Annotated in this window: 51 protein-coding genes and 1 pseudogene (1 of these 52 only partly in view); 24 read left to right on the plus strand and 28 right to left on the minus strand. The window is 57.2% G+C overall.

Annotation, left to right across the window (positions count from 1 at the left end):
• The first annotated feature begins 257 nt into the window (after positions 1-257).
• Positions 258-1,007 (plus strand): tRNA (guanosine(37)-N1)-methyltransferase TrmD, encoded by a 750-nt coding sequence (gene trmD / locus ATHL_RS15545; RefSeq protein WP_062195729.1) that lies wholly within the window; start codon positions 258-260, stop codon positions 1,005-1,007.
• Between the two features lie 63 nt (positions 1,008-1,070).
• Complete coding sequence (locus ATHL_RS15550) at positions 1,071-2,318, plus strand: SLC45 family MFS transporter (RefSeq protein WP_062195730.1); 1,248 nt, start codon at positions 1,071-1,073, stop codon at positions 2,316-2,318.
• Between the two features lie 27 nt (positions 2,319-2,345).
• Here the strand turns inward: ATHL_RS15550 and ATHL_RS15555 are convergent, their stop codons facing one another.
• The 9 genes from ATHL_RS15555 to ATHL_RS15595 all read right to left on the minus strand — a co-directional run bounded on the left by ATHL_RS15555 (position 2,346) and on the right by ATHL_RS15595 (position 10,196).
• Positions 2,346-2,786, minus strand: coding sequence for a CBS domain-containing protein (locus ATHL_RS15555; RefSeq protein ID WP_062195731.1), 441 nt, complete (start codon positions 2,784-2,786; stop codon positions 2,346-2,348).
• Between the two features lie 162 nt (positions 2,787-2,948).
• The gene (locus ATHL_RS15560; protein ID WP_062195733.1) at positions 2,949-3,461 is read right to left on the minus strand and encodes a c-type cytochrome; all 513 of its coding nucleotides are present in this window, start codon (positions 3,459-3,461) and stop codon (positions 2,949-2,951) included.
• The gene (locus ATHL_RS15565) at positions 3,449-3,988 is read right to left on the minus strand and encodes a quinol:electron acceptor oxidoreductase subunit ActD (protein ID WP_062195734.1); all 540 of its coding nucleotides are present in this window, start codon (positions 3,986-3,988) and stop codon (positions 3,449-3,451) included. Before ATHL_RS15565 ends, ATHL_RS15560 begins: the two co-directional genes overlap by 13 nt.
• 10 nt (positions 3,989-3,998) lie before the next feature.
• Positions 3,999-5,444, minus strand: a complete 1,446-nt coding sequence (gene nrfD / locus ATHL_RS15570) for an NrfD/PsrC family molybdoenzyme membrane anchor subunit (RefSeq protein WP_062195736.1) — start codon at positions 5,442-5,444, stop codon at positions 3,999-4,001.
• The gene (locus tag ATHL_RS15575; RefSeq protein WP_062195737.1) at positions 5,434-6,159 is read right to left on the minus strand and encodes a 4Fe-4S dicluster domain-containing protein; all 726 of its coding nucleotides are present in this window, start codon (positions 6,157-6,159) and stop codon (positions 5,434-5,436) included. Before ATHL_RS15575 ends, nrfD begins: the two co-directional genes overlap by 11 nt.
• A gap of 30 nt (positions 6,160-6,189) precedes the next feature.
• Complete coding sequence (locus ATHL_RS15580) at positions 6,190-8,304, minus strand: molybdopterin dinucleotide binding domain-containing protein (protein ID WP_062195739.1); 2,115 nt, start codon at positions 8,302-8,304, stop codon at positions 6,190-6,192.
• Between the two features lie 22 nt (positions 8,305-8,326).
• Positions 8,327-8,869: a cytochrome c3 family protein gene (locus ATHL_RS15585; RefSeq protein ID WP_062195741.1), complete on the minus strand. Its 543-nt coding sequence runs from the start codon at positions 8,867-8,869 to the stop codon at positions 8,327-8,329.
• 70 nt (positions 8,870-8,939) lie between these two features.
• Positions 8,940-9,929 carry a c-type cytochrome gene (locus ATHL_RS15590; RefSeq protein WP_062195742.1) on the minus strand — a complete coding sequence of 330 codons (990 nt, stop codon included), beginning with the start codon at positions 9,927-9,929 and terminating at the stop codon, positions 8,940-8,942.
• A gap of 87 nt (positions 9,930-10,016) precedes the next feature.
• Positions 10,017-10,196: a hypothetical protein gene (locus ATHL_RS15595; RefSeq protein WP_062195744.1), complete on the minus strand. Its 180-nt coding sequence runs from the start codon at positions 10,194-10,196 to the stop codon at positions 10,017-10,019.
• Positions 10,197-10,306: 110 nt separating this feature from the next.
• Here ATHL_RS15595 and ATHL_RS15600 point away from each other — a divergent pair, with 110 nt between their 5' ends.
• From ATHL_RS15600 to ATHL_RS15635, 7 genes and pseudogenes are all read left to right on the plus strand, one after another.
• Positions 10,307-11,176 (plus strand): SDR family NAD(P)-dependent oxidoreductase, encoded by an 870-nt coding sequence (locus ATHL_RS15600; protein WP_062195746.1) that lies wholly within the window; start codon positions 10,307-10,309, stop codon positions 11,174-11,176.
• A gap of 17 nt (positions 11,177-11,193) precedes the next feature.
• A complete protein-coding gene (locus tag ATHL_RS15605) occupies positions 11,194-12,429 on the plus strand; it encodes a class I SAM-dependent RNA methyltransferase (RefSeq protein ID WP_062195747.1) in 1,236 nt (411 codons plus the stop codon).
• A gap of 493 nt (positions 12,430-12,922) precedes the next feature.
• On the plus strand, positions 12,923-13,699 hold the full coding sequence (locus ATHL_RS15610) for a class I SAM-dependent methyltransferase (RefSeq protein WP_062195750.1): 777 nt from the start codon (positions 12,923-12,925) through the stop codon (positions 13,697-13,699).
• A gap of 24 nt (positions 13,700-13,723) precedes the next feature.
• Positions 13,724-14,005: pseudogene (locus ATHL_RS15615) on the plus strand (transposase); the annotation flags it as partial.
• Between the two features lie 683 nt (positions 14,006-14,688).
• Positions 14,689-15,198 carry a helix-turn-helix domain-containing protein gene (locus ATHL_RS15620; RefSeq protein WP_062195754.1) on the plus strand — a complete coding sequence of 170 codons (510 nt, stop codon included), beginning with the start codon at positions 14,689-14,691 and terminating at the stop codon, positions 15,196-15,198.
• Positions 15,199-15,328: 130 nt separating this feature from the next.
• Positions 15,329-15,802 carry a hypothetical protein gene (locus ATHL_RS15630; protein WP_201798010.1) on the plus strand — a complete coding sequence of 158 codons (474 nt, stop codon included), beginning with the start codon at positions 15,329-15,331 and terminating at the stop codon, positions 15,800-15,802.
• Positions 15,803-15,969: 167 nt separating this feature from the next.
• Entirely contained in the window at positions 15,970-17,256 is a 1,287-nt protein-coding gene (locus ATHL_RS15635; RefSeq protein WP_062195755.1) for an SAM-dependent methyltransferase, read from the plus strand.
• Positions 17,257-17,271: 15 nt separating this feature from the next.
• On the opposite strand, the gene ATHL_RS15640 is transcribed toward ATHL_RS15635, so the two are convergent.
• Together ATHL_RS15640 and ATHL_RS15645 are read right to left on the minus strand one after the other, a co-directional pair.
• The gene (locus ATHL_RS15640) at positions 17,272-18,075 is read right to left on the minus strand and encodes an Fpg/Nei family DNA glycosylase (RefSeq protein WP_062195757.1); all 804 of its coding nucleotides are present in this window, start codon (positions 18,073-18,075) and stop codon (positions 17,272-17,274) included.
• 6 nt (positions 18,076-18,081) lie between these two features.
• Positions 18,082-18,423, minus strand: coding sequence for a DUF3795 domain-containing protein (locus ATHL_RS15645; protein ID WP_062195760.1), 342 nt, complete (start codon positions 18,421-18,423; stop codon positions 18,082-18,084).
• Between the two features lie 169 nt (positions 18,424-18,592).
• Between ATHL_RS15645 and ATHL_RS19535 the strand changes: the two genes are divergently transcribed.
• The gene (locus ATHL_RS19535) at positions 18,593-20,008 is read left to right on the plus strand and encodes a LysM peptidoglycan-binding domain-containing protein (RefSeq protein WP_162787762.1); all 1,416 of its coding nucleotides are present in this window, start codon (positions 18,593-18,595) and stop codon (positions 20,006-20,008) included.
• Positions 20,009-20,029: 21 nt separating this feature from the next.
• Here the strand turns inward: ATHL_RS19535 and ppc are convergent, their stop codons facing one another.
• A complete protein-coding gene (ppc, locus tag ATHL_RS15655) occupies positions 20,030-22,810 on the minus strand; it encodes a phosphoenolpyruvate carboxylase (protein ID WP_062195763.1) in 2,781 nt (926 codons plus the stop codon).
• A gap of 250 nt (positions 22,811-23,060) precedes the next feature.
• Between ppc and ATHL_RS15660 the strand changes: the two genes are divergently transcribed.
• The 3 genes from ATHL_RS15660 to ATHL_RS15670 all read left to right on the plus strand — a co-directional run bounded on the left by ATHL_RS15660 (position 23,061) and on the right by ATHL_RS15670 (position 24,782).
• The gene (locus tag ATHL_RS15660) at positions 23,061-23,234 is read left to right on the plus strand and encodes a DUF362 domain-containing protein (protein ID WP_062195765.1); all 174 of its coding nucleotides are present in this window, start codon (positions 23,061-23,063) and stop codon (positions 23,232-23,234) included.
• A gap of 102 nt (positions 23,235-23,336) precedes the next feature.
• The gene (locus tag ATHL_RS15665) at positions 23,337-24,110 is read left to right on the plus strand and encodes a DsbA family protein (protein WP_062195767.1); all 774 of its coding nucleotides are present in this window, start codon (positions 23,337-23,339) and stop codon (positions 24,108-24,110) included.
• Between the two features lie 15 nt (positions 24,111-24,125).
• Positions 24,126-24,782, plus strand: a complete 657-nt coding sequence (locus ATHL_RS15670) for a deoxynucleoside kinase (RefSeq protein WP_062195768.1) — start codon at positions 24,126-24,128, stop codon at positions 24,780-24,782.
• 17 nt (positions 24,783-24,799) lie between these two features.
• Here ATHL_RS15670 and ATHL_RS15675 read toward each other — a convergent pair whose 3' ends face one another.
• The 6 genes from ATHL_RS15675 to ATHL_RS15705 form a co-directional block, all read right to left on the minus strand.
• The gene (locus tag ATHL_RS15675; protein ID WP_062195770.1) at positions 24,800-25,060 is read right to left on the minus strand and encodes a stage V sporulation protein S; all 261 of its coding nucleotides are present in this window, start codon (positions 25,058-25,060) and stop codon (positions 24,800-24,802) included.
• A gap of 593 nt (positions 25,061-25,653) precedes the next feature.
• Complete coding sequence (locus ATHL_RS15685; protein ID WP_062195773.1) at positions 25,654-26,676, minus strand: hypothetical protein; 1,023 nt, start codon at positions 26,674-26,676, stop codon at positions 25,654-25,656.
• A gap of 34 nt (positions 26,677-26,710) precedes the next feature.
• Positions 26,711-27,358: a deoxynucleoside kinase gene (locus ATHL_RS15690; protein WP_201798011.1), complete on the minus strand. Its 648-nt coding sequence runs from the start codon at positions 27,356-27,358 to the stop codon at positions 26,711-26,713.
• A gap of 146 nt (positions 27,359-27,504) precedes the next feature.
• Positions 27,505-29,283 (minus strand): M3 family oligoendopeptidase, encoded by a 1,779-nt coding sequence (locus ATHL_RS15695; protein WP_062195777.1) that lies wholly within the window; start codon positions 29,281-29,283, stop codon positions 27,505-27,507.
• Positions 29,280-30,104 (minus strand): inositol monophosphatase family protein, encoded by an 825-nt coding sequence (locus ATHL_RS15700; RefSeq protein ID WP_062195778.1) that lies wholly within the window; start codon positions 30,102-30,104, stop codon positions 29,280-29,282. Before ATHL_RS15700 ends, ATHL_RS15695 begins: the two co-directional genes overlap by 4 nt.
• 152 nt (positions 30,105-30,256) lie before the next feature.
• Positions 30,257-30,895 (minus strand): response regulator, encoded by a 639-nt coding sequence (locus tag ATHL_RS15705; protein ID WP_062195780.1) that lies wholly within the window; start codon positions 30,893-30,895, stop codon positions 30,257-30,259.
• 109 nt (positions 30,896-31,004) lie between these two features.
• Between ATHL_RS15705 and ATHL_RS15710 the strand changes: the two genes are divergently transcribed.
• From ATHL_RS15710 to ATHL_RS15720, 3 genes are all read left to right on the plus strand, one after another.
• Positions 31,005-31,961 (plus strand): hypothetical protein, encoded by a 957-nt coding sequence (locus ATHL_RS15710; protein WP_162787763.1) that lies wholly within the window; start codon positions 31,005-31,007, stop codon positions 31,959-31,961.
• A gap of 107 nt (positions 31,962-32,068) precedes the next feature.
• Positions 32,069-33,211, plus strand: coding sequence for an adenylyltransferase/cytidyltransferase family protein (locus ATHL_RS15715; RefSeq protein WP_062195783.1), 1,143 nt, complete (start codon positions 32,069-32,071; stop codon positions 33,209-33,211).
• Between the two features lie 25 nt (positions 33,212-33,236).
• On the plus strand, positions 33,237-34,277 hold the full coding sequence (locus ATHL_RS15720) for a Gfo/Idh/MocA family protein (protein WP_062195785.1): 1,041 nt from the start codon (positions 33,237-33,239) through the stop codon (positions 34,275-34,277).
• A gap of 26 nt (positions 34,278-34,303) precedes the next feature.
• Here the strand turns inward: ATHL_RS15720 and ATHL_RS15725 are convergent, their stop codons facing one another.
• Genes ATHL_RS15725 through ATHL_RS15740 form a run of 4 tightly spaced genes read right to left on the minus strand, consistent with a single transcriptional unit; the run spans position 34,304 to position 40,322 of the window.
• Positions 34,304-35,230: a phosphotriesterase family protein gene (locus ATHL_RS15725; RefSeq protein ID WP_162787764.1), complete on the minus strand. Its 927-nt coding sequence runs from the start codon at positions 35,228-35,230 to the stop codon at positions 34,304-34,306.
• The gene (locus ATHL_RS15730; RefSeq protein WP_062195788.1) at positions 35,172-37,172 is read right to left on the minus strand and encodes a diguanylate cyclase; all 2,001 of its coding nucleotides are present in this window, start codon (positions 37,170-37,172) and stop codon (positions 35,172-35,174) included. The genes ATHL_RS15725 and ATHL_RS15730 overlap by 59 nt, the downstream gene beginning before the upstream one ends.
• Positions 37,173-37,182: 10 nt before the next feature.
• Entirely contained in the window at positions 37,183-37,644 is a 462-nt protein-coding gene (locus ATHL_RS15735) for a response regulator (protein WP_062195790.1), read from the minus strand.
• A complete protein-coding gene (locus ATHL_RS15740; RefSeq protein ID WP_062195791.1) occupies positions 37,641-40,322 on the minus strand; it encodes a PAS domain S-box protein in 2,682 nt (893 codons plus the stop codon). Before ATHL_RS15740 ends, ATHL_RS15735 begins: the two co-directional genes overlap by 4 nt.
• Positions 40,323-40,571: 249 nt before the next feature.
• On the opposite strand from ATHL_RS15740, the gene ATHL_RS15745 reads away from it, so the two are divergent.
• Positions 40,572-41,660, plus strand: coding sequence for a tyrosine-protein phosphatase (locus ATHL_RS15745; RefSeq protein WP_062195794.1), 1,089 nt, complete (start codon positions 40,572-40,574; stop codon positions 41,658-41,660).
• 127 nt (positions 41,661-41,787) lie between these two features.
• On the plus strand, positions 41,788-42,363 hold the full coding sequence (locus ATHL_RS15750; protein WP_062195795.1) for a glycerol-3-phosphate acyltransferase: 576 nt from the start codon (positions 41,788-41,790) through the stop codon (positions 42,361-42,363).
• Positions 42,364-42,446: 83 nt separating this feature from the next.
• On the opposite strand, the gene ATHL_RS15755 is transcribed toward ATHL_RS15750, so the two are convergent.
• Entirely contained in the window at positions 42,447-43,886 is a 1,440-nt protein-coding gene (locus ATHL_RS15755; RefSeq protein ID WP_062195797.1) for an MFS transporter, read from the minus strand.
• 119 nt (positions 43,887-44,005) lie between these two features.
• Here ATHL_RS15755 and ATHL_RS15760 point away from each other — a divergent pair, with 119 nt between their 5' ends.
• Complete coding sequence (locus ATHL_RS15760; RefSeq protein WP_062195881.1) at positions 44,006-45,238, plus strand: L-serine ammonia-lyase; 1,233 nt, start codon at positions 44,006-44,008, stop codon at positions 45,236-45,238.
• 3 nt (positions 45,239-45,241) lie between these two features.
• On the opposite strand, the gene ATHL_RS15765 is transcribed toward ATHL_RS15760, so the two are convergent.
• Together ATHL_RS15765 and ATHL_RS15770 are read right to left on the minus strand one after the other, a co-directional pair.
• The gene (locus ATHL_RS15765) at positions 45,242-45,907 is read right to left on the minus strand and encodes an NBR1-Ig-like domain-containing protein (RefSeq protein ID WP_062195798.1); all 666 of its coding nucleotides are present in this window, start codon (positions 45,905-45,907) and stop codon (positions 45,242-45,244) included.
• Between the two features lie 62 nt (positions 45,908-45,969).
• Positions 45,970-46,560, minus strand: a complete 591-nt coding sequence (locus ATHL_RS15770; RefSeq protein WP_062195800.1) for a hypothetical protein — start codon at positions 46,558-46,560, stop codon at positions 45,970-45,972.
• 422 nt (positions 46,561-46,982) lie between these two features.
• On the opposite strand from ATHL_RS15770, the gene ATHL_RS15775 reads away from it, so the two are divergent.
• From ATHL_RS15775 to ATHL_RS15790, 4 genes are all read left to right on the plus strand, one after another.
• Entirely contained in the window at positions 46,983-47,624 is a 642-nt protein-coding gene (locus ATHL_RS15775; protein ID WP_062195802.1) for a LysM peptidoglycan-binding domain-containing protein, read from the plus strand.
• 178 nt (positions 47,625-47,802) lie between these two features.
• Positions 47,803-48,333, plus strand: a complete 531-nt coding sequence (locus ATHL_RS15780; RefSeq protein WP_062195804.1) for an NUDIX hydrolase — start codon at positions 47,803-47,805, stop codon at positions 48,331-48,333.
• Between the two features lie 30 nt (positions 48,334-48,363).
• Positions 48,364-50,481 (plus strand): alpha-galactosidase, encoded by a 2,118-nt coding sequence (locus ATHL_RS15785; RefSeq protein ID WP_062195806.1) that lies wholly within the window; start codon positions 48,364-48,366, stop codon positions 50,479-50,481.
• 3 nt (positions 50,482-50,484) lie between these two features.
• Complete coding sequence (locus ATHL_RS15790) at positions 50,485-50,949, plus strand: hypothetical protein (protein ID WP_062195808.1); 465 nt, start codon at positions 50,485-50,487, stop codon at positions 50,947-50,949.
• Between the two features lie 61 nt (positions 50,950-51,010).
• Here the strand turns inward: ATHL_RS15790 and ATHL_RS15795 are convergent, their stop codons facing one another.
• Genes ATHL_RS15795 through ATHL_RS15805 form a run of 3 tightly spaced genes read right to left on the minus strand, consistent with a single transcriptional unit; the run spans position 51,011 to position 56,389 of the window.
• Positions 51,011-52,054, minus strand: a complete 1,044-nt coding sequence (locus ATHL_RS15795) for a glycoside hydrolase family 5 protein (RefSeq protein ID WP_062195810.1) — start codon at positions 52,052-52,054, stop codon at positions 51,011-51,013.
• A gap of 44 nt (positions 52,055-52,098) precedes the next feature.
• Entirely contained in the window at positions 52,099-53,085 is a 987-nt protein-coding gene (locus tag ATHL_RS15800) for a phosphotransferase family protein (RefSeq protein WP_062195812.1), read from the minus strand.
• A gap of 16 nt (positions 53,086-53,101) precedes the next feature.
• On the minus strand, positions 53,102-56,389 hold the full coding sequence (locus ATHL_RS15805) for a tetratricopeptide repeat protein (RefSeq protein ID WP_084001598.1): 3,288 nt from the start codon (positions 56,387-56,389) through the stop codon (positions 53,102-53,104).
• Positions 56,390-56,515: 126 nt separating this feature from the next.
• Here ATHL_RS15805 and ATHL_RS15810 point away from each other — a divergent pair, with 126 nt between their 5' ends.
• Positions 56,516-57,296, plus strand: partial view of an alpha-amylase family glycosyl hydrolase gene (locus tag ATHL_RS15810; RefSeq protein WP_062195816.1) — the 5' end (the start) only. It continues 854 nt past the right edge of the window; the window shows 781 of its 1,635 coding nt (coding positions 1-781); it begins with the start codon at positions 56,516-56,518; its stop codon lies off the right edge, out of view.

A 57,296-nucleotide genomic window follows, 5' to 3' on the forward strand; every position in this document is an offset into this window, starting at 1 on the left:
GTGGGGGTAGGGATAAAAAGCGGCGGGGTGGCCGGCACCACCACCTGGTTGACGTAAAGCGCCGCACCCACCAGCAACACCAGCACCACCAGGCGGAAAGGGTTGGCGCGCCGGCGGCGGCGGTTCATGCTCCATTTACTTCCACTTAAATACATATTTTCATCTTAACGGAGAACCCCGGCAGCGTCAAGAGAAGCTCACCCCGGCTGACGGCTTTCTCATCCCCGCTTAATTCCATTCCATTGTACAATCAAACCATGCGCTTCGATGTTTTTACCCTCTTTCCCAATCTGATCCATCCTTACCTTTCCGAAAGCATCCTTCAGCGCGCCCGCGAACGCGGCCTGCTGGAGGTATTTGTTCACGATATCCGTGCCTATACCACCGATAAACACCACATCACCGATGAACCTCCTTATGGCGGAGGCGGTGGGATGGTGATGAAATGTGAGCCCATTTTCAACGCCATCGAAAGTGTGCTCGGTGCACCGCCATCCTGCCCGGTCATCCTGCTCACCCCGCAGGGACGCACCTTCACCCAGCAGGTGGCCCAGGAACTGGCCCGTGAACCGCACCTGGCTCTGCTCTGCGGGCGTTACGAAGGGGTGGATGAGCGCGTGCGCGAACACCTGGTGAGTGATCAGATCTCGGTGGGCGATTACGTCCTCACCGGCGGTGAACTCCCCGCCCTCATCCTTATCGATGCGATCACCCGCCTGCTCCCCGGCGCCCTGGGCGACCCGGACGGCGCCACAGACGACTCCTACGCTTCTGGCCTGCTTGAATACCCTCACTACACCCGCCCGGCAGAATTCAGAGGCTGGAAGGTGCCCGAAGTGCTCCTTTCGGGCAACCATGCGCAGATCGCCCGCTGGCGGCGCGAACAGGCCCTTCTGCGCACCCTGCTCAAACGCCCCGATCTGCTCCAGCGCGCCGACCTGAGCGAGCAGGATAAAAAAATCCTCAAGAAGCTTTCGGAAAACCCCGAAGAAAACTTCCCCTCCTGATCTTCACCCCCTTCTTCCAGAGTGCTTTTGATCTTCGAGACCCATCTTCTCTGCGAGGCCCCCATGAAATTCAGCTTTTCCAAAACTTTCCTCCTTGGCTTCGGTTTTTTTGGTGTGAGCGTGATCTGGATGGTCTACAACGCCTTCGTCCCACTTTTCCTTGCCAACCGCTTCCACATTGAACCCTGGCTGATCGGCCTGTTCATGACCTTTGACAACATCGCCGCCCTGTTCATCCAGCCACCCGTGGGGGCATGGTCCGACCGTCTGCGCACTCCAATCGGGCGGCGCATGCCGTTCATTCTCATCGGGGCACCCATCGGAGCGATCGCCTTCGGCTTCATTCCGCTGGCCGCCGTTCTGCCGCTCTTTGTGGCCTGCACCAGCACCCTGCTCCTCAGCATGGCTTTCTGGCGCACCCCGGTAGTGGCCCTGATGCCCGATATTACTCCCTCAGCCTATCGTTCGCAGGCGAACGGCATTATTAACTTTATGGGCGGTGTGGGAGCCATCATCGCCACCCTGGGCGGCGGGGCACTCTACAAGCTCAACCCGGCTTATCCCTTCTGGATGGGTTCCATTCTGGTGATCGTGGCCACCCTGCTTCTATTCCTCTTCATCCGGGAACCCCGGGAATACGAAATTACCTCCAGCGAGCGCCCGGCTTTATTCCGCAGCCTCAAAGAAGTGGTCAAAGACCCGGATAAGAGCGCCTTCCGCATTCTCCTGGCGATCTTCTTCTGGTTCGTCGCCTACAATGCCATCGAGGCCTTCTTCACCCTCTACGCACAGAATCATCTCGGCCTGCCCGGTGGTGACGGTGCCCGTCTGCTGGGGCAGCTTTCGCTGATTTTTGTGCTCTTTGCGCTTCCAGCGGGATACATCGGGGGCAGCTGGGGGCGGCGGCGCACGATCATCACCGGCATCCTTCTCCTCTCGGCCTGCATGTTACTCATGTTCCTGCTGCCTGCGCCAACCCTCCTCATCCAGGTGACCCGGCTGCCCGTGCTGGGGGTGGTGCCGATCATCGGCGTGATTCTCATGATTGCGGGGGCAAGCTGGGCACTGATCAACGTCAACTCCCTCCCCATGGTCGTCGACATGACCGACAACCTGCGCGTGGGCACCTACACCGGCCTGTATTACCTCTTTTCCACGCTGGCGGCCATTGTCGGACCCAATATCAATGGATGGATCATCCAGCTCACCGGCAAGGATTACAACCGGGTGATGCTGGTTGGACCCATCTTCATGTTCATCGCCCTGCTGATGATGATCGGTGTTCGCCGGGGCGAGGTTCAGGGAGACTGACGCACCCGCCCCGGGCAGAGAGGGCTTTCACCGCCCGTACGAACCGGTAATGTAGCCCTCCAGATCGTGAATCTTGTGCAGCTGGTCATCGATGACCCAGCGCACCACATCACCGATAGAAACCAGCCCCACCAGGCGCCCCTCTTCCAGCACCGGCAGGTGGCGGATGCGTTTCTCGGTCATAAGCTTCATGCAGTCATCCAGAGACTGGCGTGGGGTCACTGTGATTACCTCTCGCACCATCAGCTCATGCACAGGCAGATCGAGCGGGCAGACCCCTTTGCGTGCAATCATGCGCACTACATCGCGCTCGGAGAGGATGCCTGCGATTTTCTCCCCATCGGTCACCAGCAATGCCCCCACGTTCTTTTCCGCCAGCCGTTGCAGGGCTTCGAGCAGGGGGGTGTCGGGGCTCACCGTCCACACGTTGTGCCCTTTTTCCTTCAAAATATCGCTGACCAGATACATACTTACCTCCTGAACCCTCACCTGAACAGGAACGCTGATTTCATTATAGCAAAATAAAGATTAATATCATAACTTTTGTCATATTGTGAAAATTATCACAAAATCACCAGAAAACAAAAAGCCCCCGGTTGTCTGCGGGGGCTAAACATTCCCTGAAGGACCTCACGGGCCTTTTTGCAGTGAACGGACGTAGTTTACTACATCCCAGCGCATTTCTGGCGTGGGCAGGTTTTCTTTCAAAGAGGGCATTTTCCCCACCCCGTTCGTAATGGTCATAAAAATTTCACCATCCGAAAGGGTGAGCGGACGTCCTTCCAGCAGGCTGGGGGGTTTCTTCTCCACCAGGAAAGCCGCAAACGGCCCGTTGCCCTTGCCAGTTGCCCCGTGGCAAATAACGCAGTTGATCTCAAACTGGGTCTTTCCGCGCTCCAGAGAGGCGGCATCGGCGGGCACCGGGTTGGGGGGTGCGCCCAGTTCAGGGATATACGCCGCCCCCTGGATGGGCACCGATCGGGCTGGAAGCGGCAGAGGGGCTTCCTGAGCGATGAAGGACGGCTGGATCTCCATGAAGCTGATCCACTCGATCTTGATAATATCGTACGTAAACAGCAGGCCGATCAGCAGGGGGGTCACTGCCAGCCCCAGCACGATGAGCAGACGTTTCAGAACAGCCATAACTTTTTTGCCTCCGCACCATGAATGATCTCCGCACCCAGGCCAGTCAGAGCCTCATGCAGGCGAGGGTCGAGTTCCGGCGGGGCCCAGAAGAGCACACCGATATGTCCATCGGTAATGCGTGGGTCGTACCCCTGTGGGCCAAAGGAAGGGGAGATCATCTCCACAAACACCCCCAGAAACGTACTGATGAGCAACCCCAGCATGGTGAGCTCAAAAAAGACCACAAACGAGGTCGGCAGGGTCTGATACGCCATACCCCCCACGCGGATGGGGTAGAGCAGCGGGGTTCCGAAATTGAAAAACAATGCGGTGAGAAACCCCATCAGAGCTCCGGCGATGCCGATGATGGAAATCCGCGTCCAGGCCATGGGGCGCCCGAGCATCTTTTCGGAAAAGGGCGTGCCCGAAATGACCGTCATATCGCGGTCGGTAATCCCCATCCCGCGCAGGGTTTCCAGAGCCTCTGCGGCCTGGTCAAGCGCGTCTTCGGGGAACAATGCCAGGTGTATGATCCGTCTGGACATATCGCCCTCCTCACTCCAGCTCCGATACCGAAGGCACCACCGTCTTTCCCACTTTGACCACCTTGTGCGCTTCCTGCCCCTCACGCACCTCCCACACCGGCACCAGCGGGATCAACCGCGAGGCCAGCAGATAGAGCAAAATAAAGAGGCAGAGCGTCCCAAAGGCAATGCTGATCTCCGGCAGGCGGGGGGAATATTCTCCCCAGTCGAAGGGGAAACGCTGATGGCCCAGAGTCATCGGAATGATGGTGTACCGTTCGAAATACATGCCCACATTGATGAGCACGGTGATGATAAACATGGCCCACGGGGTGCGGCGGATTTTGCGACTCCACAGCGTGAGCCACGGAATCACCACATTGAAAAACAACATACAATACCACACCCACGCCGTCGGCCCGGTGGCATGGAGCGTAAGGATGCGGCGCGTGACCTCATACCCCCCGTACCAGCTCACCAGGTAGTCGTTGAAGAAGAAGTAAGCCCAGGCCATGGAGAACACCAGCACCAGTTTTCCCAGGGCATCGAGGTGCTCGGGACGGATGAAGTAATCCATGTGTTTGAGGGTGGCGCGCAATATCACGAGGATGGTAATCACCGCCGACACACCGGAGAGGATGGCGCCGATGATGAAGTAGGGGCCGAAAATCGTGGAATTCCACCCGCCAACCTGCCCCACAGCGAAGTCCCAGGAGACGATGGTATGCACCGAGAACATCACCGGGATGATGGCAAAGGCGAAGATGTTAATCGCCTTACGCAAACGGAACCACTCCGCCTCGGTGCCGCGCCATCCCAGCGCCAGGGCTTTATAAACGGCGTGGCGCCAGCCCTGCGTTCGGTCGCGCGCCATGGCCAGGTCTGGCAGAAGGGGCAAATAGAGGTAAATGGTGCTGGAAAGAAGGTAGGTGGTGATGGCCAGAAAATCCCATACCAGCGGAGAGCGGAAGTTCGGCCACAACCAGCGCGCATTGGGATAAGGGATCATCCAGTAGAAGACCCACACCCGGCCGAGGTGAATGAGCGGGTAAAGCGCACCAGCGGCCAGGCCAAAGGTGGTCATCAATTCGGCGGCGCGGGTGAACGGGCGGCGAAATTCTGCCTTAAAGACGCGCAAAATGGCCGAGACGAAGGTACCCGCGTGGCTGATGCCGATCCAGAACACGAAGGTGACGATGAACACCCCCCAGTAAATCGGTTTGCGAATGCCTGCGATGCCGATGCCGGTGAAAATCATATATCCCCACATACCTACCAGGCAAACCAGTACGAGGGCGGTAAGCACGCCCACGGCCACCCAGTAGCGCGGCGAGGTACTGTACATGGATTCCATCACCATGCGATTCAGTTCCTCACGCGGGCGCGGGTCGAACATCAATTGTTCACGCAGGGCTTCCTCTTCTTCCCGTGCGGGCTGGTTCAGAGCCGGTGAGACAGGTTGCGTTTCAACCGCCATAATAACCGCCTCCCTTCAGATAAGTCACTTTGGGCTGGGTACCCAGCTCTTCAAGCAGGGTGGTTCCGCGCTGACTGCGGGCCGCTTTGCTCACCCGGCTTTCGGGGTCACTCAGATCTCCGAAGATAATGGCATCTGCCGGGCAGGCCTGTGCACAGGCGGGGATGACCTCACCATCCTGCAGGGTGCGCCCCGCGGCTTTGGCCTGTTCCTGGCCGGCACGGATGCGCTGAACGCAGAAGGTACATTTTTCCATCACCCCGCGCCGCCGCACGGTGACGTTAGGGTTAAGGTAATAATTCATGGGCGCGGGAATCTGATAGGTATAGTCGTACCAGTTGAAACTGCGCGCGGTGTAGGGGCAGTTGTTGGCACAGTAGCGCGTTCCAATACAGCGGTTGTACACCTGAAGATTGATCTGCTCCTCTTCACTGTGAACGGTTGCAAAGACGGGGCAAACCGGCTCGCAGGGCGCGCGCCCGCACTGCTGGCACATCACCGGCTGGTAAGCAGGCGACACCTCCGGGTACTCCCCCTCCCAGGTACGCTGGACACGAATCCAGAACATGTTGCGCCCGTAACCGGCTTCTTCCTCTCCTACCCAGGGAATGTTATTTTCCATCGCACAGGCGGTGACACAGGCATTGCAGCCGGTGCACAGGTCTAAATCTACCACCATTCCCCAGCGTTCTCTGGTTTCCTGTTGTTCAGCCATGGTTTCAACTCCTTTGGTTTCCAAGTACCGTTAATGTTCACCGTACACGCCCGCCCGGCTCTCCAGGCGCGAAAGGGGGCGCCGCCGCCCGGTGGGCGACAGAGTCACAAGCACATCTCCGTAAGCCAGATCGCCCGCCTCGTTGAGCTGTGCCCCCAGCAAAACTGCCGGGTTGGCACCCCGCCCTTCTGCCCAGCGCCCCAGGGCCGTGTGCCCCTGACCGAAGGGAATGGCCACGGTATCGGGCCGGATCGCCGGGAAGAGATACACCACGGCTTCGATGGAGCCCGATGGCGAAGTAACCCGAACCACATCATCATCCTTGAGGCCCAGCTTCTCGGCCAGCTGAGGGTGCACTTCAACCCAGGTGTTCCACATCACCGTGGTTGAGGGCGAGGGTGTTTCTTGCAACCACGGGCGGTTAGCCCCGCTGCCGTCTCCCAGGTGGGTGGGATAAGTGATCAAACGGAATTGCCCTTCAGGAGCCGCCGCCCCCTGAGCCATCTCCACCTGCAGGTCAGGCTGGTTGGTGGGAGTCGTCAGACCGGCCTGCTGGGTCCACCAGCCGCCAGCCTGCAGGTAACGCGCCCAGAAGGTGGCAATTTCGGTAGCTTCTACCGTCACCCCCGGTTCATTGAGCAGGGTGGCCAGCTTGCTCTGCAGGAAGGTTACCTCGTCATTGTACGGGAGCTTACCGGCTGAAAGAAGCACATCAGCCGTGGCCCGAGTATCGTAGAGAGGAACAACCACCGGCTGGAGGCTGGAAAAAATCATCCGATCTGACCCGGCCAGGGTGCGCTGATACCCCCACGATTCAAGCGGGGTATGATCGGGGAGTACGTAATCGCTCTGAAGGGCGGTTTCATCAGGGAAGGAAGCAAAAGAGATGACGCGCGGAACGTTGGCCAGCGCCTCCGTAAAGCCCAGCGCAGGGGGCAATTCAAAAACGGGGTTGGCGCCGTGGATGAAGAGAGTCTCCACCTTTCCAGCGCGCATCTGTTCGATGAGCGCCTGCACATCTCTCAACGAGCCAGAATCCGGGCGGGAAGGACTGAGGAAGATACCGCCGGGGCGCCCCATGTTTCCTGCGGCCAGGTTGAGCAGGAGGATGTTCCGCGCCGCCACCAGCCCACCGGCGTGAGCCAGAGCCTGCCCGCCGGGGAGAAACAGAGGGTGCTCCGCACGGGCGATGCGGTCGGCAAGCTGTTCCAGCCTTTCCATAGAAATTCCTGCCGCGGCAGCGCTGGCCTCCACATCCACCTGACCTGCGCCCAGGGGCACCTTCCACCCCCTGCTCTGAAGCAGGCTTCCCAGCGCCAGCGCCACCTGACCTTCGGTGCCCGGCGGCACCGGCAGCCATTCATCCGCCACACCTGAAGTGAGCGAGCGGCGCGCTTCAAAAGAGATGAGATACCCGCGTTTCTTTCCATCCGTGCGGCGGAACTGGCTGAAGCCGCGGGTATACGCCACCGGAGAAAGCCAGGTCTCCAGGAAGTTGGCTCCAAATGAGACCACCACATCGGCACCGGCCAGGTCGAAGTAGGGGAAGCGCGCCTCGCCGAACACCTGTCGTACGGCTTCCACCAGGGTAGCGCGCGCTTCGAACATTCCCAGGGCACCAAAACGCACCGGCGGGGGAGCGCCAATGGCCTGAGTGAGCTCAAGCACCAGGTCATAGAGATGATCAGGCGCCAGCCCCAGATAAAAAGCCACCCCCGCCCCCGCACCGTTCAGCGCCTCGCGGACCACACCCAGCGCCGTGTCCCAGTCCAGCGGCTCCAGAGTCGGGTTGCCGCGGCGGGCACGTTTACCCGGGCGCTGGATGCGGTCGGGGTTATACAGGCCCTGCACACCGGTTAAACCGCGTGAGCAGAGTTTCCCGTGGTTGACCGGATGGGCAGGGTTGCCTTCGGCTTTGATCGCCCGCCCCTCAAAGGTGCGCATGATCAGGCCGCAGCCAGCCGGGCACTCGATGCAGGTGGTGGCAAAATAGGTGCTTTCACCTAAAACGGCATATTCGGGCATTTCATAGTAGGGGCGGCGCGTCACATAGCGCGCTGCCGGGCCACAACCCGTCAGCACGGCAGCAGCGGCGCTCAGTCCGCTCAATTTGAGAAAGTTTCGCCGAGAAATCGTATCGCTCATGCAAACGTCCTTGTCTAGCGGATCAATAATGGCAGAGGGAACAATCCGAGAGGCGCGTCCACTTCTCCGGAGCCTGCTTTGCGTGGCAGGAGAGGCACCAGCCCATGTTCTGGCGCGGAATCGGCTGCGCCACCGTGACCTTCTTCATATCGCCGTGGCAGGTTTCACAGGCTACCCCGGCGGCCACGTGCGGGCGATGGTTGAAGTGAACGAACTCCGGTTGAATGAAAACCGGCACCCAGGGAATGCCCTCGCCCTTTTCCACGTAGGCCACCAGTTTTTGAAGCTCTGGAGATGTTTTGGTTTTGGCCACCTGTTGATGACACCCCCAGCACTTTTGCGTGGAAGGCAGGCCAGCCACCGGCCCCCACTGGGCCCCTGGATGACAGTACAGGCATGGGATGCCCGCCCCCACATGAAAGTTGTGCGGGAACTGAATGGGCTGTTGAGGGACGGTCTGGGTCAGGTAAATACCTCCCACAGCGCCCCCCAGCAGGATCAAAACGATCAGTCCGGCAGTCACCCGCACCCAGGGACGCAGCCACCATGGCAATGTTTTTTTCATGGACGGGTTCCTTTCTTTGGTCAAAGTCGCGATGCGTTGCGTCTGAAAATCCACCAAGGCGCGGAGCTACTCATCCTTTTTTGCCACTTCCGCGCACAAGCCAAACAATGACGAAGAGCACACCCACCAGGAAGACCCCCAGCACCACAGCAAAACCCAACCCGGTGGCCACCGCTCCGAGCGCAGTGAGGATGCCCGTCAGGAAGCTGGTTGCCGGGCCGCCGGGCCGCGCCTGGGTTTCGGCCGGGAGCTCACCCAGCGCCCCACCCTGCTGTTCAGTGACCAGGCCACTGGGCAGGCTCTGAGCATAGAGAAGCACATCCCGCCCGTCCTGCGGCGTCCAGCCGAGGTCAAAACCCACCACCATGTCGGTTCCGGGGGTGCCAAAGCGCGTCTTGTGCAGAAAACGCCACGGGTCCACCACCGCCAGCGTTCCAAGGGTGGCATCGCGCCCCTCGAAACGAAAGGCAATTTTCGCTCCATCCGCGCCATGACAACGAGCACACTGGTCATTGTAAAGCTGGCTCCCATGCCCGGCATTTCCACCCTTCACCCGCAGGGTTTGCAGATCAATGTACTGAGTGTCATCGATGAGCGCGCTCTTGAGAAAAACCGCCAGGTCATTCAGGCTGGCATCATCGAGATAGGCGGAGAAATTATGCTCGGGGTCAGCGCTCCCTTTAAGGATAGCCACCAGTTCTTCGGCGCTCTTGCTCTGGGCCGCGGCATACACTCCCGGAAAGCCCGTGTATCGCCCGCTTCCCTGCCGGTAGGCCCCGTCTTTTCCCTGGTAATCCCACCCATGGCAGGAAACACACCGCCAGGTCTCTTCTCCACTGCGTGTGTTGGTGGTTTGCCGCCCCCAGATGGGCATGTTTCCCGAAGGGGGGGTAACGCCCAGGGTTGCGTACCAGTTGTCGTAGAGTTTGGCCCCACGGGTGATGCTTCCCTGTTCCTGGGCCAAGCGCCCTGCCAGCACCGGCCTGATGAACCCGGCCAGCACCACCAGCACTGCCAAACCCGCCGACAGGCCCCAGATGATCAGACTCCTGTGTTTCATGGGCAGTCTCCTCTCTCCAGGCTCAAGCCTTGCGTTTGGGAAAAAATTACCCCATCTTTTGTAAATTATATCCAACATTAACCTTTTCTAAACATCCAGTTCAGGGGTGATCTTCGGGTGATTACCCCGGATGATCCACCAGACACCAAAAGGGGCGACTCTTCCCCGCAGGGCCGCGCCCAAATATAGAAAAGGCCATCCCATCCGTTGCAAGCAGGTGAGCACCCTCCCCACCCGGTGCGCGATGGGGTTGATCAGGTTCGACATGGCCTGGTTTCTCCTTGATCAAAGGGGTTGCACCCTTCTATAATTACAGAGCCATTCAAGTTATTCGCCGCTTTCATAATCCATCTTTTCATGCATGAGGAATCCCTTCGATGAGTGCATTATTATCCGGTAAAGTTGCCGTCATCACCGGCTCAAGCCGCGGACTGGGCCTGAGCATGGCTCAACGTTTTGCGCGCGAAGGCGCTGCGGTGGTCATCTCTTCTCGCGGACAACAGGCCTGCCAGCAAGCCGCCGAAGACCTCTCCCGCCAGGGATATGCCGCGGCCGCCTGCGCCTGTGATGTGGCTGACCCTCAACAGGTAGAAGCCCTGGCCGATTTCGCCGTGCGAACCTTCGGCAGGCTGGATATCTGGGTCAACAACGCCGCTCTTTCCTGTGCGTACGGGCCTACCCTGGCCATTGACCCCCGTGAGTTTGAGCGGGTGACCCGCACCAATATTCTCGGCACTTACTACGGTTCTATGACGGCCCTGCGCCGCTTCACCGCGCAGGGTTCAGGTAAACTGATCAACCTCGTGGGGCGGGGCGCCGATCGCCCGGCTCCTTTCCAAAATGCCTACGCCTCGAGCAAAATCTGGGTGGTGTGGTTCACCCGCGCCCTGGTGGAAGAAACCCGCAACCGCGGAGTTGAGGTTCATCTCCTTAACCCCGGGCTGATGTTCACCGATCTGGTCGGTGAGGTGCAGGCGGTTGAGGGTTTTGAGGACAAACTCAGGCCTTTCGAGACGGTGCTCCGTATGTGGGGGCGCCCACCTGAGCTGGCGGCAGAAAAGGCACTCTGGCTGGCCTCTGCCGCCACCGATGGCCGCACCGGGCAATACATCAACGTGCTCACCCCGGGGGTGATCCTCAGCGGCCTGTTCCGCGAGGGCCTGCGGCGGTTGTTCAGACGCCCTCAACCCGGGGTTGATATTCACATCACCACCGTTCCTGAATTCAACGGGAAACAACCCCATTAATCGGTTATCATACCTTTATGATCTATGAGATTGAACTCACCACGCTGACCTACGGCGGCGAAGCCCTGGGACGATTGCCCGACGGGCGTGCCGTGTTTGTACCTTTTGCCCTGCCGGGAGAACGTGTTCGGGTGGAACTGGTGGAAGATAAACGCGGTTACGCGCGCGGCAGGCTGGTTGAGGTGCTCCGTCCGGCTCCCGGGCGCATTGCCCCGCGTTGTGCCCACTTTACTGCCTGCGGCGGATGCCATTACCAGCACCTCTCTTATGCCGATCAGCTGGAGGCCAAAACCAGCATCCTGAAAGACCAGCTGGAACGCATTGCGGGGATAACCAACCCGCCCATGCGGCCCATTGTGCCTTCAGCCAGCCCCTGGTACTATCGAAACACCGTTCAGTTTCACCTCGACCCGCAGGGGAAACTGGGGTTTCAGGCCGTGGATGGAAAGACGGTTGTGGCGATCAGGGAATGCCACCTCCCTGAGGAACCCCTCAATGAGCTCTGGCCACAGCTCGATTTCGAGCCGCTCCCTGGCCTGGAACGCATTGCCCTGCGGCTGGATGCGCGTGGCGAAGTACTGGTGACGCTGGAAAGCACGACCCCCGAAGCTCCTGCCCTGAGCGTGGAAGAACTGCCGGTTTCGGTGGTCTTCCTCAGCCCCGAAGGCCCCACTGTACTGGCCGGCGAGGCCTTCGCCGTGCTGGAGGTGCTCAGGCGTCCCTTCCGCGTCTCAGCCGGGTCTTTCTTCCAGGTCAATACCGCCATGGCCGGGGCGATGGTGACCCATCTGCTCGAAACGTTGCCCCTGAAAGACGGGCAGACCATCCTCGATCTCTACTGCGGGGTGGGCCTGTTCAGTGCGTTTCTCGCTCCGCGCGCAGGGCGGCTGATCGCCGTGGAGTCGGCCCCCTCTGCCTGCGAAGACTTCATCTTCAACCTGGATGAATTCGATCATGTAGAGCTCTACCAGGGAGAAGCCGGGGTGGTGTTGCCCTCTCTGGAGGTACAACCCCAGATCGCCATCGTCGACCCGCCGCGCGCCGGATTGGAGAGGCCCGCCCTCGACGCCCTCCTGCGGTTGCGACCCGACGTGCTGGCCTACGTCTCCTGTGACCCGGCCACCCTGGCCCGCGATTGCAAGCGTCTGCTCTCCGGCGGGTATGCCCTGCAACAGGTGACCCCTTTCGATCTCTTTCCACAAACTTACCATGTGGAGAGTGTGGTATTGATGACAAATGTAAAAAACAAGTGAGCGCCTGAAAAACGGCTTCAATTCAGGGTTTTCCCGTGATTTGCCGCCCGCGGGAAATTTGCTTTTTGGCGACGGAGATGCCGGGAAGCCCTGTATTTTTATGTGTTTGATTATTCAAGGAAACACATCTACAGTCTTTGGGAGCGGCTCTCGGCGGGCGGGGTTGTGTAGACGAAAAAGACGGCGGTTGATTGTTTGCGGGAACATGTCTACTGTTATTTTAATTTATATGAGGTTTATGAATTATCAAGGCATGATTAAATGAATATTAAAGAACCGTATCATAAGTAGTCGATTTTATAATAGTCAAGACTTAACAAGGTTAAAATTGAATTAGACAATTGCATGAATTATTATGTGATTCATACAAATGTATGCTTTTAAAAAAGGTGGTATTTGCATGTATACTTGTTTTATATCATATGGTTTGTAACAACCTGAGAGATCCCCTCCTGATAAAGTTATTCTTAAAAACTTTAAATAAAAGGAGGATATGACTGTGAAGAAAATATTAGCAAATAAAGAATTATACGATTCCTTGATTAATGAAGTAAACGAAAAGTTTGAAGGATGGGATTTTATATATTTGGAATCAACCAAAAGAATGCAAGAGTTCCCACTGAGTTGGAATTATAGAAATAAAGTGAAGACTAGAATGTTCGGAACATCTTCGTTATTAGATATGGGAACAGGTGGCGGAGAGTTTTTATCTTCATTAAGTCCATTACCTGAATATACTTGTGCCACGGAGGGATATGAGCCCAATATAGTCATTGCAAGGAAAAGACTAGAACCTCTGGGTGTAAAAGTATATAAAGTTGATGATGATGAATCCTTGCCATTTAGCGCTGAAACTTTTGATTTAATAATAAACAGGCATGAATCTTATTTTGCGCGGGAAGTAGAAAGGATTCTCAAAAAACAAGGAACTTTTATAACTCAGCAGGTTGGCGGCTTAAATGATAAGGAAATCAATGAACTTTTAGGTGCCCCTAAGAGTCAGTATTATAACTGGAATTTAGAAACTGCAGTTAGAGAGTTAAGTGAGGCTGGATTAAAAGTAACTGAGCAAAAGGAAGATATAGTTAAAACGAGATTTTATGATATTGGAGCCATTGTATTTTATTTAAAAGCAATACCGTGGCAGGTACCGGATTTTACAGTAGAAAAATATTTTGAAAGACTTAAAGAAATTAATAATCTAATCCAAAAAGAAGGATATATCGACTTTACGTGTCACAGGTTTTTTATTATAGCAAATAAACAATAATAATTTTTAATACCCTGACTTTTATTTATATCAGGATTTCCCAAGGCAATTGAGCTTCTGGAGAATGGATTGGAGGATTCTCTGGCTTTCTATGCGTTTCCGGATCTGGACGCTCGCAAAATCTCTTCCACCAACATGCTGGAACGGCTGAATAAAGAAATCCGCCGCAGAACCAGCGTTGTCGGAATCTTTCCGAATCCGGATTCATACCTGCGGCTGGTGACGACATACCTCATGGAATATGCCGAGGACTGGTCCGCCTCACGCGCGTATCTCAGTCCTCAAGCTCTTCAGGCACCATCTTAGAGTCGCAATGTCATTTACACTGCCGCATGGCAACAAAACAGAAATTTATTTATCGATAATTAGTTTCATTGCATAATGGGATGATTGTGCATACGCCTTATAAATTATGCTTCTGAATTTATTAGATAGGCGAAGTTAAAATATACTACCCATCCGCCCTTACACCCGTTTCCCTACGCATATCGAGACGGTAGTATTGATGTCAAGAGTGGAAAAGCAGATGTAAAAAAGCCTTTTAAGGCAATGCTTTTACCACACATGGTAATAAAAACCACCAGTCGAAAACGAGATTTTTTCACTTTGAGGGAATAAGTCCATTATGGCAGTCTTTGATAGTTAAGTGGTCAGTTTAGATGTCAGTGCCCCGCGAATATACAGGTTAGATGTCAGTCTTTGTGAGTGGTCGATTTGGATATTTTTCGGATTTGACAGGGGTTGTGTGGTCGGGTTGGATATTAGTATAATGCTGTGTTCATGATTAAAGCGATAAATCGGAATTTGTCTTTTTATTAGATAAATAGATGATGCCGAGAATAATTTGCAAGACTTTAGTTCTTCCTCGGCAACATATCAAACATCATACCACGACTAAAAAATTCGAATGTTAATAAGCGTTGCTTGTGGCAACGGGCAGTTCTTCATAATAATAGTGCTAACGACTGAAAGAAATGAGGTTATCCACAATGTTAAAAGAAAACATTAAAGCAATCAGAAAATCAAAAGGACTTTCGCAAGAAGAACTTGCTATAAAGTTGAATGTGGTGCGACAAACAATCTCTAAATGGGAGCAAGGACTGTCAGTTCCTGATTCGGAGATGCTAATTTCCTTATCGGAAGTGCTTGAAACACCCGTAAGCACTTTGCTTGGGGAAACTGTTATGGAGTCGAAAGTTGATGATTTAAAAGCGATTTCCGAAAAACTGGAAATTATAAACTTACAGCTTGCACAGAGAAAGACCACGCGAAGAAAAATACTTCATTGGCTACTTATCTCATTGTGCACGGTCATAATAATAATTTCTGCGGTCTTAATAGCATTAAACAGTCCTTACTTAGCCTGGAGTTATAGTGACCCTGAAACTGCCGTTGCCGGAGCAGCTTTTCACGCATTTGAATGGCTGTTTGTCAGATTAGCACCGATTATACTTATTGGGGCAATCGTTGGAATTTTTTTGACACGGAAGAAAGTATAAAACGGCTCTACTTTTGGGATACCGCTCAAAATCTTGATAACGATGAAGTTGACAGCAACCTCATGATATCGACGACGGAATCCTTGGCTCAGGCTGAAAATGAAAGCCGAAGCGGTAATATTCTGATCTTATGAGTAATACCGAAAGAGGCCGACTGGCCGAATTTATAGTAGCCATGGCGCCTGGTATTACAGAGGGTATTAGCACATCATGGGATCAATATGATTTGCTTTCCAAAGAAGGCATTCGTATAGAAGTCAAGACTTCTGCATATCTTCAGTCCTGGAACCAACAGAATTTGTCAAAAATTAGCTTTAGTATTCAGCCTACCTACGGCTGGAATAGCATTACAAACGAATATGATGCAGAACAAAAGCGCCAGTCCGACGTCTATGTGTTTTGCGTCCTGAAACATATAGATCAGGCGACCCTTAATCCGCTTGATCTGTCCCGGTGGGAATTTTATGTCTTGTCAACAGCTGTTTTGAATAAAACTGTGCCGGGGCAAAAAACGATCTTGCTTAACAAGCTTTTCAATATTGGAGTCAAAAAGTGCGAATATGCTGCATTGAATAAAACTATTAAGCATGAGGCAGCGCATTAATGGATATTAACTCAATCAGACTTCCTCCCCCATCTGTGAAGCATGAGGCAGAGTTTTTTAAGGTTCGAGCGTCTCTTTGCGCGCTATGATAAACCTTAAACCGTGCGCTTCGCCGCCTTCTTTGCCCCCTCGAACCGACCCTTAACCGTGCCTTCCGGGAGGTTGCGATGATTACCGAGAAAGCTGAAACCGAAGCGAAGGAACTGACCCTCCAATTGCTCCAGCGCCTTTTCAACGGCGCGCCCGAACTCAACGTCCGCCTGTGGGATGGTACTTTCTGGCCCGACTCTACCCCTCACCGCGTAACACTGGTGCTCAACCACCCGGGGGCGCTGCGCGCCATGCTCCTGCCCGGTACCGAAGTTGGTCTGGTTGAAGCCTACCTTTACAATGACATCGACCTCGAAGGTGAGATCGAGAGCGTTTACGGAGCGGCTGAGCAGCTTGCCGCCCAGACCGATAACTGGAAGAAGAAACTCGGCGTGGCCCGCGACCTGTTGCGCCTGCCCGACCAGCAAAACCCCCGTATTTCTCGCCGCGGCCCGGCCAGGTTGAGCGGGAAGCCTCATTCCATCGAACGCGACCGTCAGGCCATTGCCTACCATTACAACGTCTCCAACGACTTTTACGCTCTCTTCCTCGGGAAGCGCATGGTGTATTCCTGCGCGTATTTCCGCACCCCGGAAGACGACCTGGATACCGCGCAGGAGCAAAAATTGGAACACATCTGCCGGAAACTGGGCCTCAAAGCCGGGCAGCGCTTGCTGGATATCGGTTGCGGCTGGGGCGGGCTGGTGATCTACGCGGCTGAGCGCTACGGGGTCGATGCCACGGGCATCACTCTGAGCCAGCCCCAGGCCGAGCTGGCCAGCCAGCGCATTGCTGAAGCCGGGCTCGAGGGACGTGCCCGTGTGCTCCTTAAAGATTATCGCGAGGTAAACGACTTCGGCGCTTACGACCGGCTGGTGAGCGTGGGAATGTTCGAACATGTGGGTGAGGCACTGTTACCGGTGTACTTTGAACGCGCCTGGCGACTGCTTAAGCCGGGCGGGTTGTTCCTCAACCATGGCATCGCCCGACGGGCTGTGGCCCGCGGGTGGGACCCACAGTCGTTCAGCAACGCCTACGTTTTCCCGGATGGAGAGTTATTGCCCATTTCTCATACCCTGCGTGTGGCAGAGGAGAGCGGCTTTGAAGTCCGTGACGTAGAGAGCCTGCGCGAACATTACGCCATGACCCTGCGCCACTGGGTGCACAACCTCGAAAGCCATCACGACCGGGCCATCCAGTTTGTAGATGAACCCACCTACCGCGTCTGGCGGGTATTTATGTCGGGCTCAGCCCACGGCTTTGCCAGCGGACGACTGAATGTGTATCAGAGTCTGCTGGTAAAGCCAGACGAGCACGGCGCGAGCGGCCTGCCGCTCACCCGCGAGGCCTGGTATCGGGCTTGAATCGACGTATGACTCTCACACCTGGCAGGCCGGGCAGATGAAACTGCTCGTACTGCCGGTTTTTATTTTCTGGATCGAAGTACCACAGCGGGGGCAGGGTTGCCCCTCACGATACCCCACGATGACCCTCTCAAAGGTGAAACCGCCCTTCTTCCCGTCCAGATCCACTTCATAAAAGGCTCCGCCCAGCTCAAGGCTGGGGCGCAGGCCATCCTGAATGGCGCGATAAAGGCGCTGAAGGTCGGGCAGGGTAAGGGTATCGATCTTCCGCAGAGGGTGAAGGCCAGCCAGCCAGAGAATATCATGAATGTAGGCATTCCCAATACCGGCGATTTTACTCTGGTCGAGCAAAAAATCTTTCACCCTCCCCCGCGCCCCGTTCATGCGCTGGATAAAAGCTTCCTCACTCAACGCCAGTGCGTTGGGGCCAAGCTTCCCCAGCAAGGGGTGCTGTTCCAGCCCATCTTCAGGGGCGTAATGAGCGTAGCCAAACCACCAGAAGTTTACCGAGAGACAGGTGTTATCGGAAAAATCAAAAATCAGGCGGCGTTTGGCCGGCAGGCTGGCGCGGGTGACGAGCAGAATTTCTCCCCCCATGCCTAAATTAAGCAACAGCCAGCCGCGATCCGTGTGGATTACAATCCATTTGCCACGGTAGTGAGCCGGGCCGATCCGCGCCCCGATCAGTGCGGCTTTAAAGGCTTCCTCGGGTAAATTCAGGCATCTGGGTTGCGCTACTTCGATATCTACAATCTGCTTTCCGGGCAGGCGCTCATGAATCTGCCGGGTGAGGTTGGCAATTTCGGGTAGTTCGGGCATGGCAGATCAACCTCGTAAAGCGTCAAGGGTATCTTTGAGCTGAGGGGCCATCTGAAAAAACGCGCGAATGGTTTCGCAATCGTAATCGGGGCACTGCGCGCAGTGCTCCACCCCGTGTTCGATGGCACACGCCCGCACCGGGCAGGCCGGGCAGTACCCCCCAAGCCGCCCGCTGGTCGAAGTACAACCATCACAGGTGACGGTCATGATATTGAAATCCGGGTTGTTGTATTCCACCCGCCATTGCGCCGCAATGCGCTCCTTCCAGGCCGGGTCATCCGCCTGAGTTGCCTGGTAGGCTTCACAGGTGGCGCAGTCGAGCCCACAGTAAGCCCGTAAAATGGTCATGGCTCCCTCCTCTGAAGCAGACAACAAAAGAAAAATATTGCATCAATTATAGAACTTATGTTCAAAATAATCAAGTGGTTTTGGGGCGTTCTTCCCTGCTGTTGATATAATCGTGGTTATGGTGAGATGTGGGCAGCGCTCTTTTCTCTTTTGCTTCTTGATTTGGCTTTTGACCTCCTGCCAGCCCCTGCCCGGGCAACCCGCTCCTCCTGCCCGGGCCGATCTTCCCACCCCTGTTGAGGCAACCTTCACTTCTGCTCCAACCCTTACCCCGCAACCCACCATTCCACAGCCCACCCCCCAGCCCACTCCCATTCCCACCACAGTGTACGCCGGGCCAGCCGGATGCCTGACCGCCGCAGAACAAACCGGGCGGTCAACAGCGGAGATGCTTGCCTACGCCGACCAGCTCCTTGGATGGAAACAGCCTCTCGCGCGCCGCCTGCTTCCGCGTGCCCGAAATGCGCTGACGGGAGCATACGTCCTCACCGGAGAGGATGTGCTGGCATTGTCTACAGCCGATATTCAAAACCGCTACCTGATTCAAGACGCACTCAACGCCCTGCACGTGGCCGGTTTCGTGGCCTGGTTGCGGAAAGATGAGAAACTCGGCGAGCACATCCTGGCTGTTCCTCTGCGGCCTGGGGTTCTGGATAGCCCCTGGAGCGAGTATGTGCGCGCCTACTTTGCCAGCAGTGACACTTTCCCCGAAGACAATGCTCTGGTAATGGGCACGCTCAGGCTCACTCCCTGTGAATGGATGGTGCAGGCCGGGCTGGCACCCCGCCTGCCTGCCGGAACGCTGGAAGAGGCCGACTGGTCTCAGCCCGATTTCGCCACCGCGGCGCTGGCTTACCTGGCGCCCGCCCCTGCCGAAGCCGACGCGGTAGCGCATCGCATCGGCTGGCTTGATGGGCGCACCGAGTCGCCAGCGCTCATGTGCGGCCCGCTGGCCTGGGCCATCCTCAACGATGCCCGGGCTTTCCCGCCAGGATACGGGGGCTGGGTGGGCACCCCCAAATCTTTCTGGTTGCCCAAACCCAGCGAAAATGGCCGCCCCTGGTCACTTTTCCCACCTGATACGTACACCCTCCGTCACTTTGACCAGCCTCTGGGCACCTTCGACCTGCATACCTTTCCCCTGGAAGTCGGAGACCTGTTATATACCTATTCAGGCAGTAACGGGTTCGATCATGTGCTGATCGTCAGTGAACGCGATGCCCGGGGTAATCGTTTTGCTGTCACCAACCTGGTTCAGGTGGAACCGGTGAAGCAGGTGACCATCCAGCGGGTGTTGCTTTATAACGATCAGGACCCCACTGCGGGCATCCTGCGGAACGCCTGGGCGCGCGATCTGGTCAACGGGCGCACCGGCGATAAAGCGTTCGAGGTCTTCCGCTGGAACTGGCGAGAGAAAGATCTCCGCCAGCAGGCGGCGCAGTACCGCGTCAAGCCCGGAGACACACTTCCCCTCGTGGCTGCGCGCTGGCATACTCCCCCTGAGGCCATCGTATCAGCCAACCGGCTCGATCCTTCCCTCCCCTTAAAAATAGGGCAGGAACTGACGATCCCGCCCAACCCTTGATTCCTCTCCCGGGCGGCACGATCAACCGGTGTTGCGCAAACCGGCGGCAATACCGTTGATGGTCACCATGATCACCTCACGCAACGCCCGCGCTTCTTCGCTTTCACCTTCGGGCAGGGCACGCAAACGGCGCAGCATTTCAACCTGAATATAGTTCAACGGGTCAACGTAGGGGTTGCGCAGGCGAATAGAACGTTGCAATACCGGCTCGGCCTGCATCAGTTCACTTTCGCCTTTGATGGCCATCACCCAGTGAGAGGCGCGGCGGTATTCGTCCTGGATATCGGAAAAAATGCGTTCCGCCAGGGTGCGGTCAGGAACGAGGTCAGCATAAAGCGAGGCAATGGGCATATCAGCCTTGGTCAGAGATAGCTCGGCATTGTCCAGCAAATTTCGGAAAAACGGCCAGCAGGCATACCATTCCTGAAGCATGGCGAGCGCCCCCGGCTGAGCCTGCAAAAGCGCCTCCAGGCCTGCCCCCAGCCCGTACCAACCCGGCAGGTTAAAGCGGCTCTGCATCCAGGAAAACACCCAGGGAATGGCGCGAATGCGGCTCACATGCACCACCCCCGGCTGACGTGAAGCCGGACGTGAGCCAATGGGCATAAGCTTAATTTCTTCCAGCGGAGTGGCGGCCTTCCAGAATTCCAGAAAGCCGGGCGTCTCGTATACCAGCCGACGGTAGGCCGCTTGAGAGGCAGTACTCATCTGCTCCATGGCCATCCGCCAGGCTTCCGGAATAGTCCGGGGTGAGACCTGCTTCTCGCGCGGGATGGAATGCGTCGATTCCCCCTTGCAGGGAATTTCGGCAGAGGCCACCAGAACCGCCCCGACGATCTGTTCCAGGTTGCGAAGTGCCAGCGGAATGCTGGAATAACGCGAAGTAAGCACTTCACCCTGCTCAGTAAGGCGGTAGCGCCCTGCCACCGAACCCCCGGGCTGAGCCAGAATGGAGCGGTTGGTCGGGCCGCCGCCGCGCGCCACCGTCCCCCCGCGCCCGTGAAAAAGCGTCAGTTGCACACCAAACGTATGACACACCTGCACAATGCGTTCCTGGGCACGGTAAATGGCCCAGTTCGACATCAAAAATCCCCCATCTTTGTTGCTGTCGGAATATCCCACCATGACCATCTGTCCATCGGGGCAGGTGGCGAGGTGCGCCCGGTAAACCGGCAGGCGGAACAATTCTTCCATCATCAGGGGGGCATTTTCTAAGGCGCGAATAGTCTCAAAGAGAGGCACGATCTGTAATCCCTCCGCACAACCCGTCCAGCGGGCCATGAGCAACACCCCCAGCACATCGGCGGTACACTGCGCCATGGAGATGATGAATGGACCAAAAAGATCTGCGCCATAAATGGAACGTGCGCGGGCGATAAGGCGAAAGAGCGCCCAGGTTTCGGCAGCCTCCGGTGAGACACCGGGATTGAGCGAAAGGGGTGGGGCGGGCTGGTCGAGGAGGCGCAATAAAAGATCGCGCCGCGAGCGATCATCGAGCTGTTCGTAGAAGGGTTCAATGGCCAGAGCACGCAGCACTTCACCCAGTGATGCATTTAAACGGGTGGCGTCTTCACGCAGGTCAAGCCGGGCGCCATGCAGGCCGAACATCTCCAGCTGCCGCCGCGCCCTCAGCAAAGGTCCTTCGGCGATGGCCCGGGGAAAAACCTCCGCCATCGCTTCCAGCGGTGCGAGGAGTTCTTCAAGGTTGACCTTTGCCGAATGCGGCTCCTGAGAGAGCAAGCGTGCGGCCATGTCGTCCTGCGAGGCCTCGGCCAGGTCAGCGGCCAGGGTGGCCAGGATCAAGCGATACGGCTCTGCCGGATAACGCTGGCGGATCATGGCAAGGTGTGGAGAAAAGTTCTGACGGCGCTCTAACCAGCTGCGGAGCAGGGGCGAGAGAGGTATATGCCGATCACTCACACTTAACCGCCGCGAGAGTTCCTGAAAGGTCTGACGGTGGGTTTCAATGGCCAGGCCCCGGTGCAAGCGGAGCGTTTCAGCGGTGACCCGGGCGGTGACATTAGGGTTGCCATCCCGGTCACCCCCGATCCAGGAAGCCAGGCGTAACCAGCGAGCGGGGGGCTTCAGACCGGGGTAGTGCCGATCGAGGGCTTTTTGCAGCATTTCATGGATACGGGGCAGAGCCGTCCAGAAAACCTGGCCGATGAAATACAGTGTAGTGCGCACCTCATCGGTGACAGCGGGCTGGCTGGTACGGGCGCGGTCGGTGAGCCAGAGCGCACTGATTTCGAAGTGAAGCTCCGCCATCAGGTTCTCTTGCTCTTCAGGGAGGAGACGGGTTTGGGCCAGAGCTTCGAGGATGGCGGCCACGCGTTGAATTTTCGAAAGGATGGTACGCCGCCGCGCCTCGGTGGGATGAGCTGTCAGCACCAGTTCTACCTGCAATTTCGAGAGCACTTCAGCCATTTGCTCTGGCAAAACCCCCTGAGCTTTAAGGTACCGAATGGCCTCCTCAATCGAGTCATGCACCGGAAGTGGGGCTTTCTCCATGGCTTCTCGACGCAGGCGTTCCAGCCGCTGGTTATCTTCAGCCACATTGACCAGATCAAAATAGAGAGCAAAGGCACCGGCTACCTCACCCGCTCTGTCAACCGGAAGCGAAGCAATGGTCTGGGCCAGTTCGCGCCCGGCGCCCCCGGCCTGAGGGGAAGCCTCACTGCGCCAGGCTTTGGCCAGTGCCCGGATGCGCTCCTCGGTATCATAAAGCTCCGGCGACTCCAGTTCCAAAAGCACGCGACCGAGGACGTTTCCCAGCAGGCGAATGGTATCAGCCAGTTCCATGCTCTAAATATAGCATTCTTTTCTTTCAATGGGGAGAGATTTTATACAATTTACCGAATTAATCCATATTCGGCCTTCTACCCCATCGCCAGAGACCCATTCCGGTCAATCGTGACATTCATGCCCCCGATTTGATGACAATCGGCCAGCCGCATCCGTTGACTCACCCCTTGCCTTTGTAGTATCCTACACTCAGCAAGTCGGGCAATCATTCAGGATTGGTTGATCCATTTTTATCAAGGAGTGTGCTATGGCATACGTAATTTCGAAAGATGAGTGCATTCAGTGCGGCGCCTGCGAAAGCGAGTGCCCCGAGGGAGCCATTTCGCTGGAGGGTGAATATTACGTCATCGATCCGGCCAAGTGCCAGGATTGTGGTTCCTGCGCTGAAGTATGCCCCACGGGCAGTATCTCCAAAGCCTGATTTCTCCTGCGGAAGTCGCCCGGAGCCCCCACTCAGGGGGCTCCTTTTTTTCTGGCGTGCAGGGGGGAATCGTTCAGGCGTTTCTTCGGTATAATCGGACGTATGGACACAGAATTACCCGAAAGCTCTCTACCGGCAGGAGTTCCATCTGAGACAACTGCCAAACCCCGGCGCAGCCTGCGCTGGCTTTACTGGTTGCCCCTTGCCTTTGGGCTTGGAATGGTATTAAGTTATGTGCTTTTCTCACTCCCGTTGCGGAAGCAGGTCAACAGCCTGCGCATTCAACTGGCTTCAGCACAGGCCGCACTTGAAGAGCAAGGAGCCGCCCCCCAGCAGGTCAAACGCTACGATGTACCCCTGGATAACGACCCCATTTACGGCCCGGCCAATGCACCCATTACCATCATCGAATTCAGCGACTACGAATGTCCCTTCTGCCGTAAATGGCATAATGAGGTCTGGCCGCGCATCAAAACAGAGTATGGAGACAAGGTACGCCTGGTTTACCGCGATTTTCCTCTCTACGGCCTGCATGCAAATGCCGAGTCAGCGGCGCTGGCGGCCAACTGCGCCGGTGAGCAGGGAAAGTACTGGGAATACAACGATGCCCTGTTCGCTACCACCGAGCGCTTCAGCCGCGATACTTATGAACTGCTCGCCGCTCAACTCAGCCTTGATGTTGCCTCCTTCAAAACCTGCATGGACGAAGAACGCTACCAGAACGAAATTCAGGCCGATTACCAGTATGCCGCAGAGCTGGGGATCAGTTCTACCCCCACCTTTTTCATCAACGGTCTGGCGCTGGTCGGTGCACAGCCGTACGAAGTCTTCAAACAGGTTATCGACATGGAACTGAACGGGGAAATCCCAAAATAAGCAGGGAAAAGCAGGATGAAACGTTACATCACCGTGGCTGGAAACATTGGAGTGGGTAAATCTACCCTGGTTCAGTTGTTGTGTCAGAAGCTGGGCTGGCAACCTTTTTACGAGCCGGAATCCCGGAACCCCTACCTGGCCGACTTTTATCAGAACATGGCCGCCTGGGGTTTTCATTCACAGGTATTCTTCCTGGCCAACCGCCTGCAAATTCACCGTCAGATCATCCGCTGTGCCGAATCGGTCATTCAAGACCGCAGCATCTACGAAGACGCAGAAATTTTTGCCGCAAACCTTCACCAGCAGGGACTGATTGACGCACGTGACTGGGAGACTTACCGCGCCCTATACCACGGATTGATTGAATTTCTCCCCCCGCCCGACCTGGTCATCTACCTGCGGGCCACCCCTGAGACCCTGCTTGAACGGATTGCCCGGCGCAACCGTGATTATGAACGGGGCATCAGCCGGGCCTACCTCGAGAGTCTGAACGAGTTATATGAGCGGTGGATCGAGAACTTCACCCTTTGCCCGGTGCTCACCGTGCCCGCCGATCAATTAAATTACGTTGCGCGCCCCATGCACCTGGAGCTGGTGGCGCGCAAAATCCATGAAAAACTGGCGGGCAAAGACGTGGTCATCTTTGCCCCCGATGAAATCGCTCAGATTTAGGTTCAAACATCCATATATCAGCGTGGCTCAACCACCAGCTTGATGGCGGTACGCACCTTCCCTTCAATTTCTACATCTACAAACTCCGGTACGGCAACGATGGGAATTCCATCCTCTGCCAGGTACCCTTTTGCCAGCACCAGCGCCTTAATGGCCTGGTTCACTGCACCTGCGCCGATCGCCTGCACTTCAGCACGTTTGTGCTCCCGAACCACACCGGCAATCGCCCCCGCCACGGCTGCAGTGCGGGAATTTGCTTTGACCTTGATCACGTCCATTGCAATGGTTCTCCTTCCTTGAAATCGATGACGCGCGCGAAGCTATTTTCATGCCAAGGGGGCATTACGCCTGCATTCTGATTGTAACGAAAAGCTATTCGAGATTCAAGAGATAATCTATATCAAATGGATACAATTTGGCCATGAGAAGATTCCAGACTGAGCTGGCAGGCTTTTCCCTTATCCATGCTCATTAATCAATGATAAGGATGGATTCGTATTAACAGTAGGGGCTGGGGATATGTGGATAACTCGTAAATCTGGCTTTAAAAACGCCAGATATGGGGGATACTCCCCCTTAACCACCGGTATCCGGGGTTTGAAGAGGCCTTTTTTATCCACAGGGCGTTTGGGATAGTTCGGAAATAAGTTATCCACATTTTCCACAGGGTTTTCCGCACAGAAAAGATATGGCGCGGTGTGAAAATACCCCCCCAGATCTGGGGGGGTGGGCTGGAAAGGCCGGATGAGTTTTCGGACAAAATTTCTGGACTTATCCACATTCAAAGGGGGTTATCCACAGTTTTCCTCATTTTATCCACAATTTTACCGGGTTCTTACTGTGCGTGAACGTTTCCATATCTGGGGGTGGTTCACTCTTGAAAGGGTATGACGCCATGGTTTTCTCCCCAGGCATCGAGGATTTCTTCTACCTGATCAAGATAGGCATCCAGGGCCTCCAGACGGCTTGCGAAGTGGTTTCGATCCAGGCCCACCATCTGGCAGGTTTCCTGCCAGGGTAAAATAACCGGAGAGTCTGCCGGAACGTGCGCCACAGAGAGCGTCCAGATGCGCATTAAAACCCAGAAGGCCGCTCCGGGGTTTCCTTCCCACAGGGCACTGGCGGCGCGGCTGTAATACGCACTGCGGCAGGAGTGTAAGCGGGTGGGGAAGGTCTCCTGCGAAGAAACCTGCTGGAAGGCTTCATCCCAGTGACGCATCCAGCTTTGCCAGACATCATCGCTCACCTCCACTTCACCGGCCAGCAACGCAGAGAGGCTGGCCGAAAGCTGTGGCCTGCCCAGTGCTGCGGCCCGACGGGGAAGCTCCAGTAAAAAACGCCGTTCGGTGAGCGGTGGGCCGGTGAGAACGGCGAAGGCGTTCCCGGCGTTCTCAAGTGCCTTCAGAAAACCAACCACCCGACGGCGATGGTCAGAAGAGGGGGCAAAAGCGAGATTGCTCCATTCCTGGCGGGCGAGGCTGGCCAGAGCCCGTGCTCGCGCCAGCACGTACTCTGGCTGGAGGAACTGTGCCCCCGTGGCGGCCTGGATGTAATCGAACCAGTGACGCGAGTCGTAAAGCACCAGGGGTTTGTTATAGATGAAAGGCCCCAGCCAGGGGTGAGTGCGTAATTGCCGCGGCTGGCGGAACAACGCTTCGGAGTAGTGACTGATATCCAGGTGGATTTCATCGCTCAGTCGCACCATTTCGCGGGGTTCGAGGGGTTCACTGTCGTGGATGATCACCAGATCAATATCTGTGGTACCCCCCAGCAGGGGGTCTTCGCTCAGGCAGGAACCCACCAGGTAAATACAGATCAACCTGCGGCTGATCTTTGCCCGTTGTTCGGCTGTTTCGCGGGCAATGCGGAGCAGAGTATCGCGAGTGATGCGCATGAAACCTCCCTGATTTGAATGCGCCGTCTCCAATCTACTCGTGCAGGGGCAGGGGCAGTTCGGGCTGGTAGGGCGCCAGCTCTAACGCCTGGCGGATGCGGTTCTCGATCCAGTGCAAATCTTCGGGAAAACGCACGAAATCGAGCCGGTCTGCCTCAATAACCAGCACCGGAGCAGTGTGCACGTGCCGGTGTAAGAAGAATTCGTCGTAAGCCCGGTTAAGCTCAGCGATGTATGCGCGTTCCATGTTGCGTTCGTAAGGGCGATCGCGCTGGGTGATGCGTGCCATGAGCAGGTCGGTGCTGGCGCGCAGGTAAACGATCAGATCAGGCGATTGGACTTTCTCGGCCAGGGCCTCATGCACCCGATGATACATTTCCAGTTCGTCTCCCTGCAGGTTGATGCCCGCGAATAGCGCGTCTTTCTCGAATGTGTAATCGCTGATCAGATTTTTCCCGTCACGGGTCAGCTCTGGAATGCCCCGCCGCTGCTGATGGTAGCGGCTGAGGAGGAAGAAGATCTGCGTCTGAAACGCATAACGTGCACGATCTTCATAGAATTTACTGAGAAATGGATTTTCTTCGAAGACTTCCAGCAGCAGATTGGCCTGGAAGGAGGGTTGAAGCAGACGCGCCAGGGTGGTCTTTCCGACGCCAATCACGCCCTCAATTGCAAGGTACATGCTCATCTCCTGAGGTGATCTCACTCAATATATACCATAGTTTTCTCCACAGACTGTGGAGAACTCCGAATCGGAGAAGCTGCTCGCGTTTGCTGAGTTGCTTCTCCTTTACAGGCAGGTGCCGAACCTTCTGGCCGGTGAAAACTTCATGAAACAGGGATCTGCTCTAACTGGCTCACAAGTTCGTTGATGACGGCGAAGCCGCCCTGCCAGAAGTCTGCCTGGTGAATATCGATTCCGGCTTCGGCCAGCAATTTTGCGGGTGCCATCGAGCCGCCTGCCGCCAGGATTTTCTTGAACCGCGGTTTAAAAGCCTCTCCTTCCTGCTTGAACTGCCGGTAGAGCGAAAGCACCAGCAGCTGGCCGAAGGCATAGGCGTACACATAGAAAGGTGTGGAGAAAATATGCGGGATGGAAACCCATTCCCAGCGGAATTCGTCGCTCACTTCCACCGCCTCGCCAAACTGTTCCTTCAGGTTTTCAAGGTAGGCGGCGGCCATCTCGTCCACCGAAGCGTTCTGATGTACCATCTCGTGCGCCTGTTTTTCGAAGAGGGCAAAATAGGCCTGCCGCTGGATGGTGGCGTAAGAGTCGTCCACCTGCCGGAAGAGAATATCGCGGCGCACGGCTTCGTCTGTTTCCTCGGCCAGCAGGCGGTCAACGAGCATCATTTCGCCGAAGGTTGAGGCTGTTTCGGCCAGTGGAAGCGAAGCATGGAAGGTGAAGATACTGTGATCGGCGGCCATCATCGAATGAATGGCGTGTCCCAGTTCGTGCGCCATGGTAGCCACATCATCGGCCCTGCCCTGATAGTTAAGCAATACCCACGGGGTGATGCGCGGGTTGACTGTTGAGCAGAAAGCCCCGCTTTGTTTTCCTTTGCGCACTTCACTATCCAGGTGGTTTTCCTCGAAGACCCGCCTTGCCAGCGTGCTGAATTGTGGGTCAAACTGCTGGAACGAGTCGAGCACCATTTCGGCGGCGTGCTCGAATGCATAGCGTTTATCAGACCTGGCCACCGGCGCATAAATATCGTAACGGCGAAGGCGTTCCATGCCCAGCCAGCGTGCCTTGAGATTAAAGTAGCGCTGGAAGACGGGGGTATTCTTACGGCACACATCCAGCAGGGTTTCAACCACATCATCGGGAATATCGTTGGCCAGGTTGCGCACCGCGATGGGTGAGGAATAACCGCGCAGGATCAGGTTTTCATTGCGCCAGTCACGTGCCAGCGCCTGATACATCTGCCCCAGGATGGCGCCATCCTTCCCGTAAACCCGGTAAAGCTCCTGGTAGGCACGGGCGCGCAGATCGGGGTCGTGCTGGCGCACATAGACCATTAACTCGCCGCGAGTTAGCTCTTTCACCTCGCCGTCCACCTCCAGGGTAAAGGTGTAACGGTTGGTGTACGAGTCGTAAAGGCGTTCGATGGCGCTGGCGCCGGTGACATTTTTGAGATTGATGATTTTCTCTTCCGGTTCAGAGAGGGTGTACGGCTTGAAGTGCCGCATCTCTTCCAGCCAGTAGGTAAAATCACCGGCATCTTTCATCAGGCGGGCGGCGTTTTCATCATCAAGAGCCTTCCACCACAGACTGAAAAAGAGAATGCGATTGCTCATCTCAGCCAGGAACTGCTCTACCCGGCCGATCAATGTCAGCGCGTTTTGATCCTGGGTATTGGCGGCGAAGGAAAGCCCCGCATACCCGTAGAGGCGGTAGCCAAGCTCCTGAATGGCTTCCATTTTTTGCACCATTTTCAGGAACTCCTCTGAGGAAATCTCGGGGCGCAAAAGCGGACGCAGGCCCTCAAATTCCTGCACCAGAGTTTCCAGCGTGGAGAAAGCAGCTTCGATCTCCTCGGGTTTTCCCGAAAACAGATCATTCAAAGACCAGCGTGTGCTCTGATAAGTTGATGGCGTGCTCATTTTTTCCCTTTCCTCAAATCATGGTGGTTCTGTAGGCCGGGTAAGGCACCTTCGGCATGGATGGTTTGGAACAGCACATCATGTAAAACAGGGTTGGCCGCCAGGATGTTACAGGGCGGTGTGAGATAATCTGCTCCACCCTGCAAGTTGGTGACGAGCGCACCGGCTTCGGCGGCAATCAGTCCTCCGGCAGCCAGGTCCCAGGGCTGAACCGAAACCTCCCAGTAGCCATCCACCCGCCCCGCGGCCACATAACACAGATCGAGCGCGGCTGAACCCAGCCGGCGCACCCCTTGAGTCAGCCGCTGGAGGCGGTCGAAGAGCTTAAGGTTGGTGTCAATCACCCAGTCGTCATAGGCAAAACCTGTGGTGAGAAGACTCTGTAACAGGTCTGAAGCAGGAGACACATGCAGGGGCTTCCCATTCAGCCAGGCACCGAAGCCGCGTTCGGCGCTGAACATCTCATCGCGAGTGGGGTCGTAGACTACTCCCAGACGCACACCCTGCCGGTCGGCATACGCGATGGAGACGGCAAAGATGGGCAGTCCGTGAGCAAAGTTGGTGGTTCCATCCAGGGGGTCAATGTACCAGCGATGATCTTCATCTCCCGGGTGCGAGCCCGTTTCTTCAGAAAGAATGCTGTGACCGGGAAAGCGCGAACGGATCATTCCGAGGAGGATCTCCTCGGAGCGCTTGTCGTACTCTGTAACGAGGTCGATACGTCCTTTGTGTTCGAAGGTGTGTTGAAGCCCGTAGCCCTGACACAAAAATTCACCGGCCTGACGGGCGCAGGCCTGTAGATCGGCAAGAGTGGGTTGCATAGACCCGTATTATACCCCCTGTGGCCAGTGCAGGCCAAAGGGCCGGGCATGGTTGGATACGCTCCTCAACCGGCCACCTGGCGAGCGGCTCAAATGCCCTTCCATGGGAAGAGGAGAAAGAGATAAGCAGGCTCAAAAAGGGATGGAGGGGATCAGCCTTGAGGAGGAGAGGTTTTCCACTCGTCAAGAATCTGGAGGAGCTGATCGAGTTCACGCTGAATTTCGTCGCGGTCGGCGATGGCACTTTTGAGCAGCGCCTCGAAGGCTGGCTTTTGTTCTTCAGGGAGGCTGGCCAGCAGCCGTTCGGTGCGGAGGATCTGGGTGTTCTTGTGGCGCAATTTTTGCTCCAGACGTTCGCGGTATCCCTGATAAAACTCTCGCTCCTGCATGGGCGGGGGCAGGCTGGGAGCGCCGGAGGTTAAAATCTCGGCCACGGTGAGCAAGAATTCTTCCGTATCGATGGGTTTTTCCATGAAGCGCACGGCCCCCAGGCTGAGGGCAAACTGCTTGTCTTCGGGGGTCACGTAGGTGGCCGAGAGGAAAATGATGGGGATTTGCCGGGTGAGCGGGTCTTTCCTCAGGTGGTGTGCCATGGCAAACCCGTCCATCCTGGGCATGAGAATATCGGCAATGATCAGGGCAGGCTTCTCACGCGCTACCTGTTCCAGGGCTTCTTCGCCATTACGCGCTGTGATGACCGGATAGCCCTTGAAACGCAGGGTAACTTCCAGCAGTTCCAGCACGTGCGGAACGTCTTCCACGACCAGAATTGGACCGTAAGGTACACTCATGGTTTGATTTTAGCCGAGCTTTGCCCTCTCTTCAAGAAAATTGGCTCTACAATATTGAAAGGTGAGCGACCTGCTGAAGATTTCACCCCTGTTATATTACAATCGAACCATGAAACAGGCTTCACGTTCTTTCTTTCTCCTCCTTGGCGTAGCGGCTGGTTTTGCAATCGCGGGCAGTTTTCTGCCGGGTGGTTTTGATGCATTGTATTTCTTTATGCGTTCTCCTCGAACCGACACAGTAGTTCCTGCTCAGGCTTATCTTTTCACGGTTCCGCTTTCATGGCTGGGGTGGCCCCGTAGCTGGCAGGTGCTCATTTTCCTCACCATCTTGGGGGCTGGCCTTGCGGCTCTGGCCTGGGATAACCGAAACTGGTGGTTTGCGGTTTTCTCTGCGCCTATGGTGTGGAATATCTGGCTGGGGCAGATTGAGATTTTCTCGATTGCGGGCCTGCTGGTTGCGGCGCTTCTGATCAAAAGGCGGGTTCATCCTGCATGGGTCGGCCTGATGTGGCTTCTGTTTTCGGTTAAACCTCAGGTGGGGCTGGGGCCATTGTTGCTTGTCTCGTGGTGGGTAGGGCGAGACCGGGGGTTCAAAGCTTTGCTGTGGGGGTTGCCGGTAGCTGGGCTGGCTTTAGCCCTCACCTTTTTGTTCTGGCCCGGCTGGGTCGAGCGATGGCTGGTTAGTCTTCAGATTGTTCATCCTAATCCAGCCTGGGTTGCAGCTATCTGGCCTTATGGATTGGTGTTTATTCCACTGGCGGTGTTGCCGAGGGTGGCTGATCAGAAGAAGCGCCTGCGCATGATTGCCGCGGCAACCTTGCTCGCCAGCCCTTATTTTACACTTTATCATTCCTCAACATTGCTGGTCCTGGTTTCTTCTCCGCTGGGGCTGCTTCTATCCTGGGCGCTTGTATATCCGGCCAGTGCCCTTGCTGAGACCTGGAGAATGTGGGGCTGGGTCTTACCGGCAGCCATCCTGCTGGTGGATTTTACTTCGCATTATCAACCCATTCTTGCTCGCTTTTTTCACCGCCTGTGGCCTGACCATAAAAATACAGTCATTTAATTTCTCTTGAGGTGTAATATTCATGGTTGTGGCACGTCTTCCAGCTTACCCTGAAGCTGAGTACAATGGGTTGTGTCTATCCTGCCTTTTCTGGAGAATCCCCCACCATGCCTAAAAAAGTATTCGTCAGTGGCTTCTTTGACCTGCTTCACAGTGGCCACGTGGCTTTCCTTGAAGAAGCAGCCCGTTATGGGGACGTGTATGTGGCCGTAGGTTCTGACCGCACGTTCTATGAGCTTAAGGGGTACCCCCCGGTCAACAGCGAAGAGGAACGCCTGTACATGCTGCAATCATTGGGGAGCGTTAAACGGGCTTTTCTTTCGCAGGGTTCGGGAGTGCTCGATTTTCTCGACGAATTCAAACGCATTCGGCCCGATATATTCATCGTCAACGAAGACGGTAACCTACAGGCCAAACGCCGCCTGTGTGAAGAATATGGCGTGGAATACATTGTTTTACAGCGCACACCGCGCCCCGGGCTGATTGCCCGCTCTTCTACCGGGATGCGCTCGGTGGTGACCATGCCGTTCCGGGTGGATATTGCCGGGGGATGGCTCGACCAGCCCTTTGTTTCAAAATTTTATCCCGGCCCCGTCATTACCGTATCGATTGAGCCAACCGTTGAGTTCAACGATCGGAGCGGCATGGCTTCCAGCACGCGCCGCGCCGCGCTTGACCTGTGGGGGCCGCGTTTACCCGTGGGCGATTCCGAAAAGCTGGCGAAGATTCTTTTCTGCTACGATAACCCCCCAGGTAAACCCTTTATCTCAGGCTCTCAGGATAGCATTGGCATTGTTTTTCCGGGACTGAATATCTCGCATTACCGGGGAGAGTACTGGCCAGAGCGTATTGAATCGGTGCACGATGAACCAACCCTGCAATTCATTGAACAATCGCTCTACCTGGTGCCCCTGGGGCCCCGCGGGCAGGAGTTCGACGTACTCTCTCGCACACACATTGACCGCGACCGCGCCAAAGCCCTCTCCGATGCGGCGCTGGCCTGCTGGGATGCCATCCTGGCGCACGACATTCAACGCTTTGGACGTCATTTTCGCGAGTCCTTCGAAGCTCAGGTGGCCATGTTCCCGCTCATGATGACCGATATGGTGGCTGAGATGATCGATCAGTATCGGGAACGCGCCCTCGGCTGGAAGCTCTCCGGCGCGGGCGGCGGGGGGTACCTCATCCTCGTGGCCGACAAACCCATCGAACAGGCGATCCGGATTTTGATTCGCCGGAAATCCGATTAACCCACTTTTTCAGGAGCAAACATTCATGGAGAAACTTCGTATTGGTGTCATTGGGCTGGGCATGGGGCGGCATCACATTGCCGGTTATCAGGCTCACCCCGGGGCGGAGGTTGTAGCCGCTGCCGACGTGGACGAAAAACGCCTCAACGAGATCTGTGATCAATACCATGTGTCTCATCGCTATACCAGCGCCCAGCAAATGCTGGAAGAAGAGAAGCTGGATCTGGTGAGTGTGGCAACCCCCAATAAATTCCACCGCGACCTCACGGTGGCCGCTTTGGAGGCGGGGTGCCATGTGCTGTGTGAAAAACCCATGGCTATGAGTGCGGCAGAAGGCCGTGAAATGCTGGCCGCGGCGCAGAAGGCCGGTAAGCGATTGATGATCAATTTCTCTTACCGGTTTTCCGAGCAAAGCCGGGCGCTCAAACAGCAGGTGGATTCGGGCATTCTGGGCGATGTTTACTTCGCGCGCACGGTCTGGCACCGCCGGCGGGGCTTGCCGGGATTTGGTGGCTGGTTTGGTCAGAAGGCGCTTTCGGGAGGTGGGCCGCTCATCGACCTGGGGGTGCACCGCCTCGACCTGGCGCTGTGGCTGATGGGATACCCCAGGCCGGTCTGGGTGTTGGGCAGTACATATAACCCCATCGGTTCTGAACTGGCTGCGCGCATGGGGAAAGCCTTCGATGTGGAAGATCTTGCCGTGGGGTTGATTAAATTTGCCAACGGCGCCACCCTCGTTTTAGAGGCTTCCTGGGCGGCGAATATCAAAGAAAGCGAATTGATGGAAACACGCCTCTACGGCACGAAAGCCGGCCTGGTGCAACGCAATGTGGATGAAACGTATAAATTTGAGGCTGAGATTTACCTTGAAAAAGACGGCGCCCAATTTGACATGAAATTGCATCCACCTCTGCCCGGCGCGGTGAGTTCTTATTATCATTTTGTCGATGCCATCCTCAACGACCGCCCGCACACAGCCACCGGCGAAGAAGGCCTGCTGGTGATGGAAATTTTAGATGCGCTGTACCGTTCAGCGGCGGAAGGCGGCCCGGTGCAGATTGCCTGAAAGGGATATGGCCGGGGTTTTTCCCTTCAGCCAGCCAGGCGCTGGAGCACGTTTTCGCCCAGCATAGCCTGCACCTCCGCAGGGTTGAAGCCCCGCTCGAACAGGCGTGCCCGGATGATTGAGGGCAGGCTGGCCAGCCCCGGCCCTTTGCCGGTGGAGGCCCACATGGAAAGGTCGGCCAGGTCGGTGGCGAGCGCTATCGAGCCGCACAGGTCGGCCTTTCCCATGGCCTCGAGCAGGGGCCAGAGCCTTTCTTCAGGATGATACTGGGGGCGGAAGAAGGTATCATATTCGAGTAAGACGCCCGCCCGGGCCAGTTCCTGGTGCAGGAGAGGATCGGGGCGCTTATCCATATGGCAGAGCATTAACCGGGTGGGTGGCAGACCCTGACGATGGAAAAAATCTACAATTTGCTCAGCGCTGGCGCCTTTTTCGGTGTGCACGGCCACCATCGCCCCTGTCTGCCGGGCCGCGCAGGCTGCCGCCTCGAAAAGATGGCGGGGCGAAGCCTCCAGGGTGGCTTCACATGCGGCTTTGATGAACCCCGCCCGCACAGGGGCCGGGTCTCTTTCTGAAAGGGTTTCCTCGGTGCCCAGGGTAATTTCTCTGATGAACAGATCAGAGGCGGCCTCGGTTGAAAGCTCCCACAGAGGGCTTTCGGGGGGGTAATACTTGCGCAGGTGAAAGCCCGTGCAGGTGATGAGATGCACACCGCTTTCGCGAGCCAGTTGCCGGAGGACGCGCGCATCGCGCCCGCAACCATAGGGCTGAAAATCCAGCAGGGCTCTGCCGCCCGCCTGATGAAACAGGAGAAGTTCTCGAAGCGAAGCCCCGTAATCGTTTAAAACCGGGGCGCCGGGCGCCACTCCGGCTGGCGGATTGATCCAGACGTGGTTATGGGCGTCGGTCAGGCCGATGGCATGCAGCGGCACCACTCCGAGAACGGTAGACACGGTTTTTGAAGTCGGGAGAGGTGGGGTTGAAGAAGGGGAAATCATCCTTGTTCCTTTTTGGCACGTTTTTCAGTGTACATGCGTGCGTCGGCGCGTGAAGGGGGTGGGTGGCGTTGAACTCTTCCACCTGCTCCGCCAGCCGCCGTGCCAGGGGGCCGGTCTCGGGCTTCTCACTCATCATTGCCAGCACGGCAAATTCATCTCCGCCCATACGCGCGATGACATCGGCAGTGCGGTACGTTTGCCTGAGAATGTGGGCGGCGTCTTTCAGGGCCTGGTCGCCCATCTGGTGACCGAGGGTATCGTTGATCTCTTTCATCCCGTCAATGTCGGCAAAGATGAGCAAAAGCCCCGAGTTGAGCCGCTCGGCCACGCGGATTTGCTGCTGGGCCAGGGTGAAAAACCCCCGCCGGTTGTACAGACCGGTCAGTTCGTCCATGATGGCCAGTTTTTGGATTTCGTTATAGAGCCGGGCGTTTTCTAAAGCGGCGGTGACCTGACCGGCAAAGACGGTGAAGGCGGGCACATCATTTTCGACCAGGTCATTGCCCCAGATGAGCAGGGCGCCTACCGGGCGGTCCTTCACCATCATTGGCAAAAAGATGGAACAGGTCTCAGGGGTGATGCGCAGTTTGGCCAGCGCGGTATGGATGACCTCGCGGGGTATATCTCCGAAGGTACTGGCGAACATTTGCCATACCTGGTTGTTGAAGCGCGGCTTCCGTTCTTCCAGCAAACGCAGGGGATGTTGAAGCACATCACCCCGGTGCAGGCTGGGGATGGGGTGGCCGACCAGAGCTTCGGCTTCGGCCAGGGCGTGTTGATCCAGTGAAATGTACTGAACCACCAAATCCCCACTTTCGGGATCGAGGCGGGCAATTTCCAGAAAAACCCCCAGGTTTTGTAATTCAGCGCCTACCGTTTCCATGATCTGTTCGGTATCCATGGTGGCCTGAAGGCGGCTGGAGACCCCGTTCAGAGCGGCGATCACCCGGTTCGAACGCGCCAGTTCCAGGCTGCGCTGTTTTTCTGCTTCCAGAAGGCGGGCTTTCTCAACCACAAGCGCGGCCTGGTCAGCCAGCATACTCGCCAGGCGCACTTCATCGGCGTCGAACAGGCCGGTGTGACGGTCGTCACTGATGTGGATGACCCCGATCACCCGGCCCTGTACCTTCAAGGGAATGGCCAGCACGCGCTTGAACGGTGCACTGGCAAATACCGCCGCGTGATACGGCCAGTGCTCATAATCGGGCACGTTCATGAGCTGCCCCGTCTGGGCGACTCGCCCGGTCACCCCTTCACCGGGTTGAATGACTGCTCCGATATAGCGTGCCATCTCATCATGCGCCACGGTGAGAATCAGACTTTCATCTTCTGGGTTGAGCAGGAACAACCCCACCATGGGGGCATTGATGAGGTGTGCCACCCGTTCCACGATCGAGTTTAATACGGTGGAGAGTTCGAAGCCTGTGTTGATCTCCAGAAAAGTCTGGTAAAGGGCTTCCAGTTCGCTGGCGCGCCGGTTGAGCGCTGACTCGATGCGTTTCCGTTCAATGGCATACCGAATGGCGCGTTCCAGCAGCGCGCTATTAACCTGTCCTTTGACCAGGTAATCCTGTGCACCGGCCTGCACGGCCCTGAGGGCCAGTTCTTCATCATCATTGCCGGTCATCACCAGAATAGCGGTATTCGGGGCCAGGCTGCGCACTTTGAGGAGGGTATCTAAACCGCGGCTGTCAGGTAGATTCAGGTCGAGTAAAATGGCGTCAAAGGTCTCAGCCACCATGTGGGCCAGTCCCTGTTCCAGGCGCGGCACCCAGTGGATGTGGATGCTCTGGGGAGGACGCGCAGGCATATCTGGAAGGGCCAGTGTTTCCATCAACAAATCGGCATCCGCCGGGTTGTCCTCAATGTTCAGCACGTGAAGGATCTCTCTGCTCAAGGGCGCCTCATTAATAAAGGGCTTTCCCGGTTTGGGGGGAAGGCAAGCGGGCTGTCTCCAGCCAGAAGGAACGAATGGATTGCACAAACTGGGCGAATTGATCCAGGCCGGTTGGTTTCACCACATAGGCGTTGGCGTGCAGTTGATAACTGCGGTCAATATCTTCCTGGGCCGATGAACTGGTCAGAATCACCACCGGGATGCTTTGCAGGTTTCCATCGCGGCGGAGCTCCTGGAGAAAATCGAAGCCGTTCATACCGGGCATTTTGAGATCAAGCAGGATTAAATCGGGCATTGCTGGCTGGGCCGGTGAAACTCCCTTTAAAATGGCCATGGCCTGGCTGCTCCCGCGCGCCGCAAAGAGTGTTGCGGCAACTGCCTGGTCTTCGAAGGACTCGCGAACCAGCTCAATATCTGCCGGGTTGTCATCGATCATCAAAATATTCACGTGCCGTTCGGGCTTGGCTCTCATGAGCTATCCTCCTCAGGCTGATCAGGAATGGTAAAGAAAAAGGTAGAACCTTTTCCGGGGGTGGAATCAAACCAGATCTCTCCGCCGTGTTTACGGATAATTTTTCGGCACAGGGCAAGGCCGATGCCTGTTCCGGGGTATTCATCAGGGGTGTGCAGGCGTTGAAACAGGTTAAAGATGCGCTCTTTGAACTGAGGGTCAATCCCGATGCCGTTATCGGCGATGGCAAAGCGCCAGGCCTGCGCTTCGCGGCTGGCCGAAACCTGCACCAGCGGAGAAACCCCCTCACGCCGGAATTTGAGGGCGTTGCCGATCAAATTTTGAAATACCTGAAAGAGCTGAGGCTCGTCTGCCTTGATTACCGGCAGTGGAGAGACCTCCACTCTTCCGCCGCTTTCCTGGAGGGTTGCCTGCAGATTGAAAATGACCTGCTCAACCAGCCGGTTACAGTCCACGGCTACCAGTGGCCGGGCGTGGGTGCTTACCCGTGAATAAGCCAGCAGGTCATGGATCATTTGTTGCATGCGCTGGGTTCCCTGGACAATGTAGCCCATATACTTTCGGCCGCGTTCATCCATCTGGCCGCCGTAGCGGCGTTCGAGGAGCTGGGTAAAGCTTGCAATCATGCGCAGGGGTTCCTGCAGGTCGTGAGAAACGACCGAGGCAAACTGCTCCAGTTCAGCGTTGGAGCGCGCCAGTTCGGTATTCAATGCCGCCAGACTCTGAGCTGTGCGTTTAATCTCAGTGATATCCTCATAAGTACCCAGTACACCAAAGACGTGGCCATCGCGTTCGCGCAGGGGAATTTTACTCGTCTGCAGCCAGAGAGTGTGCCCGTCGGGGCGTGTCTGGGGCTCTTCATAGCCCAGCTTTTCTTCCCCGCTTTCCATGACGGCGCGGTCGTCCGCCTGGTATTGTGCGGCGTTGGCCTTCCAGGGGAGGTCTGTATCCAGTTTGCCGATCAGCTCCTCGACGGAATTCAGCCCGGCATCTTCCAGAAATGCCCGGTTGGCTCCCAGGAAGCGCAGTTGGGTATCTTTCCAGAATACCCGCTGGGGGATGTGGTCGAGGATCAACTGCAACATGTGGCGAGAGCGATACAGGTCTTCTTCGATCTGTTTGCGGCGCGAGACGTCCCGCGAGACCCCCAGTACATGGGTGAGATGGTTTTCCTCGTCGTGTACGGGCACCAGGATGGTATCCAGCCAGAAGGGTACGCCGTGGAAGATGTTTTTACTTTCAAAAGCCAGAGCCTGGCCGCTCCGTACCACCTGACGGATACGCTTCCAGAGGCGCTGACCGGCGTCTTCGGGGAACAGGTGGATCACCGACTGGCCGTTCAGTTCTTCCACGCTTTTCCCGAAGAAAAACGCCGCCCGCTGGTTGGCGTATTCGATCTTTCCCTCGGTAGAAATCACCATGACGATATCGGGCGCGGCCTCGGCCAGGGTGCGGTAAAGGGTTTCACTGCGGCGTAATTCGGCGGTGCGCTCGGCCACGCGTTTTTCCAGCTCATCGCGTGCGCGGCGCAGTTCTTCAGCCAGGCGATGCGCTTCACGGGTATCACGGGCATGGAAAGAAAAATGGTTGATCGTGCCGCTGTCGGACGAGTGTGCCAGCAGGACGAGGGAGACGGGCATCTCTTCGCCCCCTGCCGAAAGCAGGGCGGCCTGGCTGCTCCAGAATCCTTCGCGCAGGGCGGCGGGGATACCCTCCTGCTGGATACGTTCGACTTCCCTGCGGGGGGCCAGGTTTTCCAGCGAAAGGTGATTCAGGCTGCCCATGCCCACCCCGAAAAACTCGCGTGCTGCCCAGTTGAGATAGACCACTTCACCGCTGGTGGCAAGGGTGCCAATGACATCGGGGGTGCTCTCGATGATTTCGATCAGCCGCAGTTGTTCCTCTTCCTCCCGGTGCTGTTCATGGATGCTCTGAAGGGCGCTTAACACCTGAGTTGCTTCACCGCCAGGGGCGCGTGAGAAGGCTGTCTCGTGAATGAGAAACCAGCGCCATTCGCCGCCGGTGTGGGGCAAACGACATTCGAGGGTGTGTACTTCTCCATCGGCCGCACCCGCCATCGTCCGGTCATGCGCCTGCAGGCGTTCACGATCTTCAGGGTGGCAGAGGGTGTACAAAGAGCTTTTTTCAAGATCATCCGACAGGGGCAGCGGAAACCGGGAATGAACCCCCGGCGGCCAGGTGAGAGGATGAAGCTGACCGGTATGGAGGGTGCGTATCACCACCGGAAAGGGGAGTTTGGCCAAAATATTGAGGGGATCAACTGGATCAGCCTGAGGGAACGTCTGCCCGGCGATCAACAGCCAGCCGGGTTGGCCGGAGAGCGGCTCAACGGTCAGACGGGTTGAAATTGGATGTCCCGCGGATGAACGCCAGGATACCCAGAAAGCCCCCGGACGGTTCGTCTGGCGCACTTCATCCAGCCTTTTCTGGAAATGAACACCATCCCCTTCTGAAAGCCAACGCTCCAGGATCGTCCCCTGGAGCGTTTCCCATTCGATATTCAGGAGAGACAACAACCCCTGGTTGGCGCGCCGGATGCAATTCGATTCATCCAGCACAGCCAGCAGAACCCCTCTGGCCCCGGCAAGAGTTGCCCACACCGATGTTCCGTTTTCTTCAGCCAGGCTTCCCTCCCTGAGCGTGCTCTGATCGTCCAAAAGTTTCCTTTCTGTGGCCGCTCCCCCTTTGGCATGTCTGCAACATGGCAGGATTGCGGGTAAAAAATGATCTACTTTATTAAACTATAACAAGTTCCCTGTGATTTGTCCACTAAATAGCGAGGGTTTGGGTGAATTTCAGGCCTGAGGTGAGACTGCCCTTCCTGGAGTCGGGGGTGAAAGAGAAAACCGTGGCGGGTTTATCCGCGCTCTGGACTTCCCTTTTGGCTTGTAGTAGACTCAATTCCCATGAAGCCAGGAAGTCCAACGAACGAATACGTTTCTCTTTCCCTCCCCAGGGTCATTCGACCGGTTGAACCTTCGGGAGATGCCCTTACCTCCCCGCTGCAGAGTCATGCCTGGCCCAGCATTCGAGAGCATATCGCCGCCGAGTGGCGCGCTATTTTGAATGCCGATGAATTCATCGAGCGCAGCCACCCGCGTCCGGTCACTTTTCGCTGGGAGCCGCCAGCCGGTGAACCTGACCATGCCCGTTACGATCTGATCATCTCCCGCTATCCCGATTTCCAGGAGCCCCTCATTCTTGCCGGGCTCGACAGCACCCATGCTGAGGCGAAAAACCTGATGGTAGGCACCCGCTATTACTGGAAAGTCATTCAGCACCGCGAGGGAGCACCTGCCGCCGAGTCGCCGGTGGCATCGTTCGTCACCCATCCCGCCCCGCCGCGCTGGATTCGGGTGCCGGGTATTCCCAACGTGCGAGACCTGGGCGGCTGGAAAGTGGGTGATCATCACCGGGTGCGCCAGGGGTTGATGTATCGCTCGGCAGAACTCAACACGCACACCGTGCTGCTGCCCGAAGGCGAGCGGGTGCTGGTTGAGGAATTGAACATCCGCACCGACCTTGACCTGCGGGGCACCGCCGAGGATGAGTCTCCGGCTCCTGCGCTCAATCCGTCTCGAGTGAACTGGGCGCCCTGCCCGCTCTATGCCTATCGCGATATCTTTACCCCGGAAGGCAAAGAATCGATTCGCCGCGCCTTTCAGGTGCTGGCCGATCCCGATCGCTACCCGGTGCTCATCCACTGCTGGGCCGGTGCCGACCGTACCGGTACGCTGGCTTTTCTGGTCAACGGTATGCTCGGGGTGAGCCTGCCCGACCTGATCCACGATTACGAACTCACTTCGCTTTCGCGCATCGGTCTGCGGCTGGATAAGGGCTTCGGGCTGGACGATATTCTGGAAGGGTTGAAGGCTTACGGCGGTGACGGAGCCCCCCTGCAACAACGCATCGAAGCTTACCTGCACGAAGCCGGAGTGCCCCACGAGGCGCTGGAAGGTATGCGGTTGCGGCTTATTGAACCTTTCGAGGTTTAGCCCGCTTTTTCTCATACTGCCGATTGATGTACTGCCCCGCAACGCTGTTGAGCTGGCGGGGTATAATATTTTTAGAACAGACTTTCATCGATGATGCTCTTTTTCAGGCAGTTTCAGGAGGTGAGTGATGTTCACACCCTGGTTGATTCTGCTGGCGGCTTATCTGATGGGGTCATTTCCTACCGCGCTGATCGTCTCGCGGCAGGTGGCGGGAGTGGATATCCGGCAAATAGGCGATGCGAACATGGGCGCGCGCAATGCCGCCCATGTCCTCGGGTTTAAATACGGGCTTCTGATCGCCATCATAGATATTTCCAAAGGCGCCCTGGCTGTGATGCTGGCCGATGCCTTTGGTCTCTCGCTCGCCTGGAAGATCGGGGCGGCTGGTTGTTCTCTGCTCGGGCATGACTTCCCGATCTTTGCCGGGTTTCAGGGCGGGCAGGGGCTGGCCACCCTCACCGGCAACCTGCTTGCCTTTGCTCCGCTGGAGACGCTGATCGGTCTATCAGTTTACGGTTTGCTTTATGCCGTGGTGCATAATTCCAACATTGCCGCGGCCAGCGCCATGGGTCTGCAGGTGGTGCTGATGATCCTCTGGGCCGAAGCCTGGCCGGTGATTGCCTATGCTGTGCTGGCAAATCTTTCCATCCCGCTGAAAATGTACCTTGACCAGCCGCGCCGCGAGCGTCTGCGCCGCGCCTGATGCCGCCCAAAACCCTGGGCGGAGAACGTTTACCGCCCCCGGCCTTTTTGAGGCAGGGGGCGGCTCTTTTTGGGGAAACTGGATTATCGCTTTACCCAGCGCAGGCTGACCACGCTGAGGGCAAAGAGGACAGCGTAGGCGGCGAAAAGGGCAAAATACCCCACGCCGGGAGCATAGCCATTGAGCAGGTCGGCTACCGGACCGCCAATGCCCGATCCGACCATGCCGGCCCCCGCTCCGGCCAGATTGGAAACCCCCAGATAGCGTCCGGCTTCTTCCTGAGGTACCAGGTTGGTGCCCAGGGCCCAGTTTGAGGCGGTAAATGACCCCACGGCCAGCCCCAGCACCACGCCAGCGGTGTAGAGCAACCAGGTTTCGGGGCGCCAGATGATGACCAGGATCAGGATGGTGCCGATGACCGCAGTGACTCCACTCCAGGCAGTCATTCGCCGGTGGCCGAAACGGTCACCCAGCCAGCCGCCGGGGAGGGCGGTGATCATGGTGGCCACACCCACCGCCGCCACTAGCTGGCCGGTCATGCGTGCGGCTTCCTCACGTGAGATATGGAAGGTATACATCAGGAAGAAAGGCGCAAAGGCCTGAATGGAGGTAATGGCGCTGAAAAAGAAGAGGCGGTTGACCACCCACCAGACGAACGGGCGATTCTGAAGCACGGTCTTCCAGCTGAGGGTCGCCGCTGTGCCTGCCCAGACGCCTGCCCCCACCGCCACAATCATCGCCACTGCCCCACCCAGGCCAATGCCCACTGCTCTTGCCAGAGGACTCCCCCCCAGGGGTGAAACCATCAGCCAGGCGATTCCGCCAAGGATGCCGCCAGCCACCAGTCCGGCGGCCGCTCCGGCGGCGATGCCCGCGAGCATTCCCAGCACGCGCAGGAGCGTGGGGGCAAGGGGCAGGTCGGGTTTCTGGCGCAGGGGTTCCTCTTTAACCAGCAGGACGGTGATCAACATAATGATCAGCAGAGACAGTCCGGTGACGAGCACAGCCAGCCTGAAGCGCCCTGCCCCAACCAGGTTGGCAATGGTCAGGGCTACCAGGATGAGCGGGAGAAGCTCCATCACCCCTTTGATGCCCGAAGCCACCCCGCGCTGTTTTTCGGGAATCAGGTCTGGAATTAACCCCTGCACGGCGCCGTGCGAAATGTTTGCGCTGAACTGGATCAGGAGGGTGGCTACCAGCAGGGCCCAGAAGTCCCAGGCGTAGGCGATCATGGCCAGGAAGAGCAGGTCGAGCAGCACACCCACGAAGATAAAAGGCCGCCGCCTGCCAAAGCGAGAGGTGGAACGGTCGCTGAGCAGGCCCATGGCCGGTTGCACCAGCATGGCGATAATCAGCCCGGCGGTGCGGATAACCCCCAGCGACGTGTTTCGCACATCTTCTGAGACGAAGGCCGCCAGCAGGTAGGGGGTGAAGATGGTTCCCACCGCATTGTTGCGGATGTTCAACCCCAACCAGAAAAGATTGACCAGAAGAAGATCGTACCAGTGCGCACGTTTTTCCATGAGGAAGAGTATAGCAAAAGATGAGAAAAGGGATGCCCCGGAAAGGGCAGTTTTTTGAGCCAGAGATGGAGCTCACCCCTTCCCTCCCCGCGAAGGTCAGAACCGTTTACAATGGAAGCATGGAATCGATTCGTGAACTCTACCGCATCGGGCATGGGCCTTCCAGCAGTCACACCATGGCGCCGCGGTTTGCAGCGGAACAGTTTGGTGCGCGAAACCCTCAGGCACATGCGTTCCGTGTCACCCTTTATGGCAGTCTGGCCGCCACCGGGCGCGGCCACCTGACCGACGTAGCCATTCAGGAGGCGCTCTCTCCCCGCCGGGTGGAAATCGTCTGGTTGCCCGATCAGGAGTTGCCGCTTCATCCCAACGGTATGGAATTTACCGCGCTTTCGAAAGAGGGGGAAACCATAGATTTCTGGCGTGTTTATTCCACGGGTGGAGGGGCGCTTCGCGCAGAAGACGAACCCTCAGAGCGTCCGTCCCCTTACCCTTTCCAGACCATGGGTGAGATCCTCAAATATTGCACGGCCAACGGTTTGACCTTCTGGGAGTATGTTGAGCAATGTGAGGGGAGGGAAATCTGGGATTTTCTGGCCGAAGTTAACCGGGTGATGCATCTGGCGATCGAGCGTGGACTGCAGGAAGAAGGGGTGTTGCCGGGAGGGCTGGGGGTTTCACGCCGAGCCTGGGCTTTTTACCGAAAGATCGACCTGAGCGGTGGAAAGATGGTGCGGGAGGGCTTTCTGCCTGCCTATGCCCTGGCGGTGGCCGAAGAGAATGCCACCGGCGGATTGATTGTCGCCGCTCCCACCTGTGGTTCCAGCGGTGTGTTGCCGGCGGTGATCCGGCATATTGAGGATACGCTCTCGACCACCGAGCGCCACATACTGCGGGCACTGGCCACCGCCGGGCTCATCGGCAACCTCATTAAACATAATGCTTCTATTTCGGGGGCCGAGGTGGGCTGCCAGGGTGAAATCGGCGCGGCCTGTGCCATGGCTGCAGGCGCCGCGGCCCAGCTGATGGGCGCAACCATCCGTCAGATTGAGTATGCCGCAGAGATGGGGCTGGAACATCACCTCGGCCTGACCTGCGACCCCGTGAACGGCCTGGTGCAGATTCCCTGCATTGAGCGCAACGTTTTTGCCGCCACACGCGCCCTGGATTGCGCTACCTTCGCTCACTACTCCGATGGCAGTCATCGGGTTTCTTTCGATGAGGTGGTCAAAGTGATGAAGCAAACCGGCAGTGACCTGCCCCGTCTCTACCGTGAGACCGCCGGTGGCGGGCTGGCCATCACCTATCGCTTTCCGCCGAAGACTGGAATCCCGCGCTCCCCGGCGCGTTAATCCTCACGGGCTTGCCCAGACCTCAATGTACACCGGGCAGAAAGAGAAGGCAGTCTCTACTTCTACCAGTTTCCAGTCGGTTCGGTAAGGGCCGGTGATTTCAGGGATCTTCAGGACGACCACCACTTCGACTGTTTCTCCCGGTTTGACGGTCTGGGGCAGGTCAATGACCCCTTTTTCGGCGATTTTTGCTCCCCCCACCTGGTAAAAGTCAATCGCTTTGGCATCCCAGGTGGCCGTGCCGATGTTCTTGAGCGTCCAGCGCACGGTTACCTTGCTCTCAGGTTTGACGGTAGCCCCATCCCGGGGTGATTGTTCTACCAGCAGGCACGTATAAGGAGAGGGCGTGCCTGTGGGGGTCGCTGAGGGTGGCGGAGTGGGGGTTCTGGAAGGGATGCGCGTGATGGTTGGGGTGAAGGTGGGGGTGGGTGTGCGTGTGTGGGTAGGGGGCAGGGTGAAGGTAGGGCTGGGGGTGACCTGCTGGTTCAATTTGGCGCGTGCAGTGAGCAGAGCGGCCTGTTCAGAAGCGGCCACCGTTTGCCGGGCCGCGGCCTCCAGCGTGGCTGCTTTGCTGTCAAACGTGGGCGTAGTATTGCCCCTGCAAGAAGCCAGCCCCAGCACCAGAATGACCATCCCGGAAGTGATCAGCCAGTTCCATTTCCACTGCATGGGTTGCCTCCCCACTGTTTCTCTACTGAATTTGGGCCTTTTTGCTTAAGATCGGGCAGGGATCAGGTTATGTAAACACGCACTTCATCGCCATCGGGTTCGTTGACCTCGACGGCAATGGGATCGTGGTTTTTATCCATCTCTTTCAGGAGGGGATCGATGTTTTCGAGCACGGCCTGCTGTTCGCTCAGCCCCGGAATGCGATGCCCGAAAAGCTGGAAAGCCCAGCGCGTGAGGCGGAGAGGAAGGGGGAAGCTAAGACTCACCCGGTGCCCGCTGTGCTCCCGAATGCGCAGATGCACCCAGTGGGCTCTCTGGCTCCACCAGGCCACCAGCATGGCGGCCAGCCCGAACAACAGAGGAAAGAAACCGCAAACAAACCAGAACTTCCACTGATAGAGATCTCCCAGAGCAATCAACGCCGCCCCTATGGCAAAGACTCCCATTCCTGCCCACAGCGGGATCATCCACCAGCGTTTCCAGAAAGCCAGACGCTCTTCGAGATCGTCCTCGATAGCCTGCCCGGCAGGCGGAGGTGGCTCATCGGGTGGAGGCGGGGTAGCCTTGCTTCCACCAAGGAGGGCCGCCCCTTCCTGGACGCTCAGTTCACCCTGTTCGACCTTTCGTAAAATATCGCGCAAATCCTCACTCATGCCAATCCTCCTCCTGCTCTCATTGTACATCAAGTTAATACGACAGCCTCCGCTGAGGGCGGTGAAAACTCAGCGGAGGCTTTCGCCAAAGGAGGAGACAGCCATGATCAAAACGGAGGTGTGTTCTTGATCGTCTCCGATGCCAATCATACCGCGTTTCAATCTTCCGGGTAGATGGATTTTGTCATTCTTCAGGCGTGATCTTACTCACGGAACAACCTGGCATTCCTCTTGCAACGCAATGGATCATCAATCGGTCATTTTGAAACGGCAGATGCGCTTGACGCAATCGAACGCTTATGCTACTATCGAATCGCAATCTTAATAGATATACGTTTGGTCCTTTTCTTAAGGATGCGAGCCGCGTTTGTCCGCTCCTCTTTGCGGCAGGCGCCTGCCATTCACAGAAGGAGAATACGAAGATGAAAAAGGGAATGCAATTTGTTGTTCTGGCGGGCCTCTTCCTTGCGCTGATGTTGACTTCGGCGTGCACCCTGCGCGCTTCCAAAGCGCCTGCCCTTACCCCCTCGCCGACCAGCGAGTTGCTCTTTCTAACCTCCACGCCGGTAGCCGACGCCCTTGCCACGCAAACTGCCGCGGCCAAACCGGCGGTGGCTACTGCCACCCCTGAACCCCTCCCGCAGCCAACAGAAGCGCAGGCAGGCGGTGGGCAGGAACAGGGCGCGGCTCAGCCAGCGGCCAATCCCATTCCCACACTGACGCGTCCCACCACCTATACCCTTCAAAAAGGCGAGTGGCCCATTTGCATTGCCCGCCGTTATGATCTCAATCTGAGCAGTTTCTTCGCGCTGAATGGCCTGAATATGAATTCGCGCCCACAGGTGGGAGCGGTGTTGAAGATCCCCGCGACCGGCAACTGGGACACCAGTGCACACGGCGCCCGTGCCCTGCGCGCCCACACCGATTACACCGTCAAATCGGGGGATACTATCTATACCATCGCCTGCTATTACGGAGACGTCTCTCCGGAGGGAATTCTGGCGGCGAATGGTCTCAGCAGCCCGGCGGATATCAAAGTGGGGATGAAACTGAAGATCCCATAATCCACATACGGGGCCGGTCAGGATTGAAGCCCTGAATCCAGAATCAGGCGGGGCCAGCCCCGCCTTTTTTCTTTTCGGTTCGGCTTCCAGGAGCCTCCCTTTTTCGGGTTTCTTCCCTCGTCTGGCGTACCGTCTTCGGGCAGGGTAAAATAAAGCTCTGAGAGAGGAGATCCCCGCGATGAAGCATCAGCTTTTGCAACGATCCGTCGTTTACAATGGAAGGGCCTTCAGTGTGGCCTTGCACCAGTTGCGCCTGCCCGATGGCCGTACCCGTTCGTATGATGTGGTGGAGCATAACCCCGCCGTTACCGTGGTCCCATTGACCGCTGAAGGCGAGGTGCTCTTTGTGCGGCAATTCCGGGTTGGGTCTGGCACCGAATTGCTTGAACTGCCCGCCGGTGTACTGCAGGATGGAGAAGATCCTGCCGAAGGGGCGGCGCGCGAAATCCGCGAAGAGACGGGCTTTGCCGCGGGCCAGCTTCATTCGCTGGGCGGGTTCTTTATGGCTCCCGGTTACTCTACCGAGTACATGCACCTGTTCCTCGCCACCCATCTTTCACCCGATCCCCTTCCGCAGGACGATGACGAATTTTTACAGCTGGTGCGCCTGCCAGCCGGTCAGGCCGTGGCGATGGCTCTGGGGGGAGAAATTCAGGATGGAAAGACCCTGGTGGCCCTCCTGCTGGCGCGCTCTTTCCTCCCTCTCTAAAGCGTATCTTCTCTGAAAGGCATTCCAGTTATGTTCCTTACCACCCGTTTCACCTTCGGAACCCATCTGCTAGAGGCGTACGTGCCCGGCGCGTTTATCTCGCTGGCGCATCTCAACCGTCAGGATCGCGTTTACACGTTCACCAGCCCGGTTTTCGAGGTCAACGGAGAAACGCGCGGAAACTTCCTCTTCCATCATGTCACCGGTCAGCGTACTCACAAAGGAGGCTGGGAAGACCTTCAGCTGGGCTTTACCTCTGTCGGTGATCCTGATCTTTACCTGCGCATTACCTTCCGCAGTTACCATAATTCAGAGATCCTGCGGATGCGCTTCCGCCTGACGGCTTCTGCCCCCTGCCAGTTGACCAGGGTCAGCGGCCAGAATCACCTGACGTACTTCGGGTTGAAGCTGCCCCCGGGCCTGGTGGAGGGGCTTTCTGAGGTTGCTTTCAGTCAGTATGAGCCGGTGCTTCATTCGTACCTGCCCGGGGTAGAGTATTACCCGCTGGAAGATACGTTTACCGGGCAGGTCTTCCCCGGCCCGCTCCTCCTGCTGGATAGCCCGGAATCCAGCTTTCTGGTGGCTTACGAACATGGGGCGGATTACCCCGATTCATTCCTTGCCTTCACTTTAACGGAGGACGAAAGCGGGGGGCGTCAGCTTCTCCTCAATGCCCGAAAAGGCAATTACTTCCACGGCCAGCCGGTTGGCCCCGACCAGGCCTTTGAGTCGGTCTGGTTTGAAGTCGGGTTAGTGGAAGGCCAGCTTGGAGACCTGCTCCAGCGGTATCGAAGCTTTTTGCACCACGAAGTCAGCATGAGCGTTGCCTCGCGCCAGCCCTTCCTTGCTTACAACACCTGGAATTTTCAGGAGCGCAACCACCTTTATCACGGCAAGCCGTACCTTGAGTCCATGCATCTGGAGCGTATTCTGAAAGAGATCGATGTGGCGCACCGGCTGGGCATCGAGACGTTCGTCATCGATACTGGCTGGTTTGATCGCCCCGGCGACTGGAACGTGAACCTCACGCGCTTCCCGGATGGGTTGAAAGAAGTAAAACGCCGGCTGGAGGACTGCGGAATGAAGCTTGGTCTGTGGTTCAACCCGCAGGCGGTGGGGGTGCGATCGAAGATTTTTTCGGAGCACTCTGAATATGAGATGACCTGGCAGGGGAATCCCCACGATCACTGGGTGGTCTGGGAAACCGAGGAGAGCACTGCTTTCTGCCTGGCTTCCGATTACGCCGATGCTTTTGCCAGTGTCATGCTGCGCTTCCGTGAGGAGCTGGGGGTGATGTATTTCAAGTGGGATGGCCTCGGGCAATTCGGGTGCGACTCGCCCCATCATCACCACGGGAATGAGAAGAACTCCCCGGAGGAGCGGGCCGATAGTTATGCTTATCAGATGGGTCTGCATCTCATCCAGATCGCCGAAAAGGTCACCTCACGTTACCCCGATGTGGTGATAGATTTCGATGTGACCGAATGCGGGCGCTTTATGGGCCTGGGATTTCTCTCGGTGGGGCGGTATTTCCTGATTAACAATGGTGCGTATGCCAGAGATTTCGATACGCCCGAATCGCTGGGTATAGATGCCTGGATGAACATGTTCTTTTACCCCGGTGCGGCGCGGGCGCGGGTGTGTCGGCGGAACGCATTGTATGATCTGCTGGCTCCGGCCAACCTGTTTATGGTGCACTTTTTACCCGATGGACCCCGGCTTTCGCTTGAGAACAATCTGGCTTCGCTGGTGCTGGGCGGGAATGCTCTGTGGGGCGACCTGCTTTCTCTCTCGGAAGAAGAAATCACATTCTGGGCGCAGGCGCTGGCCGATTACAAGCGGGTTCGGCAGGCCACGACGCGGGCCTATCCCCTCACGCGCGGTTTTATCGGCGCCAGCCCGGAGATCCACGAAAAGATTGACCCAGAAGCGGGATGTGGCCTGGTGACCTTCTTCACCACCACTCCGGGCGAATTTACTTACCTTACCCGGAGCCTCAACCTTGAGAAACTGGGCGAGATCAAAGGCGCCGATGCCTGGGAGATGACCCATGACGGGCGCCTGAAGCTCACCGTGCACCTCGGCCGAGACGGTGCGCGGACGGTTTTCCTGCTCCCGAAAGAATCTACCGACAGACAAGGAGGGTAATCGATGGGATATTCTTTTTTGCTTCCTCTGCACAACCTGCTGCGCTGGTTGCTGCTGGCGGCGGCCCTGTTTGCCGTGATCCGCGCCGCGATGGGCTGGTTCGGAAAGAAGAGCTGGGCCCCCCTGGATGATCGGGCGGGGTTCTGGTTCACGATGGTGATGGATTTGCAGGTGCTGGTAGGGCTGATTCTGTATCTTTTCTTCAGCCCACTGACGCTGAGCGCCTTCCAGAACTTTTCGGGGGCCATGCAAAACCTGACGATGCGCTTTTTTGCTGTTGAGCACATCGGGATGATGATTGTGGCGCTGGTGCTGGCGCACATCGGGCGCGCCAGGGTGCGAAAAGCCAGCGATGCTTCCCTTCGCCATCGCCGCGCCCTGGTGTGGTATGGGCTGGCGTTGCTGGTAGTGCTTCTGGCCATCCCCTGGCCATTCAGCGGGGTTCCCCGCCCCTGGATTCGTTTTTAGCAGGGTGTTTTTCCGGCGCGGTAAAAATACCGCGCCGGTTTGTTCATCCTGCAGGGGGGAATTACCCTCTGGAGCTGACGATCTTCACCAGTTCTTCGCTGACGAGCGAGCCATCCAGGCGCACAAGGGCGAAGTTCATTTCTTTGTACGACCACACCGCCCGGCCGATGCCATGCTGGTTGAGCAGATCGCAGAAGGCGCGGTGCCAGTTCAACCGGCTGGTCAGCGGCGCATGATCAATGGCTCCGTATTCACCGCAGTAAAGGGGCAGATGGGTTTCGTTCAGGAAGTCCACCGCTGGTTGAAGGAAATAACGCAACATGGCTTCATCCATGCGCTTGCCGCGGTAAGCGGCGAAGGCTTCCTGATATTGCGGATGGTTTTGTAAAAATTCTTCCAGCCCGGGCAGGTCGCCGGGGAATTCCGTGACTCTGTCGTAGGCCTTCAGGAAGTCTACCCAGGGGGCGCGCTGATGGGTGAAGGGCATGGGTTCGTAAAAATGGAAGGTGTAGACGATGTGCGGGTCATCCACACGTGCGATCTCTTTGAGCTTCCAGGCCGAGTTGTACCAGTTGCCCCCGATCATGATCCAGCGATGACGATCCACGGCGCGGATGCGCTCCACGGCGCGGTGCGCCAGGCGATTCCACGGGTCGCTGGTGGGCAGAACCACTTCGTTCATTAGCTCCAGGATCAGCTCCGGCTTGCCCACACCGGCATATCGCCGGGCGATGGCCTCCCACAGCGCCAGGAAGCGCTCCTGAGCGGCGGGGTCGTCGAAAAGGGTGTTGCGATCGAGGGTCGAAAAGCTGAAGCCCGGCGCATGGTGCAGGTCGAGCACCAGGTTCAACCCGGCTTTGCGGCACCATTCGATGCAAGAGTCAATATAGGCGAAGCCGCTTTCTTTGTAGACAAAGGGGTGTTCATCGTCTTCCAGCACAGGGTAATCAACCGGCAGGCGAACGTGATCCATACCCCAGCTGGCGATGCGCTGGATATCTTCTTCGAGGATGAAGCGCCGAAAATGTTCATGGTCATAATGCCCGTACTGAGAAATCCATCCGCCCAGGTTGACCCCTACCTGAAATCCACTGAAGTTTTCCATAGATTATCCTCCCGGTGAAAAAGGTGAATCACAATTTTCGATCCTCAAACGCCCCACCATACCCCGGCCAGTTCTTCCAGGCTTTTGACCCGGCTCAGAACAGCGCGGCAGGCGGGGCTGTCGAACACGTTGAATAGATGGAGAAGGCTGGCGCTCATGGCGCGATGAGCAAATGCCGTGCCGGTGGGGCCGCAGTAGCCATAGGCGTCGAGAAAGGCCTCCAGCAGGGGTTTTTCACCGCCCCATCCCTGAAGGTGCAGTGCGGGCAATTCATAGAACAGGCTTCCGGTGCGAGCGTCGCCAAAATCAATGATCCCGGCGGTTTCCCAGTGGCCGTCAACCAGCCGCCCCAGAAGGTGATCGGCGGTGAGGTCGGCGTGGACGAGGTGAGGGGCTTCTCCGGGCAGAAGGAAATGATGGGTTGGGCAAAGGAAAGACTCGATCTCATCACAGAGGGAAGCGGGCAGGGTTCCCCACGCACGCTGACGTCCGGCACAGCCTTTGCGCTGACCGTCCAGAAAGTGGAGATACGCCCCCCAGTCGGTTTCAAAAGCGCCTTCTGCCGGTAGCGGCAGGGAGTGCAGTGCGCGCAGCCAGGCGCCCATCTGGCGGGCGATGGAGAGGCGCTCGGCATGGGAGATTGCGGCCCAAACCTCCCCCAGGCTCACACCGGGGAGCAATTCAAAGATCAGATAGGGCCAGTGCCAGTCGGCGCCGGGCGGTTCAAGCGCGCCTGAGGCCAGTAAGGCCGGGGTGGGCAACACCGGACGGGCGCGTAAGAGTTCGGCGGCGGCCTGTTCTGCCATGAATCCGCGTTCACCATCCAATAACCGCCCATAAAATTTGACCAGCCAGCGCTCTTCCACGATGAACACCGGATAGGTGCCGACGATTCCGGTGCGGATGACCTCGCAGGGAGTGAAGCGATGGCGACGGCACACCTCACGCACGTAAGGCCGCCAGAAGGCAACGTCGGCAAACAGGCGCACGTAGCCCTCGCGGGTGGAGAGGTGATCGAGCGGGTGAGTCATGGCCGGTTTCTACGGGTCATAACCTCCGGTATTCTTCCCAGGCATAGAGGTTGGCCGGGTCGAGGGCGAGCACCAGGCCGAGTGCGCTCTTTGCACCGGGGCGGTCCTTCAGGGCGGCGGCGGCCAGCCCGGCGATGAGAGTCTGATTAAGGCGATGAATTTTTTGCTGATCGTCATCGAAAACCGGGCTGGGGTGGCCGGAATAGAAATAATTCCAGCGGAAGGGCTCTTCTGCGGCTTTTTCAGCGCGGCGTTTTAGTTCCTTCAGGGCGGCGCGGCCTTCATCGGGGCGGCCAAGCTGGATCAGTGCCAGCCCAAAGCAGGGAGAAAAGTGCTCCAGGTGCCGCTTTGGGTCAATTATCCATTCAAACGCGGCGCGGGCGTCATCCCTCCGGTTCAGAGCCAAAAGCGCCAATCCCCGGTAGTAAACGGCATGGGCGATGATCCCATCCCACGGGTGCTCACCGAGGTTCGCCGGGAAGCGGGTGGCTTCCTCCAGGTGGTGAAGGGCGGTCAGGGCATCGCCGCCTTCCAGCGCGCGGCGGCCAATGAGCCAGTGGGCATCGGTGTACTGCCCCGAGACGCTCCCCTCACCGCCTTCCCAGGCATGGAAGGTGCGCCGGGTGGCGATCTCGAGGGTTTTTTCGGGTTGCCCCAGGCGGTTGTAAAGGCTCATGAGGGTGACCACGAGGTCGTCACGCTGGTCTACCACCTCCCGACGGCTCTCCAGCAGGGCCAGGCGCTCTGCCGGGTCAACCGCTTTTCGGCGCAGCAGTCCGTCGTACTCCATGAGCAGACGTGGGTCCTGTGGGGCGGCCTGCAGGGCCTTCTGGTAATGTTCCAGGGCGGTATCGAGGTCTTTTTCAAGGTTATAAGCGGCCAGCCCCAGGTTGCGCCACGGGATCGAAAAGTTGGGTTCGCCCCGAGCGGCTTCTTTCCAGTGGGTGACGGCCTCAGCGTGGCGGCGTTTATCGTACAAAAGGTTGCCGAGGTAAGAATGGGCGCGGGCATCCTGCGGGTTGGCTTTAAGGGCCGCTTCCAGCACGGTCATTTCTTCCAGCCGCCACGGAAAACAGTACTTCGGGCTGGCCCCGGATGCCTGCGCATACCACCTGCTGGCCTGCTCTGTTTTGCCCTGTTTCTCAGCCAGCCAGCCCAGGGTGTAGGCAACCATCGGGTAAAGGGGAGAGATCTCAGCCGCCAGCTCCAGCAGAGAGGTGGCTTCGGCGTAGAGCCCGGCTGAGGCATAATCGAAAGCGAGATCAAGGTAAAGCTGGATATCATCTCCGGTGATCTGGCGGAATTCTTTCAGGTACTGTTCCGCCAGCGCAGTGTTTCCCTGCGCTCTGGCGATGAGGATTCGCTCAAGGCGTGACCCTGCGTCCAGCCGGTCGAGGGCGGCCGTCTCCGCGGCTAGCTTCTCTGCGGCGGCCAGATCTCCCTGTCGCCGCAGGGTTGCAGTCATGAGATGACGCGTTTTAAGGCATTCCATGTTCACCGAAAAGGCCTGCCGCAGGCGCTCCAGGGCGGCGGCCGGGTTGCCCTCCCGCAGATCGAGCTGAGCCAGTGCCAGAGAAGCCGGGGCTTTCCATCCGGCATTCCAGGTGGCTTTGGCAAAAGCCGGGCGGGCTTCATCGTATCGCTGCTGGTAGAAGAGCGCCAGCCCCAGCCCATAATGAGCTTCGCCGTCGTAGGGGTTATAGTTCCAGGAAGTAAGGCGCTCCACCGCCTTATGGAAGTGCGCTTCAGCCTCGGCGAACAGACCGCGCCGCAGGAACGAACGCCCCAGAGCAATGTGGCAACGCGATTCGCCCGGGTCGCGGCGCAGGGCTTCTTCCCAGTAAGCTTCTGCCGAGAGGGTTGGATGGCGGTATTGCTCGATGTGCAGGCCGCTCAAATAAAGCTGTTCAATCTCCACTGTTTCTTGCGGAGAGAGCGGGGGTTTGTAGGGTTCGGCCATAGTGCCATCCCAGGGTGGTTCAGGCCGGTACTGGATCAGTACCTCGCCGGTGGGGGAGAGCAGGCACAGGCAAAGTTCCTGTTCAGTGATCCCTGCGGGCAGGGCCACACGGGCTGTGAAGGGACGACCCGGCCCCAGCGAAACGGACTCATCAAGGAGGGTCTGCGCTCCGGCAGTCAGCCGCACTCGCGCGTCCTCCAGGGCCTCTACGGCGTACACACCCACGCTGGCTTCTCCCTCGAGCACCTCCAGGTTGAGCGCTCCATGCAGATTGGCGTTTTTCACCCCGCCGATCTCCTGCACAGGGAACCAGAACTGGCTGAAGGTTTTCGTCTCGTAGGGCATGATCCATGAGAAATCGGGCTGGTTGTCGGTGTAGACCCCGGCCATCAGCTCCAGATATTCGCCGGTGTCGTCCATGAGGTTGCGTTGCCACTGATGCCCGAAATCTCCATTGCCCCAGGTGAAGAATTTTTTCCCCGGTGAGATGCCCGGGTCTGCCACGTGCACCACCCCGGCGCGGCGGGCATGATCGTACCCGCCAAAAAACGGGTAACGCGAAGGCCCGGCAAAGAAAGAAGTGGCCACCGGTGAATTGGCCCAGTAACTGATGTCGGTGCCCTCGCCGTAATCCCAGCCGTTGAACTCGCCGCGCGCGATGGGGTAACTGGTGACCGGGTTTTTGACATGGTAGACCGCGTAATGCACGTCAGGAGGGAAGATGACCTGGTACTGTTCGTTGATGTGCACCCCGGCGTTGGCCCACCACATGAAGGTCTGCGGGAAGGGGGTGCGGTTATAGAGCCGCGCCTTTGTCTCGACAAAGGCCTTGCCCGGGTGCAGGCAGATTCCCACCATTCCTTTGGTGCGCTGGAGCGGCTCGTGTTCACCCATCCACACAGTAATGGCGCCATCGGGGTGTTCTTCGATGGCAAAGTGGGTGGGGTCGAAGGTGGTGGGGCGATGGTGCTGGGGCCAGTTGAATTCCACCCCGCCCGAAATCCACGGCCCGAAGAGCCCGATGAGCGCGGGCTTGATCACCCTGTGGCGGTAGAAAAAGTCATACCGGTTGGTTTTGTCCAGCCCGGCGAAGATGCGCCCGCCGAGCTCAGGGAGCAGGATCATCTGAAGATATTCGTTTTCCAGCACCACGGCGGTGTAATCCCGCTCTACCTTCTCACTCGAAAGACGGTCGATGTAGGGGTGGGGGTAGATATTACCTTTCGCCCCCTGGATGTTACGGTTTTCGAAGAACATGGGGTTAGGATCGGGCGGGAAGGCCGGGTAGGTGGGGATGGTCATGCGTTCAACCCGCACTGTGACAGAATTCCTGGATGCTCCCATAGCAGATCACCTCATGCAGAAAAACGGGGGAAAAATCGATGGGTTCGAGGACGGCATTAAGAATCGTATAATGGATTATACGGGCCGTCAATTGAAAAAAAGCGGCTTTTTTGAAAGGAGCAAAGGATGAGCCGGTTCCAGAAGTGGGTTGTGGGCTGGTGGGTGTGTTCCTGGTTTATAAGCCTCATGCTCACCGGCTGTCAGAAGCGCCCCTGGCAGGATGTGCCTTCGGACGTGTGGTGGAAGGATGCCGTGTTTTATGAGGTTTTCGTGCGTAGTTTTTACGACAGCAATGGAGACGGAATCGGTGATTTCAAAGGGCTGATAGAAAAACTGGACTATCTCAACGATGGTGATCCTCAAACCACGACCGATCTGGGCGTAACTGCACTCTGGCTGATGCCCATCCATCCTTCACCTTCGTATCACGGGTACGACGTCACTGATTACCGCACGGTCAACCCGGATTATGGCACGCTGGATGATTTCAGAGCCTTGCTTCAGGCGGCTCATGCGCGGGGGATGAAGGTGATTATCGATTTTGTGATCAATCATACCTCGGTAGAACACCCCTGGTTTAAGGCTTCAGCTGCGGGGGATGAACGTTACCGCAACTGGTACCTGTGGGCTGACGAAAACCCGGGTTATCCTGGTCCGTGGGGTGACCCGGCCTGGCATGAATTTAACGGGCGTTATTACTACGGGGTGTTCTGGTCGGGAATGCCGGATCTGAATTACAACAACCCGGAGGTCACCGCTGAAATCAAGTCGATTGCTGCCTTCTGGCTTAAGGATGTGGGGGTAGATGGCTTCCGCCTGGACGGTGCGAAACACCTGATCGAAGATGGGCAGACTCAGGAGAACACCGCCCAAACGCATGCCTGGTTGAAATCTTTTCACGCCTTTG

Source organism: Anaerolinea thermolimosa (genome assembly GCF_001050195.2).
GTDB classification, from domain to species: Bacteria; Chloroflexota; Anaerolineae; order Anaerolineales; family Anaerolineaceae; genus Anaerolinea; species Anaerolinea thermolimosa.

Bases quoted from the DNA above. Each gene is read 5' to 3' on its own strand.
- trmD (WP_062195729.1), top strand. From the start codon at position 258: ATGCGCTTCGATGTTTTTACCCTCTTTCCCAATCTGATCCATCCTTAC.
- ATHL_RS15550 (WP_062195730.1), top strand. From the start codon at position 1,071: ATGAAATTCAGCTTTTCCAAAACTTTCCTCCTTGGCTTCGGTTTTTTT.
- ATHL_RS15555 (WP_062195731.1), bottom strand. From the start codon at position 2,786: ATGTATCTGGTCAGCGATATTTTGAAGGAAAAAGGGCACAACGTGTGG.
- ATHL_RS15560 (WP_062195733.1), bottom strand. From the start codon at position 3,461: ATGGCTGTTCTGAAACGTCTGCTCATCGTGCTGGGGCTGGCAGTGACC.
- ATHL_RS15565 (WP_062195734.1), bottom strand. From the start codon at position 3,988: ATGTCCAGACGGATCATACACCTGGCATTGTTCCCCGAAGACGCGCTT.
- nrfD (WP_062195736.1), bottom strand. From the start codon at position 5,444: ATGGCGGTTGAAACGCAACCTGTCTCACCGGCTCTGAACCAGCCCGCA.
- ATHL_RS15575 (WP_062195737.1), bottom strand. From the start codon at position 6,159: ATGGCTGAACAACAGGAAACCAGAGAACGCTGGGGAATGGTGGTAGAT.
- ATHL_RS15580 (WP_062195739.1), bottom strand. From the start codon at position 8,304: ATGAGCGATACGATTTCTCGGCGAAACTTTCTCAAATTGAGCGGACTG.
- ATHL_RS15585 (WP_062195741.1), bottom strand. From the start codon at position 8,869: ATGAAAAAAACATTGCCATGGTGGCTGCGTCCCTGGGTGCGGGTGACT.
- ATHL_RS15590 (WP_062195742.1), bottom strand. From the start codon at position 9,929: ATGAAACACAGGAGTCTGATCATCTGGGGCCTGTCGGCGGGTTTGGCA.
- ATHL_RS15595 (WP_062195744.1), bottom strand. From the start codon at position 10,196: ATGTCGAACCTGATCAACCCCATCGCGCACCGGGTGGGGAGGGTGCTC.
- ATHL_RS15600 (WP_062195746.1), top strand. From the start codon at position 10,307: ATGAGTGCATTATTATCCGGTAAAGTTGCCGTCATCACCGGCTCAAGC.
- ATHL_RS15605 (WP_062195747.1), top strand. From the start codon at position 11,194: ATGATCTATGAGATTGAACTCACCACGCTGACCTACGGCGGCGAAGCC.
- ATHL_RS15610 (WP_062195750.1), top strand. From the start codon at position 12,923: ATGACTGTGAAGAAAATATTAGCAAATAAAGAATTATACGATTCCTTG.
- ATHL_RS15620 (WP_062195754.1), top strand. From the start codon at position 14,689: ATGTTAAAAGAAAACATTAAAGCAATCAGAAAATCAAAAGGACTTTCG.
- ATHL_RS15630 (WP_201798010.1), top strand. From the start codon at position 15,329: ATGAGTAATACCGAAAGAGGCCGACTGGCCGAATTTATAGTAGCCATG.
- ATHL_RS15635 (WP_062195755.1), top strand. From the start codon at position 15,970: ATGATTACCGAGAAAGCTGAAACCGAAGCGAAGGAACTGACCCTCCAA.
- ATHL_RS15640 (WP_062195757.1), bottom strand. From the start codon at position 18,075: ATGCCCGAACTACCCGAAATTGCCAACCTCACCCGGCAGATTCATGAG.
- ATHL_RS15645 (WP_062195760.1), bottom strand. From the start codon at position 18,423: ATGACCATTTTACGGGCTTACTGTGGGCTCGACTGCGCCACCTGTGAA.
- ppc (WP_062195763.1), bottom strand. From the start codon at position 22,810: ATGGAACTGGCTGATACCATTCGCCTGCTGGGAAACGTCCTCGGTCGC.
- ATHL_RS15660 (WP_062195765.1), top strand. From the start codon at position 23,061: ATGGCATACGTAATTTCGAAAGATGAGTGCATTCAGTGCGGCGCCTGC.
- ATHL_RS15665 (WP_062195767.1), top strand. From the start codon at position 23,337: ATGGACACAGAATTACCCGAAAGCTCTCTACCGGCAGGAGTTCCATCT.
- ATHL_RS15670 (WP_062195768.1), top strand. From the start codon at position 24,126: ATGAAACGTTACATCACCGTGGCTGGAAACATTGGAGTGGGTAAATCT.
- ATHL_RS15675 (WP_062195770.1), bottom strand. From the start codon at position 25,060: ATGGACGTGATCAAGGTCAAAGCAAATTCCCGCACTGCAGCCGTGGCG.
- ATHL_RS15685 (WP_062195773.1), bottom strand. From the start codon at position 26,676: ATGCGCATCACTCGCGATACTCTGCTCCGCATTGCCCGCGAAACAGCC.
- ATHL_RS15690 (WP_201798011.1), bottom strand. From the start codon at position 27,358: ATGTACCTTGCAATTGAGGGCGTGATTGGCGTCGGAAAGACCACCCTG.
- ATHL_RS15695 (WP_062195777.1), bottom strand. From the start codon at position 29,283: ATGAGCACGCCATCAACTTATCAGAGCACACGCTGGTCTTTGAATGAT.
- ATHL_RS15700 (WP_062195778.1), bottom strand. From the start codon at position 30,104: ATGCAACCCACTCTTGCCGATCTACAGGCCTGCGCCCGTCAGGCCGGT.
- ATHL_RS15705 (WP_062195780.1), bottom strand. From the start codon at position 30,895: ATGAGTGTACCTTACGGTCCAATTCTGGTCGTGGAAGACGTTCCGCAC.
- ATHL_RS15710 (WP_162787763.1), top strand. From the start codon at position 31,005: ATGAAACAGGCTTCACGTTCTTTCTTTCTCCTCCTTGGCGTAGCGGCT.
- ATHL_RS15715 (WP_062195783.1), top strand. From the start codon at position 32,069: ATGCCTAAAAAAGTATTCGTCAGTGGCTTCTTTGACCTGCTTCACAGT.
- ATHL_RS15720 (WP_062195785.1), top strand. From the start codon at position 33,237: ATGGAGAAACTTCGTATTGGTGTCATTGGGCTGGGCATGGGGCGGCAT.
- ATHL_RS15735 (WP_062195790.1), bottom strand. From the start codon at position 37,644: ATGAGAGCCAAGCCCGAACGGCACGTGAATATTTTGATGATCGATGAC.
- ATHL_RS15745 (WP_062195794.1), top strand. From the start codon at position 40,572: ATGAAGCCAGGAAGTCCAACGAACGAATACGTTTCTCTTTCCCTCCCC.
- ATHL_RS15750 (WP_062195795.1), top strand. From the start codon at position 41,788: ATGTTCACACCCTGGTTGATTCTGCTGGCGGCTTATCTGATGGGGTCA.
- ATHL_RS15755 (WP_062195797.1), bottom strand. From the start codon at position 43,886: ATGGAAAAACGTGCGCACTGGTACGATCTTCTTCTGGTCAATCTTTTC.
- ATHL_RS15760 (WP_062195881.1), top strand. From the start codon at position 44,006: ATGGAATCGATTCGTGAACTCTACCGCATCGGGCATGGGCCTTCCAGC.
- ATHL_RS15765 (WP_062195798.1), bottom strand. From the start codon at position 45,907: ATGCAGTGGAAATGGAACTGGCTGATCACTTCCGGGATGGTCATTCTG.
- ATHL_RS15770 (WP_062195800.1), bottom strand. From the start codon at position 46,560: ATGAGTGAGGATTTGCGCGATATTTTACGAAAGGTCGAACAGGGTGAA.
- ATHL_RS15775 (WP_062195802.1), top strand. From the start codon at position 46,983: ATGAAAAAGGGAATGCAATTTGTTGTTCTGGCGGGCCTCTTCCTTGCG.
- ATHL_RS15780 (WP_062195804.1), top strand. From the start codon at position 47,803: ATGAAGCATCAGCTTTTGCAACGATCCGTCGTTTACAATGGAAGGGCC.
- ATHL_RS15785 (WP_062195806.1), top strand. From the start codon at position 48,364: ATGTTCCTTACCACCCGTTTCACCTTCGGAACCCATCTGCTAGAGGCG.
- ATHL_RS15790 (WP_062195808.1), top strand. From the start codon at position 50,485: ATGGGATATTCTTTTTTGCTTCCTCTGCACAACCTGCTGCGCTGGTTG.
- ATHL_RS15795 (WP_062195810.1), bottom strand. From the start codon at position 52,054: ATGGAAAACTTCAGTGGATTTCAGGTAGGGGTCAACCTGGGCGGATGG.
- ATHL_RS15800 (WP_062195812.1), bottom strand. From the start codon at position 53,085: ATGACTCACCCGCTCGATCACCTCTCCACCCGCGAGGGCTACGTGCGC.
- ATHL_RS15805 (WP_084001598.1), bottom strand. From the start codon at position 56,389: ATGGGAGCATCCAGGAATTCTGTCACAGTGCGGGTTGAACGCATGACC.